Genomic DNA, 56,883 nt, shown 5'->3' on the forward strand with positions numbered 1-56,883 from the left:
ATGCTTCAACCGGCTGAAGCACTTCCGCCGCATCGCCACGCGCTTCGACAAGCTCGCTCGAAATTACCTCAGCGCCGTCGCCATCGCCGCCATCAGGCTATGGACCAGGTTTGAGTCCAGGACCTAGACCTTCGGCCGCGCCTTCAGCTCGTCGCGGATCTCGGCCAGCAGCGCCTCGGTCGGCGTCGGGCCGGGCGGCGCCTTCGCCGCTTCCTGCATGTCGAGCGTGGTGCGCAGCTTCGAGATCGCCTTGATCAGCCAGAACACCGCCATCGCCACGATCAGGAACTTGATGATCGCGTTGATGAAGCTGCCGATGGCCAGCACCGCCGCGCCGCCGTCGCGCGTGGCCTCCAGCGAGGGCCGGCGCTCGCCGCTCAGCACGATGAACAGGTTGGAGAAGTCGATTCCGCCGATGAGCAGGCCGACGATCGGGTTGATAAGGTCCTCGACCAGGCTGGTGACGATGGCGGTGAAGGCGGCGCCGATCACGATGCCGACCGCGAGGTCGATCACGTTGCCCCGCATGATGAAGGCCTTGAACTCGCGCAGCCAAGCCGGTTCCTTGATCGGGATGATGTCGCTCATCTTGCCCTCTGTGTCGGGGGCCGGCTGGCTGCCTGGCCCGGGTGAATCACCCGCCGGACCTTAGTCGTTCCGCGCCACGTCGCACCAGAGGGCGATCAGCCCTGCCACGACGGCAACGCCGCGCCGGTAATCCGCCGCATCCACCCATTCATCCCGGCCCCCGTTCTGCGTCAGGTCGCCGCAGAGCGGGCCGAGGCCGACGCAGGGGATGCCGGACTGCACCATCGGGTTGCGGATGTCGGAGGAGGTGTGCAGCGGGTTGATCTCCGGCGCCGCGCCGGTGCCGCGCCGCACCGCCTCGCTCGTCGCGAGCCAGAGCGGATGATCGAGCGTCACCTCGGCGCCGGTGACGCCGGAGAGGAATTCGAGGCGTGGCGGCGTCTCCCGCAGGAAGGGATCGGCGGCGGCGGCTTCCGCGATCGCCGCCTCGACCTCGGCCTGCACATCAGCAAGCTTCTCGCCGGGCGGGAAGGAGAGGGCGCAGGAGAGCTGCACGGCCGGCGCGACGCGGCTCGCGCGCCCGTCGCCGAGCGTGCGCATGTCGCCGACCAGCAGGTTGGTGGAGCGGCCGATCGCGGCATCCAGCGCCGGGTGATGCACCCGCGCGCCGCGCCGCGCATCCAGCGCCCGCAGCGCCGCGAGCACCACCATCGCCTTGTCCACCGGGTTCACCGCGACATGGGCGAAGGCGGTGTGGCCGGGCTCGTTGGTGTCGGGCAGCCGGCCGGGGACAGTCACGCGGAAGACGAGCTGCCCCGCCGCCAGCGCCTTCACCTCCCGCATGCCGATGCCGGATTCGGCGGGGTGGAGGTACACGGCTGCATCGGCGGTGACCCCGCCATGCAGCAGCGCATGCACGCCGCGCGCATGCCGCTTGGAGGGCGTGCTCGCCAGGATCACCTCGCCCTTCGGGCGCAGCCCGGCATCCTCCAGCACGCGCAGCGCCTCCACCATGGTGGCGACGCCGGCGAGGTCGTCCGCCACGCCCCAGCCATGGATGCGGCCCTGGTCGAGGTCGCCGGCCAGCGGATCGTGGCGCCAGCCATGCTCGGGCTGGAACGGCTCGCCATCCGGGTGCGCGAAGAAGATCACGCTGCGGCCGCCGCCGGTGCCGGGCAGCCGCGCCAGCACCGCCTCCCGCTCCTCGGCGGCCATGGCGGCATCGGCGGCGAATTCGTCGCGCAGGCGGATCTCCGCCGGCCGGTAGCGGCGGCGTTCCACGGTGCAGCCGAGCGCCGCGAAGGCCTCCGCCAGGCGTGCCTGCACCGCCGCCTCGCCGGCCGACTGCAGCCGGATCAGCTCCCGCAGGAAGGCGACCGCGCCCTCGCCGCCCGCCTCGGCCGCGCGCTGCACGCGCGCCATCGCATCATCCGTCACCCGATCCCCCGGTGGTTGCCCGTGCGGGGATGGTCCGGGGGCCGGGCGGGCGCGTCAATGTTCCGCTTGCCCAGGCGGGCAAGCTGGGGTCCAATTCCCGCGCAAACGCCGTTGGGGAGCGGTCGGGCGCGCATGATGCGGTTGGTCATCGGGGCGAAGTGGTCTTCGACCTGGACGATGCGCGGCTGGCTTGCCTGCCGCCTGTCCGGGCTGCCCTTCGTTGCCGAGACGCTTTATCTCTCGCGGCCGGACAGCAAGGCGAAGCTGGCGGCTGCCTCGCCCACCGGGCTGATCCCGGTGCTGGAGCATGACGGCTTCGTCGTGACGGATACGCTCGCCATCGCCGAATACCTCTGGGAGCTGGCGCCGGGCTGCGACATCTGGCCCGCAGAGCTCCGCGCCCGCACGGCCGCCCGCATGTCGTCCGCGGAGATGCACTCCCATTTCGCGGAGCTGCGCGCCGCGCTGCCGATGAACCTCGTGAAGCGCTGGCCGATCGCGAACGGCATCCCCTCCAACGTCAAGCTGCTCGCCCGGCCGGGGGTGGAGGGACAGGTCGCGCGCGTGCAGGAGAGCTGGCGGCAGACCCGCGCCGCCTGGGGGTCGGGCGGCCCATACCTGTTCGGCGCACGCTTCTGCTTCGCCGATGCGATGTGGGCGCCGATGGCCAGCCGCTTCCGTACCTATTCCGTGGCGCTGGCGCCGGAGGCGCAGGCCTATGCGGATGCGGTGCTCAGCCACCCGCTGGTCGCCGAATGGATCGCAGGCGCCGAGGCCGAGGCGCGGCAGATCGGCTGGGAGGCCTGCGCCGCCTGGCCGTAGGTGTTCGTCAGGCCGTGCCGGCGCGCACCGCTTCCGGCGCCGGGGCGGCCGGCCGTTCGGCATTCGCCGCCTCCGCCCTTGCGCCCATCTTCTCGAGGATGAAGGCGCCCCAATAGGGCGTCGGCGCCACGAGGATCCGGCCGGGCCCGGTGAAGACGCGCAGCATCCGGTCGCCCGACAGCCAGGAGGCGAGGATGCTGCGGGCCGGCCGGCGCACGCGGTACTGGACCTCCGAGGTGCGCGCGATCACCACGCCACGCGCCTCGGCCGCGTAACGCTCTCCCTTCGCCAGCGTCACCTCATGGGCCGGGCCGCGGGCGGTCAGCACCAGCTTGCCGTGACCGCGCACGCGCGTGTGGAACTCGATGAAGCCGTCGCCGGCCCAGAAGGCGTTCATGACGCGCTCGCGATAGACGCCGACCTTCACCTCGTCGTCGGAGGCCCAGTAGCCGCCGCGCTCGATGATCCATTCCTCGCCCCGCATCTCGACGATGTGGAAGCCGCCGACGGAGCTCTCCAGCACGACCTCGCCGGTGCCGGTCAGCGTGGGGCGCACCGCGCGCTCCTCCGACAGGCTGGCGGTGACGAAGGTGCCGAGCCTCGGAATGCGGGCATCCATCGTGATGTCGCCGCGATAGAAGGCGAGCGCCCCGGCCTCCACGCGGACGGTGTCCTTGACCAGGCTGACCGCGACGAAGCGGACGCCTTCCCGTTCGACGATGCGGAACTCTGCCATGCGGAACCCCGAGATTCGTGGCGCTTCCGACGATTGACCGGCCGTTCGCGCCCTGCGCAATAATGACGCGTCCGTGCCCACGGGTCGAGGCGCGGCGGAAGCGAGGCCTCCAGCGTGCCCGAGTGGCTGATCCAGATCCTCGACGCCATGCCCGTCGAGACGCAGGCCTTCGCCTTCTCCCTGTTCTTCGTGGCGGTGGCCTGGTTCGGCGTGATCTTCGTCCGGCCCTTCTTCCGCTTCTGGCTGCGCGGCCAGCCGCGGCTGAACGAGATCGTCAACTACGCCAGTGCGGGCTTTTCCCTGTTCTACGGCCTGCTGCTCGGCCTGCTCTCCGTCGCGGCCTACACCAATGCCCGTGACATCAGCGGCTTCGCGGGCCGGGAGGCGGCAGAACTCGTCTCCATCTACCGCTCCGCCCTGGCCTATCCGGAATCGACGCGGGAGGAGGTGCGCGACCTGCTGCGCGACTACACGCTGTTCGTGGTGGACCGCGAATGGCCCGCCTATCGCGACGGCCGCGTGCCGGTCGGCGGCGAGAACCGGCTGCTCGCCATCCGGGAGACGCTGCTCGGCTTCGAACCGGTGACGGTCACGCAGCAGATCGCCCATACGAGCATCCTGGAGACCTTCAACTCCATGGTCAGCCTGCGCCAGCAGCGGCTGGCCGGCGTGGATCCCTCGATCCCGACGGTGATGTGGTTCACGGTGGCGATCGGGGCCGGAATCACCATCGTCTTCCTGCTGCTGCTGGAGGTGCGCTTCGGCCTGCACCTCTTCATCTCCGGCCTGATCTGCACCTTCCTCGGCCTGATGGTGTTCATGATCTACGTCCAGGACCGGCCGCTGCGCAGCGAGGTCGCGGCGAGTTCCGTGCCCTTCGCGCTTGCCTATGAACGCGTGATGCGCTGGGACGAGCGGCCATGAGGCGCGCGGCTGCGCTGCTGCTCGCCGCCCTCGGGGCGATCGGCGCGGGCTGGCCGGCGGCGGGGATGGAACGCCAGCGCCAGCAGGTCGTCACGGTCGGCACCGGTGCGATGCGCGGCAGCTACTACCCGACCGCGCGGGCGATCTGCCGGGTCGTGAACCGCGAGCTGCGCGGCGAGAACATCCGCTGCTCGGCCGAGCCGACCTATGGCTCGGTGTACAACCTGCAGATGATGCAGTCCGGCGACCTCGACTTCGCGCTGGCGCAGGCCGATGTGCAGCACCAGGCGATGACCGGCGTCGGCGAATGGGCCCAGCAGCCCTTCGTGACGTTGCGCGCGGTCTTCCCGGTCTATGAGGAGAGCGTCGCGCTCGTCGTCACGTCGGACAGCGGGATCGCGAACCTGGACGGGCTGCGCGGCCGGCGGCTGAATGCGGGCGTGCCAGGATCCGGCACGCGGGCCACCTGGGACGCGATCGCCGCCGTCGCCGCCTGGCAGGGCAACCAGCGCGTGCGGCTGGTCGAGACCGGGGATGCCGCGGGCGCGCTGTGCGGCGGCCGCGTGGATGCGGCCGTGACGGTCGGGTTCCATCCCGTCTCCTCCGTGCGCGGCCAGCTCGCGGCCTGCGCGACGCGCATCGTGCCGGTCGAGGGTGCGCTGCGCGACAGCGTCGTCGCGCAGCACCCCTATTTCCGCGCGGCCGTCATCCCGGCCGCGGCCTATGGCCTCGCCGCCCCCGTGCCGACGATCGGGATGCGCACCGACTTCGTCACCAGCGCCGCGACGGATCCGCGCATCGTCGCGGCCTTCCTGCGCGCGGTGCTGGCGAACCGCGACGAGCTCGCTTCCGTGCTGCCAGCCCTGGTTGGCTGGAATCCGGAGGCATCCCGCGACACCATCGCGCCGCTGCACGAGGCGGTGCGGGCACGCCGATAGGCCTTCACGCGCATCGGTCGGAGCGCGACGCCGCTTAGGCGCGGGCGCGCCGCGGCGTTGCCCGGCGGCGCGCCGGCGGGGCGGTGGTGCCGCGCAGGACCACCGGCGCTTCCAGCTCCGCCGGCGGCGGCGGTTCCTTCCCCGCGGCGAGGGCGGCGAGATGGTCGGCGGCGCGGCGGCCCATCTCGGCGGCGGGCACATGCACCGTGGTCAGCGGCGGATCGCCATGCGCGAGGAAGTCGAGATCGTCGAAGCCCGTGACGGACAGATCGGCCGGCACGGCGAGCCCGGCGCGCCGCGCGGCCACCAGCGCGCCGAAGGCGAGATGGTCGTTGCCGCAGACCACCGCCGTCGGCGGGTCCGGCAGTGCAAGCAGCGCGGCCATCGCGGCACTGCCTTCGGCGACGCTGTAGGCGCGCTCCGCCAGCAGGGGCGGCGCGAGCGTGAGTCCGGCCTCGGCCAGGGCGGCGCGCACGCCGTCGATGCGCGCGGCCGCGCGGTCGTTGCCGCGCGCGAGGCCCGCGATCATGCCGATGCGCCGATGGCCGAGCGCGAGCAGGTGGCGGGTGATGCGCGCCGCCGCGGCCGCGTTGTCGAAGCCGATGCAGGGCAGGGCGCAGCCCTCGGCGCGGTGCATCCAGGTGACGACGGCGGGCAGGTCGGGCGGCAGCAGCGCCCAGGTCTCGGGCTCATGCGCCGCGCCGACGAGCAGGATGCCGTCCACGCCGCGCTGCAGCAGCGTGCGCAGCCCGCGCGTCTCGGCCGCGGCATCGTAGCCGGCGCTCGCGACGAGCAGGGAGATGCCGTGCGCGTCGAGCCGCTGCTGGAAGGCGTCGATGCAGGCGGCGAAGATCGGGTTGTCGAGGGTGGGCACCAGCGCGCCCATCGCGCCGCTGCGCCGGGAGGCCAGGGCGCGCGCCGCGCCGTTGCCGAGATAGCCGAGGCGCCTGGCCGCATCGGTGACGCGCGCGCGCAGCACCGGCGTGACGCTGTCGGGCTTGTTGAGGGCGCGGCTGACGGTGGCGACGGACACGCCTGCCGCCTCGGCCACGTCGCGGATGCCGGCTCGACCACGCACGGCGATCTTGTAAGCGATTTCTCCCATGATTCCAAGCTTTCGCCTTTTTGCGTTGACACTGCGGCGACCTGCATGCTTCGCTCCTGAAAACGCTTACAGAGCCCGCGCAGAGCGGGCGATGCAGGAAGAACGTCAGGCAGGAAACGTCAGGATGTCGGCACCCGACCTGTCGGTGCAGCGCCGCGCCGATGCCGGCGCGCCCGCACCGCCGCGCGCCGCCCGCCGCCTCCCGCGCTTCGGCATCGGGCGGCGGACGCTGGTGGGCGCGCTGAGCCTGCTCGGGCTGCTCGTGCTGTGGTGGGTGCTGACGACCGGAACCGGCCTCGTCGCGCCCTATCGCTTCCCGTCGCCTGCCGAGTTCCGCGGCGCGCTCGATCAGTTCGTCACGGATGGCTATGCCGGCGGCACGCTCTGGGTGCAGGCGTGGCATTCGACGCGGCTGGTGCTGATGGGCTTCGCGGTCGCGGTCGTCACCGGCGTGCCGCTCGGCCTGCTGATGGGCGTCTCGCCGCGTGCCGAGGCGCTGCTCAACCCGGCCTTCCTGCTGGTGCGGCCGATCCCGCCGCTGGCCTGGATCCCACTGGCCATCGTCTGGCTCGGCCTCGGCGACGCGGCGAAGGTGCTGGTGATCTGGTTCGCCGCCTTCGTCCCCTCCGTCATCAACACCTGGACCGGCGTGAGGGGCGTGGACCGCACGCTGATCGCCGCGGCGCGGGTGCATGGCGCCGGCAGCAGGCGCCTTCTGACGGAAGTGATCATCCCCGGCGCCTTGCCGATGATCTTCACCGGCCTGCGGCTTTCGCTGCAGGCATCCTGGACAACGCTGGTCGCGGCCGAGCTCGTCGGGGCCTTCTTCGGCCTCGGCCGCGTGCTGGACGCCGCCTATCGCGACATCAACCCGGCGATGATCACGGTGGCGATGGTCGCGGTCGGCATTCTCGGCGCGGCGACGACACGGCTGCTGGGCGAAGCGGAGCGGAGGCTGATCCCATGGCGCAGCTGAGCCCGCTGGAGCGCTGGGTGCTGACCCTGCTCGGCACCATCGGCTTCTTCGCGATCTGGCAGGGCGTCGCGGCGTCCGGCCTCGTCTCTCACAACGCGCTGCCGACGCCGGCGGAGGTGCTCGCCACCGCGTGGCAGTTGAGCTTCGAGCCCTTCGCCGGCCACACGCTGCTGCAGCACCTGGCGGCGAGCCTGGGGCGCTTCGCGATGGGCTTCGGCCTGGCGGCGCTGGTCGGCGTGCCGCTGGGTCTCGCCATGGGGCGCTGGCGGCTGCTGGACGACATCGTCAGCCCGATCTTCGAGATGCTGCGCTTCGTGGCACCACTGGCCTGGGTGCCCTTCGCCGCGCTGTGGTTCGGCACCGGCATCGGCGGCCCGGTGATGGTGATCTTCGCCGGCGCGCTGCCGCCCTGCCTGATCAACGCCTATCGCGGCGCGAAGCTGGTGGAGCCGCGCATCGTGGAGGCCGCGCAGGTGCTTGGCGCATCCGGCCCGCGCATCATGGCGGAGGTGCTGCTGCCCGGCAGCCTGCCCTCCATCGTGGCTGGGCTGCGTGTCTCGGCCGGGCTGGCGTGGCAGTCGCTGATCGGCGCCGAGCTGATCGTCGCCTCCGCGGGCATCGGCTACGTGATGGTGCAGGCGCAGTCCAACCTCGCGCCCTCCATCGTCATGGCGGGGATGCTGGCCGTCGGGGTGATCGGGCTCGCGCTCGACGTCGCGCTGCGGCGGACGGAGACGCTGGTGAAGGCGCGCTGGGGGCAGGCATGAAGGACATCCGCTTCGAGGGCATCGGCAAGGCCTTCCCCACGCGCGGCGGCGGGCAGTTCGTCGCGCTGGACGACGTGACGCTGACGGTCGCGGAGCGCGAATTCGTCGCGGTCGTCGGCCCGTCCGGCAGCGGCAAGACGACGCTGATGCGCATGGCCGCGGGCCTCGACCATCCCACCTCCGGCCAGGTGGCGGTCGGCGGCAAGCGGGTGACCGCGCCCGGGCCGGACCGCGCCGTGGTGTTCCAGCAATTCGCGCTGTTTCCCTGGAAGACGGTGCGCGAGAACATCGCCTTCGGCCTGCGCTGCCAGGGCGCGCCGCGCGCGAAGCAGGACGAAGTCGTCGCGCGCTACCTGCGCCTGATGAACATGGAAGGCACCGAGGACCGCTACCCGCACCAGCTTTCCGGCGGCATGCAGCAGCGCGTGGCGATCGCACGCTCCTACGCGATCGAGCCCGACGTGCTGCTGATGGACGAGCCCTTCGGCGCGCTCGATGCGCAGACCCGCACCGTGATGCAGGAGGAGCTGGTCCGGCTCACGCGGCGGGAGCCGCGCACCACGCTGTTCATCACCCATGCGGTGGAGGAGGCGGTCTATCTCTCCGACCGCGTCGTCGTCCTCGCGCGCGATCCGGGCCGCCTGCGGGAGATCGTGGACATCCGCCCGACGCGTATCGCGGAAGGCTGGGACGAGATGGCGATCGACGCCGTGATGGACCTGCCGAGCTTCACCCACCTCCGCACCCATGTCTGGCGGCTGCTGCGCGACCAGATCCGCCCCGACGACTGAACCACCAGAGCAACAGGAAGGAGAACGTCCATGCATCGCCGCACGCTGCTCGCCGCGAGCCTCGCGCTTCCGGCCATCCGCCCGGCCACGGCGCAGGGCCTGTTCACGATCAAGGTGTCCTATCAGCCTTCGCTCTACTGGGCGCTGCCCTACTTCATCGCCACCGAGAAGGGCTGGTGGCGCGAGGTCGGGCTGCAGCCCGAATTCTCCACCTTCGCCGCCGGCGCGCCGCAGGTCGCGGCGCTCGCAGCCCGCGCCTGGGATGCGGGCGGCACCGGCTCGGCGCCGGCCGTGCTCGGCGCGCAGCGCTTCGGCCTGCTGACCGTCGGCATCACCAATGACGAGAGCGCGGGCAACGCGCTGGTCGCGCGCCGCGCCGACGTGGAGCGCATCCGCGCCAACCCGTCCTCCCTGCGCGGGCAGCAGATCCTGCTCACCACCAATTCCACCGGCGAATACGCCGCCTTCGCCTGCCTGGAGAAGTGGGGGCTGTCGCGCCGCGACGTCACCTTCGTCAATCTTGGCCAGGCGCAGATCATCAGCGCCTTCTCCTCGGGCAACGGCACGCTGGCCGGCGTCTGGGCGCCGAACATCTACACGCTCGAGGAGCGTGCGGAGGGCGTGGTGATCTGCTCCGGCAAAGATGCCGGGGCGACGGTGCCGGGCGCGCTGATCCTGCGCGCGGACTTCGCGCGCGAGCAGCCGGCCCGCGCGGCGGCCTATCTCGCGGTCTACCTGCGCTCCATCGCCTGGCAGAAGCAGAACCGCGCGGAGACCGTGCAGCTCATGGCGCGCTTCTACCAGCAGGGCGGCGTGACGCTTCCGGAGAAATACCTGGAGAAGGAGATCGACACGCGCCCGACCTTCACCCTGCCCGAGCAGCTCCGCCTGCTGGACCGCGCCTCCGGCGCCTCCACGGTCGATGGCTGGTTCACGAAGCTCGGCGACTACCTGAAGGCCGTGGGCACGCTGCAGCAGGTGCCGGAGCCGCGCAGCTACGTGACGGACGAGTACATGAAGCGCGTGGCCAACGACGCGCGGCTCTCCGCCTTCGCCGAGGCGCGCTGAACCATGGCGGTCACCTGGCTGAAGCGCGCCGCCCGGACGCCCGCCAGCAACGAGGACGCGGCGCGCGAGGTGGCGGGACGCATGATCGCCGCCGTCGAGGCGGAGGGCGAGGCGGCCGTGCGCCGCTTCGCCCGCGAGCTCGACAAGTGGGATGGCGAGATCCTCGTCACGAAGGAGGAGATCGCCCGCATCATCGCGGCGATCCCCGCCCAGGCGAAGGAGGATATCGACGCCGCCATCGCCAATGTGCGCCGCTTCGCCGAGGCGCAGCGCGACAGCATCCGCGACTTCGAGATCGAGGTCTCGCCCGGCGTGATGGCGGGGCAGCGCGTGGTGCCGGTGAACGTCGTCGGCGCCTATGTGCCGACCGGCCGCTACGCGCATATCGCCAGCGCCTATATGGGCATCGCCACGGCGAAGGCGGCCGGCGTGCGGCATGTGGTGGCGTGCAGCGCGCCCTATCGCGGCGGGCCGATCCATCCGCTGGTGCTCTACGCCATGCAGGCGGCGGGCGCCGACACCATCCTGACGCTCGGCGGCGTGCAGGCGATCGCCGCCCTCGCGCTCGGGCTCTTCGGCGGCAGGCCCGCGGATGTCATCGTCGGGCCGGGCAACAAGTATGTCGCCGAGGCGAAGCGCATGCTGTTCGGCCGCGTCGGCATCGACGTCTTCGCCGGCCCATCGGAGGTGCAGGTCATCGCCGACGCCACCGCCGATGCCGAGATCGTCGCCGCCGACCTGGTCGGCCAGGCCGAGCACGGCCATGAATCGCCGGCCTGGCTGGTCGCGCTGGACCGCGCGCTGGCGGAGCGCGTGATGGCGCGCGTGCCGGAGCTGATCGCGGCGCTGCCGCCCACCGCCCGCGACGCCGCCGAAGCGGCCTGGCGCGACTATGGCGAGGTCGCGCTCTGCGACACGCGGGAGGAAGCGGCCGAGCTCTCGGACCGCTACGCCTGCGAGCACCTGGAAGTGCAATGCGCCGACCTGCCCTGGTGGCGGGAACGCCTGACCAATTACGGCAGCCTGTTCCTGGGCGAGGAAAGCACCGTCGCCTTCGGCGACAAGTGCAGCGGCCCCAACCACGTGCTGCCGACCAAGGCGGCCGCGCGCTATTCCGCCGGGCTCTCGGTGCACAAGTTCTTGAAGCCGCTCACCTGGCAGAGCGCGACGCGCGAAGGCGCGAAGCGGCTGTCGGAAGTGACCGCGCGCATCTCGCGGCTGGAGGGGATGGAGGCGCATGCGCGCACCGCGGATCTGCGCCTGGCGCGCTGGTTCCCTGGCCACAACCTGCCGCTCGGCGAGCCGGTGGAGACGTGATGCAGCCATCGCGCCTCGCGCTCGACCTCGGCGCCCCGCCCGAGGTTCCGGAGGAGGCGATCGCGGCCGCGGCCGCGCTGCTGCGCGGCGGCTGGCTGCACCGCTATGGCGAGACGCTGGGCGATTCCTCGGACGCCGCACTGTTGGAGGAGGAATTCGCCGCCGCGCTCGGCGCCCGGTACTGCGTCGGCGTGAATTCCTGCGGCAGCGCGATGTTCCTGGCGCTGCTCGGCAGCGGCGTGCGGCCCGGCGACCGCGTGCTGATGAACGGCTTCACCCTCTCGCCGGTGCCGGGCGCCATCGCCCATGCCGGCGCCGAGCCCGTGATTGTCGAGGTGACGCAGGACCTCGTCATCGACCTCGATGACCTCGCGCGCCAGGCGCGGGCGAGCGGCGCGCGGCACCTGCTGCTGTCACACATGCGCGGCCACATCGCCGACATGGATCGGCTGATGACGCTGTGCGACGAACTCGGCATGTCCGTCATCGAGGATTGCGCCCACACCATGGGTGCGCGCTGGGCAGGGCGCCCGACCGGCCGCTTCGGCCGCGCCGGCTGCTTCAGCCTGCAATCCTACAAGCACGTGAATGCGGGCGAGGGCGGCCTGCTGGTCACCGATGACGAGGACCTGGCGGCGCGCGCGATCCTCGCCTCCGGCAGCTACATGCTCTACGGCCAGCACCGCGCACGGCCCTCTAAAGAGGTCTTCGCGCGCTGGAAGGATTTGACACCGAACTTCTCGCTGCGCCTGTCGAGCCTCGCCGCCGCGGTGGCGCGGCCACAGCTGCGGCTGCTGGCCGAGCGTGCGCGGGTCTGGAGCGACCGGCACGCGCGGCTCGCGGCGCTGCTCGGCGCCATTCCCGGCATCCGCCTGCCGCATCGCCCGCAGCAGGAGGAGCATGTGCAGAGCTCCATCCAGTTCGCCGCACCGGGGCTCGATCCCGAGCGCTTCCGCCGCTTCCTCGCCGGCTGCCGTGCGCGCGGCGTGTTCCTGAAGTGGTTCGGCGCCGAGGCTGCGGAAGGCTACACCAGCGCCCCGCGCCACTGGCGCTATCTGCGCGATGCGCGGACGCCGCCGCACACCGAGGCCATTCTCGCCACGCTCTGCGACATGCGCATCCCGCTCTCGCTGCCCGCGGAGGCGTGCGGGTCCATCGCTGCGATCGTCGCGGAGGAGCTGGAGGCGGCGCAACGGCCATGACACCCATCCTTGCCCGCTTCTCGCTGGAAGGCCGCGTGGCGCTGGTCACCGGCGGTTCCTCCGGCATCGGCCTTGCCATCGCCGAGGCGCTGCACGGCGCCGGCGCCTCCGTCGTGCTCTGCGCGCGGCGCGCCGATGCGCTGCGGCAGGCGGCGGAGACCCTCAGCGCGCGCGCCGCCGCCTGCCTCGGCGACGTCGCGGACCGCGCCGGTCTTGCCGACCTTGCGGCACGCGCGGCCGAGCCCTTCGGCGCGCCGGAGATCGTGGTGCACGCCGCCGGCCTCAATGCGCGCCAGCCCTGGGACCAGGTGGACGACGCCGCCTGGAACGCGCAGATCGAGAGCATGCTGGCCGCGCCCTTCTTCCTCTCCCGCGCGCTGCTGCCGGGGATGCGCGCGAAGGGGCGGGGGCGGGTGCTGAACATCGCCTCCCTGCAGTCCACGCGCGCCATGCCGGACAGCATCCCCTATGGCGCGGCGAAAGGCGGCGTCGCGCAGCTGACGCGCGCGATGGCGGAGGCCTGGGGCCGCTACGGCATCACCTGCAACGCCATCGCCCCCGGCTTCTTTCCGACGGCGCTCACGGCACCGGTCTTCGCCGATGCGGAACGCGCGGCGCGCCTGGCCGCCCAGACCTGCCTCGGCCGCAACGGCCGGCTCGAGGATCTGCAGGGCGCCGCCGTCTTTCTCGCCTCCGATGCCGCCGCCTATGTCACCGGCCAGGTGCTCGCGGTGGATGGCGGCTTCCTCGCCAAATGAGGGACCATCCGTGAAAGCGCTCGTCCAGATCGCGCCGAACACCCTGATCCACCGCGACGAGCCGGACCCCGCGCCCGCGCCGGGCGAGGCGATCATCCGCGTCGAGGCGGTCGGCATCTGCGGCTCCGACATGCACGCCATCCACGGTCATGATGCGCGGCGGCCGACGCCGATCATCCTCGGGCACGAGGCGGCGGGGCGCGTGCTGACGGGACGCCTCGCGGGCAAGCGCGTCGCGGTCAACCCGCTCGTCGTACCGGCGGACTGCCCCTTTGCGCGCGAGGGTCGGCCGCATCTCTCTCCGCGGCGCGAGATCCTCTCCATGCCGCCGCGTCCCGGCGCCTTCGCCGAACTGGTGCGCGCGCCGGAGGAGAACCTGGTCGAGATCCCGGAGGCGATGCCGGCCGCGAAGGCCGCGCTCGCCGAGCCGATCGCCGTCTCCTACCACGCGGTGCATCACGGCGCGCGGCTGCTGGGCCGGCCATTGCCCGCTTCGCGCTGCGTCGTGCTCGGTGGCGGCGCGATCGGGCTCGCGGCCGCGCTGGTGCTGGTGCAGGCGGGCGCGGGCGAGGTGTGGCTGGTCGAGCCGAACGCTGCGCGGCGCGCGACCGCGGAGCGCGCCGGCATCGCGCTCAGCCGCGCACCGGAGCACGGCCCCGAGGATTCGTCCTGCGACCTGGTCGTGGATGCCGTGGGTGCGGCAGTCACGCGCGCGAGCGCCTGCCGCCTGGCGCGCCCCGGCGGGGTGATCGTCCATGCCGGCCTGCTGCCCGGCGCCGAGGGCCTCGATATCCGCCGTCTTACGCTGCAGGAGATCACCTTCACCGGCACCTATTGCTACACGCCGGAGGAGTTCCGCACCGTCGTCGGCCTGCTGGTCGCGGGCCGTCTCGGCGCGCTGGAGTGGCTCGAGGCGCGGCCGCTGGCCGAAGGCGCGCGCGCCGTCGCCGACATCGACGCGGGCGCCGTCGCCGCGGCGAAGGTCGTGCTGGTGCCTTAGCGGGCGCGGCGCGAGCCGGCTGCTTGCCTCGCAGCCGTCAGCGAGGGTCATCTGTCGGAATTCGGCGGCAGCAGGCACGGCTGCTACGGCGCTTGCGCGAAGCGCGTGAAAAAACTTGGCACCCGAAACAAAGCCCGCCATCCTGTCATGTGACAGGCCGACAAGATCGGCACCAAATATTGGGGGTGTGCCAAGATGAGTGGAAATTTGACTTTCGGTCAAATGAACGACCTTGGTCAGCAGGGAGCCAGGCTCGTAGAAACAAGTTGGTTCGAGCAGCGATTTCCCCGCGAAAGGCGGCTGGAGATCCAGAAAATATTGACAGGAGACGCCGATAACCTGAGCACTCAGCTTGTCAACCAGGTTTCCTCGAATGCAACCGTGGCGAGTTTCCTGGGATACACGGTCTCCACGACGACACAATCCATCATTTCCGCGACGAATGTCTTCAACAATGCGGAGAGCAGCCCGCAGGAGCAGGCTGCGAGCGTCCTTGGCGTGTTCGCCGGCTTCAGCGCGTTGATGGGCGCCTTGGGACCAGCGGGCGTGGCAGCCGGCACCTTGGTCAGCGGACTGCTCTCCGTCATCTCGATGATCCTGAACGCGACGGCCGAGCATCGCGAGGACGAGCTGGACAAGCTCGAACGCCGGCTGCGGGAGCTGAACGCGGAGGACGCCGCCAACGATGTCCAGGCCGCGCGGGACTCGTTCAGTCTCTCCCTGGCAGCGCTGGAAACCCTGGCGGATGGCACGCGGAGCTGGGCCGACGAGAAGGACAACACCACCGGCATCTCGCATTTCGCACTGGCGAAGACGAGCGCCTGGCTTCAGACGAAAGCCAATCAGGGCACCGAGAAATGGGAAGAGGTCTTCATCGGCTATGCCGAGGCGACCATCCAGGTGATCGCGCTCCTCAACACCATCATGCTCAAGCTCAAGCCCGAGGAGCGGGCGCCGATGCTGGCCTACATGCAGGTGTATGGCGGCCACGTCGAACGCAACTTCGGCGCGATGAGAGACACCGTCGCGGGCTGCGGGGAATACTACTTGATCGATATCATGAGGCATGGTTGGTACTACAAAAAAACGCCGGAATGCCCGAGAGAGCGAATGGTGGCTGGGAACCCCACCTGTCGCAGTACGCCCAGTCCGTCGCGGTCAGTCGGCGCAACGGTCGGATCTGGGCGGGTGGTCCCGCCGGGGAACAGCCCCTGGTAACCGGGTCGACGCGCGCAGGGCTTGAGGTGCACGTCCTCGAAAACCACGGCGCGACAGGTTGTGTCGATGTGTGTCTCTGGCCCTGGGCGACGCCGGACAATGATCTGCTGCTGGCCTGCGTGACGAGGCCGAACCCGTTCTGCACGGGCGACCTGCCGGTGCTCATCGTGAACGCGTGGAGCGAGCGCCGCAGTCGCTTCTACACGCGCAGCGAATTGCCGAACGGATCGGAAAATGGGTTTCGCAATAACTGGTGGAAACCGACGAACGTCCCCCCCGGCGTCGTCATGGTCCGCGGCTATGGTGGATCGACTGTATTCTCCACGGATTTCAGCTATATCTATCTTGTCCGCAAGGAACAGGAGGGCGCGGGAACGCAGTATCACCTGTCCTGCATCAGGATACCGGAATTGAGGCGAGACGGACCGCCCAGCAAGGAAATGCTTTATGGCGTGCCGCTTCCGCCGGGTTGCAGCGTCCCATCCCAGCGCTTCGGGAACACCCCATTCCGCATCTCCGTCACGCGCAACTTCGTGTATGTGTACACCCATCGCGCGGCTTGGCGCGGCACGCACAAGGACCTGATCGCGGCAGCCACGTCGAACGGCGCAGCGGCCCCCGACAAGCTCTGGCAGGTGGTGACCCTGCCCGCAGACAGGATGGGCAACCCTGGCGAGCCCCGGCCCTTGCCCGAGGCGTCCGGCTGGTGGTCGAACGGCCTCAACGATCTCAACGCCTGCTCGGACCACGACGTGACCGCGGTGCTCGGCCTGTCCGGCGAACTCTGGACCGGCAATTTCGATGCAGCCCGTCTGACGCAATGGCTGGATTTCGACCTGCTTCTCCAGACGGACGGCACGATTGCGGAGGGGGGCAGTCTCTCGTCGTGATCGCCAGGAAGGACAAGCGGATCCACCTCCGCGTCTTCGATGAGACCGGCGCACGGGTCGAAGACACCGACCACGAGAAGCTGCCGGACGGCGCGACGGAGTTGTTGGGCAAGCTCGGTTCCTCGCCGGCGGGCCAGAAAGTCGATGACCAGCTGAAGAGAGACATCATCCGGGCCGTCGCCCCCGTGGTCGGCGTCGGCTGGCGATGGCGGCAGCTGCCTGGTAATGGCTTCCGCCTGATGAAGCGGAAGAACACCAGCTTCGACTACTGCGATGCGCTGATCGAGGCGGGCAAGAACATGCGGACGAGCCCGAAGGCGGGGCGCGACTGAGGCCGCTCGCCCGCGCGTCCTCGACGACACGACTTGGTTCTGCCCTCGGGCAGAGGGAGCAGGCCCTGCCGCCGTCACCGACGGGGCCCTCTGCGCCTGTTGGGCCGCGCGTCACGTGCGACCGACGCGGGACCTCCGTCTCGGCCAGCGCTGCAGTCAGCCGCGGCGGCGACGCTGGCGCGTGGCGGTCGCACGCATGAGCGCAGCCGGAGCGTGACCGGGCGGTGGCGGCATCGGCATCGGGCGTTAGCGACGCCGTGTCGTCGTGCTCAAGGTCGCGGTTGCCGGCCGCCCCGCGGCTGCGGTAGGCTCCCTGCAGAAAACGATTCAATCGGGGGAACGGTGAGGAGGGTGTTGCCGGCGACAGGCCAGGGGCCGCTGATGCCCGCGGCTCTCCATGGCCTGTCTTCGATCGTGATGCCGCCGATGCGAGCCGGTGCGCACAGTGACATCGCGGCACGCGCAGAGGGCCGGAGCCGCATCCGCTCCCCGGCCGATCGCCGCCTCCCCCGGCGCAACGCCTGGCGGTGGGCGCTGATCGGGTCCGGCATCACGCCGGACGTCATGGGCGCCGGCGACGACGCGGCATCCCGGCACGCTACGACGAGACGGTGGGCCCGGTGCTCCGGGACATGATCGGCCGTTGACGGCTCTTCGTGTCGCGCCACCGCATGGCATCGTTCAAAGCGGGGTCGGCAGGGCTCCGACGCAAGCAGGAGGAGACGTGATGAGCACTGCCTTCGGAGCAACGCGCCTCGGCCGTCGTGCCACGCTGGCCAGTCTGCTCGCCGGTGGCCTTGTGTCGGGCGCTGCGGCACAGGAAGCGCGCCGCGGCGGCACGCTGCGGGCGGTGATCGACGCCAACCCGTCCAGCCTCGATCCGCATGTCGGCGGGCAGGGCGGCGACCATGCGGTGCTCTCCACGCTCTATGACCGCCTGGTGGACTACGACCCGGCGACGTTGGCGCCGCGTCCTTCGCTGGCAACGGCGTGGCGCTTCGAATCGCCGACGCAGCTTGTGCTGGAACTGCGCCAGGGCGTGACCTTCCATGACGGCGAGACCTTCGACGCAGCGGCGGTCAAGGCGAACTTCGCCCACATGATGACCAACCCGCGCTCCACCGTGCGGGCCGACATCGCCTCAGTCGCCGAAGTGGAGGTGGCCGCGCCGCACGTCGTCGTGCTGAAGCTGCGCCAGCCCGACACCACCCTGCCGATGATCTTCACGGACCGGGCGGGCATGATGTCCTCGCCGAAGGCGCTGGCCGAGCGCGGGGAGAACTACGGCCGCAACCCTGTCGGCACCGGCGCCATGCAGTTCGTTCGCTGGACCGACGCCGCGGAGATCGTGGTGCAGCGCAACCCGCGCTACTGGAAGCCGGGCGAGCCGCTGCTGGATGGCATCGTCATGCCGATCATCACGGACACCACCACGGGGCTGCGCTCCGTCCGCGCCGGGCAGAACCACATCAGCCTGAACGCGGATGCCCAGCAGATACCGGGCCTGCGGCGTGCCAGCGACGTGACCGTCAGCGTGCAGGACACCTTCCGCCTGCAGCAATGCTACATCAACTTCTCCAAGCCGCCGCTGAACGACATCCGGCTGCGGCAGGCGCTGAACTTCGCGATCGACCGCGTCGCCTATGCGCGCGTGGTGCTCGGCGGCGTGGGTGCGCCGGCGGACCTGCATGTGCCGAAAGGGCTCTGGGCCTATGACGCGGAGGCGGCGTCGAAATACCCCTACGATCCCGACCGCGCGAAACGGCTGATCGCGGAGGCCGGCTTCGGTCCCGGCCAGCTCACCATCAACGCCAGCTACGCCTCCAACCAGCTCAACGCGCAACGCATCGAGATCCTCAGCGCCTTCCTGGACCGTGTCGGGGTGAAGCTCACCAGCACCACCGGCACCCTCACCGCCACGCTGCAGACCTGGCGGGACGGCGTCGGTGACATCCGCCTGGCGAACTGGACGGGGCGGCCGGACCCGGCGCTGACCTACCAGCTTCTCCTGCATCCGAGCTCCGCCTTCAACATCGGTCGCGCGGTGCCCTCGCCCGAGCTGATCGAGGCGATCGCCGCGAGCCGCACCGTCGAATCGCTGGACGAGCGCCGCGTCGCCATGGCGCGGGTGCTGCGGCTGGAGCGCGAGTTCGCGCTGACCCTGCCGCTCGCCTTCGAGCCGGAGATCACGGCGCTGTCGCGCCGCGTGCGCAACTACGTGACCAACCTTGCTGGCAGGCCGCGCTTCGAGCAGGTCTGGCTCGCCGCCTGACCGGCGTGGCCGTGCCGCTTCTGCAGGTCGAGGGTCTGGAGCTTGCCCTGCGCGCCGGGCGCAGCTGGCTGACGGTGGTGGAGGACGTCTCCTTCGCCATCGCGCCCGGCGAGGCGGTGGGGCTGGTCGGGGAGAGCGGCGCCGGCAAGACCCTGACCGGGCTCGCGCTGCTCGGCTTGCTCCCGCGGGAGCTGTTCCGCGCCGCCGGCCGCGTGCGGCTGGAAGGCGAGGACATCCTGAGCCTGCCGGAGCGCGCGCTGCGTCGCCTGCGCGGCCGGCGCATCAGCATGATCTTCCAGGAGCCGATGACGGCCCTGGACCCGGTCTTCACCGTGGGCGAGCAGATCGCCGAGACGCTGCGCGCGCATACCGGCCTGTCGCCTGTCGCGGCGAAGGCGAGGGCCGTGGAGGCGCTTGCCGAAGTCGGTATCCCGCTGCCGGCGCGGCGTGCCGAGGATTATCCGCACCAGCTCTCCGGTGGCATGCGCCAGCGCGTGATGATCGCCATCGCGCTGGCCTGCGAGCCCCGCCTGCTGGTGGCCGACGAACCGACCACGGCGCTGGATGTCACCATCCAGGCCCAGATCATCGATCTGCTGCTGCGCCAGGTCTCCGCACGCGGCACCGCGCTGCTGCTCGTCTCGCACAATATCGGCGTGGTGCGCGAGTGCTGTTCCCGCGTCGTGGCGATGTATGCTGGGCAGGTGGTGGAGGATGCGCCGGTGGACGCCCTGCTGGAGCGGCCGCTGCATCCCTACGCATCGGGCCTGCTGCGGTCGCATCCGCGCTTCGCGCCGCACCGCGCGCGGCTGCCCTCCATTGGCGGGCGGGCGCCCGCGCCCGGCGCCATGCCGTCCGGCTGCCGCTTCGCGCCGCGCTGCGCCCACCGGACGACGGGCTGCGAGGCGCCGCAGCCGCTGTTGCCGCTGGAAGGTCGTGCCGTGCGCTGCCATCGCGCGGCGGCGCTCGACCTGCCGGGGGCGGTGCCATGAGCGCGCCGCTGCTGCGGGTGCAGGACCTGCGCGTGGCATTTCCCCTGCGCGACAGCGGGGACACCCTGAAGGCCGTGGATGGCGTCAGCTTCGATGTGGCGGAAGGCGAGACGCTCGGCATCATCGGGGAATCCGGCTCGGGCAAGTCCACGCTGGGTCGCGCCATCGTGGCGCTGCTGCGGCCGGACGCCGGCCGCGTGGAACTCGCGGGCGAGGATCTTTTCGCCCTGCCGGCGCCGCAGCTGCGCCGGCGGCGCCATGCCATGCAGATCATCTTCCAGGATCCGCACGCCGCCCTGAACCCGCGCCGCCGCATCCTGGACAGCGTGCGCGAGCCGCTGGACATCGCAGGCGAGGGATCGCCGGCCGAACGGACGGCGCGCGCCCTCGCGATGCTGGCGCGCGTCGGGCTCGATCAGGCCCAGGCCGCCCGCTTCCCCCATGAGCTCTCGGGCGGCCAGAAGCAGCGTGTGAACATCGCCCGCGCCCTCGTGCGCCGCCCGCGGCTACTGGTGGCGGACGAGGCGACCTCGGCACTGGATGTCTCGATCCAGGCCGACATCCTCAACCTCTACCTCGACCTGCAGGCGGAGTTCGGCCTGACCTACGTTATCATCACGCATGATCTTGCGGTGGCGATGCATGTGAGCGACCGCCTCGCCGTGATGTATCTCGGCCGCTTCGTGGAGGTCGCGCCGGCGGCGACGCTGGAGCAGGCGGCGCGGCATCCCTACACCCGGGCGCTGCTCGCGGCCGAGCCTGTCGCGCTGCCATCCCGCCTGGTCACCGGAGCGCGCATGCCGCTGCAGGGCGAGATCCCGAGCCCGGTGGACCCGCCCTCCGGCTGCCGCTTCCGCACGCGTTGCCCGGTCGCGGAGCCGCGTTGCGCCGCGGCGGAGCCGGCATGGCGCCAGGTCGCGCCGGGACATCGCGTCGCGTGCCATCTGGTGGAGGGGGCGGCATGCTGACGCGCCGTCGCAGCCGCGTGATCCGCCACCGGGTGGCACAGGCCGTGCCGACGCTGATCCTGGTCTCCCTCGTCTCGTTCCTCATCCTGCATATCGGCCCGGGCGACCCGGCGCTGCTGCTGGCGGGCGAGTTCCCGACCGAGGAGAGCATCGCCGAGATCCGCCAGCTCTACGGCTTTGATCGCCCGATCTGGGAACAGTACCTTTCCTGGGTCGGGCAATTGCTGCGGGGCGATCTCGGCCTGTCCCTGCAGTCGCGGGAGCCGGTGATGGACCTGATCCTGAACCGCCTGCCGAACACGCTGCTGATCGTCTGCTACGCGATGGTCATCGCCTTCGTGGTGGGGTCGGTGCTCGGCATCGCGGCGGCGGCGCGGCGCGGCAGCCTTGTGGACCGGGTCGCCACGGGCGTCGCGACGATCGCCGATGCGCTGCCCTATTTCTGGCTGGCGATGCTCATGGTCTCGGTGCTGGCGCTGGACTGGCAGCTGTTTCCGGCGACGGGAGCGGTGCGCTTCCTCGAGGATCCGCTCGGCGCCATCTGGACCGCGACGCTGCCGGCGATCGCGCTCTCGATCAGCGGCATCGCGCAGATCACGCGCCAGCTCCGTGCCGCCATGATCGAGGTGCTGGCCTCGCCCTTCGTGCGCACGCTGCGGGCCAAGGGGCTCTCCCCCGCCGCGATCCTGTGGCGGCATGGGCTGAAGAATGTCGGCGTCACGCTCCTCACCGTGGTCGGGCTCGTGTTCAGCGGCAAGATCGGCGGCACGCTGCTGACCGAGACGGTCTTCGCCATTCCCGGCACGGGAAGCGCGCTGATCCAGGCGGCGATCAACAAGGACTACTTCGTCGTGCAGGGCATCATCCTGATGCTGGCGGTGCTGGTGTTCCTGGTGAACCTGGTGGTGGACCTGCTCTACGCCGTGCTCGATCCCCGAGTGGAGTGAGCATGCGTCGGCTCCTCCTGATACTGCGCGATCCCGGGGCCGCGGCGGGGATGTTGTGGCTGGGGCTGCTGATCGCCGCGGCGCTCGCCGCCCCCTGGATCTCGCCGCACGATCCGCTGAAGGTGGACCTGCTCGGCGTCCTGCAGCCACCAAGCGCAACGCATTGGCTCGGCACCGACGACCTCGGCCGCGACGTGCTGAGCCGCCTGCTCCATGGCGCGGCGCCGTCGCTGTTCTCCTCCATCGGCGCGGTCGCGCTCGGCATGCTGATCGGGCTGCCGTTCGGGCTGATCGCCGGCTATCTCGGCGGCTGGGTGGATGCGGCGATCAGCCGCGGGATCGATGCCCTGCTTTCCTTCCCGACCATCCTGCTCGCGGTCGGCATCGCGGCGGTGCTCGGCACCAGCCTGACGAATGCGGTCATCGCCATTGGCATCGCCTTCTCGCCGGGCTTCGCGCGGCTGGCCCGCGCGCGCACCCTGGCGGTGAAGCAGGAGCTCTACGTGGACGCGGCGCGGGCCGCGGGGGCGGGGGCATGGTGGCTGCTGACACGGCATGTGCTGCCCAATGCCGTGACGCCGGTCATCGTGCAGGCGGGCCTGCTTCTGGGCACGGCACTTCTGGCGGAGGCCAGCCTGAGCTTTCTCGGCCTCGGCGTGCAGCCGCCACAGGCAAGCTGGGGCGGCATGCTGGCCCGCGCCCTGCTCTACCTGGAACGCGCGCCGGACCTCATGATCGCGCCCGGCGTCGCTCTGCTGCTGACCGCGCTCGCCTTCAACAGCCTCGGCGAGACGGCCCGGCGCTGGCTCGATCCGCGATAGCGTCAATCGTCCTCGGTATTCACCACCGGCCGTCGCGGCCAGAGGCCGAGCAGCAGGATCGCGGCGGCGAGGCAGAGCAGCGTGATCGAGATCGGGCTGGCGACGAAGACGCCGAACTCGCCATCGGAGATGTTCAGCGCCTGCCGCACCGAGCGTTCAAGGATCGGGCCGAGCACGAAGGCCAGGATCAGCATGCCCAGGTTGAAGCCGTGCTGGCGCAGGTAGTAGCCGACAAAGCCGAAGACCACGGCGATCAGCACGCCGGATGCGTCGCCGACCGAGGAATACACGCCGATCATGCAGAACAGCAGGATGATCGGCCCGAGATAGGCGCGCGGGACGTCCAGGATGCGGATCATCAGCCCGATCAGCGGCAGGTTCAGCACCAGCAGCATGACGTTGCCGACATACATGCTGGCGATCAGGCCCCAGAAGATCTCCGGCTGCTGGGTCATCATCGCCGGCCCCGGGGCGACGCCATGCAGGATGAAGGCGTTCAGCAGCACGGCCGTGGTGGCGTTGGCCGGAAGCCCCATGCAGAGCAGCGGCAGCAGCGACCCGGAGGAGGCGGCGTTGTTCGCGGTCTCCGGCCCTGCCAAACCCTCCACCGCGCCCCGGCCGAACTCCTCCGGCTGCTTCGCGAACTTCTTCTCCAGCGCATAGGAAAGGAAGGATGCGATCACCGCGCCGCCGCCCGGCAGCACGCCGACGAGGAAGCCGAGCACCGTGCCGCGTGCGACCGGCGCGACCGAACGGCGTGTCTCCTCCCGGTTAGGAAGAAAGCCGAGCAGCGAGCGCGGCGGCGCGATCATCTTCAGCGAGCTCTGCGAACGCCGCGCGAGCAGCAGGATCTCGGAGAGGCCGAACAGGCCGATGGCGAGCGCCGGCAGCTCGATGCCGTCCAGCAGCCCGGTCAAGCCGAAGGTCAGGCGCGGCTCCAGCGTCATCGGATCCTTCCCGACGCAGCCCAGCACGAGGCCGAAGGCCGCCATCAGCAGCGACTTCAGCAGCGAGCCGGAGGAGAAGTAGGTCACCGCCGCCAGGCCCGCGAGCATCAGCGCCGCGTATTCCGCCGGCCCGAAGGCGAAGACCAGCTCCGCCAGGGGCGGCGAGAGATAGGAGATGCCGATCGTGCCGACAGTGCCCGCGACGAAGGAACCGACCGCGGCGATGGTCAGCGCCGCACCCGCGCGGCCCTTGCGCGCCATCGCGTAGCCGTCGATGCAGGTGACGACGGACGACGCCTCGCCAGGGATGCGCAGCAGCACGGAGGTCGCGGTGCCGCCATAGGCGACGCCGTAGTAGATCCCCGACAGCATGATCAGCGCCGAGGTGACGTCCAGCTTGTAGGTCACCGGCAGCAGGATCGCGATGGTGGTCAGCGGGCCGAGGCCGGGGATGATGCCGACGATCGTGCCGAGCAGCGTGCCGACCAGGCAGAAGAACAGGTTCGCCGGCGTCATCACCACGGCGAAGCCGTGCAGCAACTGCTCCATGACGCCCTACCGCACGAGCGAGCGAAGCAGGGAATCCACCGCCGCGTAAGGCATCTCGATCTCCATGTAGTGGCCGAGACCGATCGTGCCGACGACAGCGCCGGCCAGGCCGAAGAGCAGGGCGGAATGGAAGGGCCGGCGCTCCGCGAGCCAGGCGATCAGCAGCGCGAGCAGGATCGCCGTGACCGCGAAGCCGAGGAAGGCGGAGCCGACCACCATGAGCACCAGGCCGGCGATGTAGAGGTGGAAGGTGCGGCGTTCCTCGGGGCCGACGGGCTCCTCCGCCGCTCCCGGCGCCGCTGCGTCGCGGCCCAGCGCGGGGACGAGCACCAGCGCAAGCGCGAGCGCCGCCGCCAGCCCCGCCGTGATCTGCGGGAAGATGCCGGCGCCCGGGCCGAATGGCCCGAAATCCTCGAGGCGCATCGCCTGCGAGAGCAGCAGCAGTGCCACCGCCGCCGCGGCGATGTAGGGCAGCCGCTCCGAGCGAAGGAAGCGCGACACTATCGCCGCTTCATCCCGGCCTCGGCGAGCATCGCCTCGATGGTGGGGGCCTGGGAGAACAGCGCGTGGCGGAACTCCGCGCCGGTCATCGGCTTCGGCATGTTGATGGTGCGCGTCAGCATCTCCACGGTCGCGGGGTCGCGCGCCGCCTTCAGGATCGCGGCCTCGAAGCGCGCGCGGATCGGCGCGGGCACGCCGGCGGGGCAGGCGAAGCCGAGCGGCACCACCGTCTCGCCATTGTAGCCGGCCTCCTTCACGGTCGGGATGTCGGGCATGTTCGGCCAGCGCGCCGGCGTCACCGCCAGCAGCTTCAGCCTCTGCGACTGCAGCATCGGCAGCAGCACCGTGGAGGAGGTCATGGCGATGTCCACGAAGCCGCCGACCGTCTGGGTGATGGCCTCGGCGTCGGTCTGCGTGTTCACCAGCCGGAACCGCGCGCCCGACTGGTTGCCGGCCTGCACCAGCGCGACGCCGTTCATGATGGTGGCGCAGGCATAGGTGATGCGGCGCGTCTTGCCGGTGGCGATCATGTCGCCGAAGGTCTGCCAGGGCGAGTTCGCCGCGACGGCGACGCCATAGTAGTTCTGCGAGATGCCGCCGAGGAAGGCGAGGTCGTCCCAGCTGAAGGGCACCTGCATGATGTGCGGCAGGACCAGCAGCGAGCCGATGTTCACCAGCGAGAGCGTGTAGCCGTCGGGCGGGCTGCTCGCCATTTCCGCCATCCCGGTCAGGCCGCTGCCGCCGACGATGTTCCGCACGACCACCGTGCCGCCCGTGTCCTGCGCGATGACGCGCGCGACCTGGCGCGCCACGAGGTCCGCGCCGCCGCCAGGAGCGACGGAGACGATCAGGCGGATCTCCTTGCTCGGCCAGTCGGCGTTCTGCGCGAGGGCGGGCGCGGCGAGGACCGTGCCGCCGGCGATGACAAGGCTGCGACGCGTGATGGCGGACATGCGGCTTTCCTCCCATGTCGTCATTCCCGGCGGGGGAAGGCTAGCCACCCATTGAAACGTTTACAAGATCCGCGCGGAACGCGTGCTCCGGCAGGCCTGCCACGCCTGGCTCCAGCGCCAGAAGGCATCCGGCGGCGGGTTGCGCCGCCAGCGCCGCGGCATCGAGGCCGTATGAGATCGTCGTGACGAAGAGGGTGCGCAGACCGGGGCCGCCAAAGGCCAGGCTGCTCGGCTTGGCGACGGGCAGGGCGATGGCGCGGTCCAGCTGCCCGTCGGGTGCGTAGCGCGCGATCCGCCAGCCCTCGATCTCAGCCACCCAGAGGAAGCCTTCCTCGTCCACCGTGCAGCCATCCGGCCTGAAGCCGTTGCCGGTGTAGTCGATCAGGCATTGCGGCGCGCCCAGCATGCCGGTGGCCGGGTCGAGGTCGTAGGCATCCACGCGGCCCGGCCGTGAATCGGCGTGGTACACGCGTCGTCCATCCGGGCTGAAGGCGATGCCGTTCGAGACGACGAGGCCGCGCCGCCGGCAAACCGGACGCAGATCGGGACCGATGCTGTAGAGCGCCGCCACGGGGGCATGGCCGCCCGCGTGGCGGGTGCCGATCCACAACCGCCCCGCGGCGTCGCATGCGCCGTCGTTGAAGCTGACGTCGCTGAAATCCACGCCGGACAGCGGCCATTGCTCGGCGCGCCCGCTCTCGAACTCGAAGCGGCCGAGCCCCTTCTTGTAGCCGACGACCAGCCCGCCTTGCCCATCCGGCACCAGGCAGGAGGGGCGGAAGGGCAGTTCGCGCTCCTCGGTCACGCCGTCCCGCAGGCGGAAGACGACGCGACGATGCCCATCGATCCAGTAGAGCGCCTGCCCGGCGGCGCACCAGAGCGGCGCCTCGCCCACCGTCGCGCGGACGGCGCTCGCGACACGAACCTCAACGGGCGCCATCGGACGTGCTCCGCCGGTTGCACGCCTGGACGCTAGTCACCGCCCGGCGTGGCGGCAAGCCGGTGCGTTGGAGAGCGGCGGGGATTCGGCTAGCTTGTTGCCATGTCATCCGATGCGTCCCGGGACGCGCCCCGCCGGCGGCCGCGGCCGACCATCACGGACGTCGCGCGCGAGGCGGGCGTCTCCACCGGCACGGTGTCCCATGTGCTGAACGGCTCGCGCGATGTCAGCGCCGAGCGGCGCGAGCGCGTGATGCGCGCGGTGCGGGACCTGGGCTACGTGCCCAACCTGCTGGCGCAGAGCCTCAGGCGGAACCGCGCCACCCTGATCGGGCTGTGCATGCCGCACGCCGCCTTCGGCTATTTCGTGGCGCTGTCGGAGGCCTTCGAGGGGCTCGCGGCGGAGGCCGGCTACGACATCCTGCACGTCTTCAGCCGCCAGGACAGCGATACGGAACTGCACCGCGTGGAGACGCTGCTGCGCTTCGACATTGGCGGCCTGCTGCTGCTGCCGAGCTGGGAGCCCGGGGCCACGCTGGATCGCCTGGCCCGTGCCGCGGTGCCGACCGTGATCCTCGACCGCCCGATCGAGGATGCGCGCTTCGACCAGGTGCGCGTCGACGTGCGCGCGGCGATGCGGCGGGCTGCGGCCGAGCTCCTCGCCCGCGGCCATCGCCGCCTCGCCTTCGTCTCGGCCAATCCCCGGCTGCTGATCTCGCGCCACCGGATCGAGGGGCTGCGACAGGGTCTGGCCGAGGTGCCGCGCGCCTCGCTCGAGATCATCGAGCGTTCGGAGAACGCGGCGACCTTCCTGGAGCAGCTCGCCACGGCGATGCGGGGGCCGAAGCGGCCGACTGCGCTGCTCGCGACCAACACGCAGGGCGTGGAGCAGGTGGTGCGCGCGCTGGCCGCGCTCGGCCTGCGTTGCCCGGAGGATGTCTCGTTGATCGCGGTGGACGAGCCGCCATGGTCGGAGATGGCGACGCCCCGGCTTTCCGCCATCCGCCCGCCGGCGAGCGAGGTGGCGTGCCGGGCCTGGGAGCTGCTGCTGGCGCGCATGCAGGGCGTGCGTCCGCGCGTGCGGCGGCTGGCGCTGGAGCCGGAGCTGCGCGTGGCCGAGTCCCTGGGCCAGGCGCCAGCGCGGCGTTGACAGCGCCCCTGCCGCGCGGCACGCTTTGAAACGTTTAAGGGTCCATGGAGCGACCCGACGAGCCTGCCGGAAGCGGGCCGTGTGGAAGGGACAGGACGCGCCATGCAAGGCGATGTCAGCGGCGAAGCAGCCTGGGTGACCGCGTCCGGCGACCCGCCCGTCCTGCTTCTCGCCGGTTCACTCCACACGGCAGAAGCGATGCGGCGCATCGCCGCGAACCGATCGCTGCCCATCGCCACACGCACGGGGCCCGACGCGGCCGCGCTGCTGTCCGCCGCGCTCGAAAGCTCCGCCCGCATTCTTGCCCTGGTGCAGGAGGTGTCATGCGACGGGGCGGCGCTCTGCGCGGCGCTCGGCGCGGCGCGGCGGGCTGGACGCATCGTGGTGCTGCTTCCGGCTGACGGCAGCGTGTCGCAGTCGGGGCGGATGCTGCTTGCGGCGGAGGGCGCGATCCTGGTCGCTGCGCATCGCGAACTGCTCGACACGGCCCTGTTCGCGGCGAGCCTCGCGCGCACCGGCCTGCCCGCCGGCCCGCGCGTCGCCATCATGACGGGCGGCGGCGGCGGCGGCGTGATCGCGGCCGATCTCTGCGGCGCCGCCGGGCTGGAGGTGCCGCCGCTGTCGGAGGCGACCCGTGCCACCCTGGCGCCGCTCGTGCCGGCCATCGCATCCACCGCCAATCCGGTGGACCTGACGCCGGAGGCCTTCAACGAGAAGACCTATGACCGCTTTCCGCGCATCCTCGATATCGTCGCCGATGATCCGGGCGTGGACGCCATCTTCCTGCCGACCACCTTCAACGCGCCGCGCGGCGAGGCTGTGGCGGCGCAGCTGCTGGCGGAGTTCCATGCGCGCGCGCCGAAGCCGGTGCTGATCGCGGCCGGCACGCCACCGGCGATGCTGCCGGTCTTCGCGCGCTTCGGTGTCGCCCCGATCGCCGACATCGCCGCGGCGGCGGCAACCCTGGGCAAGCTCGTGGCACGCGCGCGCCTTGCGCCGTCCTTGATGCGTTCCGGCGGCATCGCGGCGCCGTGGAAGGCGCGCGATCTGTCGGCGCGGCTGGCGGAAGCCGGCTTCGCCTGCACGCCGGAAAGCGTCGCGGCGGACGGCCGCGTGTTGCCGCTGGCTCTTTCCGGCTGGCGCGAGGACGGCTTCGGCGCGCTGGTCGCGCTGGGCGCAGGCGGCGTTGCGGGACGCGTGCTCGAGGAGCAGGTGATCGCGCCCGCGCCGCTCGATGACGACGCGGCGCTTGCGCTGCTGGAACGCAGCCGGGCGGTCGCGCAGGTGGCGCGCCTGGAGCCCTCGCTGGACCGGCCCGCCCTGGCACGGGCGGTTGCTGGCTTCTCGCGCCTTGTCGCCGGCGCGCCCTGGCCGCGCTTCAGGCTGCGGCTCGATCCGGTGCTCGCCGGCGCCGGTGCGCCGCGCGTGCCGGATGCGCGGCTTTCCCTCGCACCGGAGGAGTGCTGACGACGATGTTCGCCGCACCGCTCGTCATCCAGGCCGAGCTATTCACGCGGCTGCCCGATGCGCTGCGCATCGAAGGGCGCCACACCGATTGGAGCCGCGCGCGCGGCGCTGGGCCGCTGCATTCCTTCCTCGAAGGGCCCGCCTTCGACAGGGCGGGCAACTTCTACTGCACAGACCTCAACCACGGCCGCATCTTCCGCGTCTCGGCCGGAGGCGCGTGGGAGGTCTTCGCCGACTACGGGGGCGGGCCGAACGGGCTGAAGATCCACCGCGACGGCCGCATCTTCGTGGTCTGCCGGAAGGAGGGGGTGGTCGCCTTCGATCCGGCGAGCGGGCGGCGCAGCACCGTGGCGGAAGGCTTCGACGGCAAGCCCTTCGTCGGCCTCAACGATCTCTGCTTCGCCGACAATGGTGATCTCTACTTCACCGATCCGGGCCACAGTTCGCAGCGCCGCCCCGATGGGCGCGTCTATCGCATGACGCCGGACGGCGCGATCACCCTTGTCTGCGACGGGCTGCCCTATCCGAACGGGCTGGTGCTGTCGGCCGGGCAGGAAACGCTGTTCGTCGCGCTGACACGCCCGCTGTCCGTGATCCGCATTTCGCTGCAGCCCGATGCGCAAGGACAGCGACATCATCACTGGGGAACCTTCCTGCAGCTGTCCGGCGGCCTGGCCGGACCCGATGGGCTGGCGGTCGACGATGAGGGCGGCCTCGCCGTGGCGCATTCGGGCCTCGCGACGGTGTGGCTGTTCGACCGGCTCGGTCAGCCTGCGGCCCGCATCCTCTCGCCGGCCGGCATCCGCACGACGAACATCGCCTATGGCGGCCCCGACCTGCGCGACCTCTACATCACGGAGTCCGAGCAGGGCTGCATCCTGCGGGCGCGCGTGCCGGTCGCGGGACGCGCCATGTATTCGCACCGCGCGCCTGCATGAGCGCCGCGCGCAACCCTCTGCTCGCGCCGGAGAGCATCGTCGTCATCGGCGCGTCGGACACGCCGGGCAATCTCGGCGCGCGGGTGATCGACTACCAGCGCAAATACGGCTACCGCGGCCGCATCCATGTGGTGAATCCGCGGCGTGACAGCGTCGCCGGCCTGCCCTGCCACGCCGCTCCCGCCGCGCTGCCGGAGGTGCCGGACCTCGCCATCCTCGCCGTCTCGGCCGCCGCGGCGGAGGAAGCGGTGAAGAGCTGCATCGAGGCCGGCATCCGCCATGGCATCCTGTGGGCCGCGGGCTTCGCCGAGGTGGGCGGCGAGGGCGTGGCGCGCCAGGCTTCGCTCGCCGCCCTTTGCGATGCGCATGGCTTCTCCCTCTGCGGGCCGAACACGCTCGGCATCATCGACACGCATGTGCCGCTGGCAGCCACCTTCGCCACGCCGCTGCTGAAGGTGGACCGCCTGGTGCCGGGCAGCATCGCGATCGTCAGCCAGAGCGGCGGCACGGCCATCCACCTGCTCAGCCAGGCGCAGCAGGCCGGCTTCGGCCTGCGCTGCATGATCAGCTCGGGCAATGAGGCGGTGCTGCGCTTCCCGGACTATCTGCGCATGCTGGCGGAGGACGACGCGACGCGGGTCGTCGCCGCCTATCTGGAAGGCTTGCAGGACGGCGCCGACTTCCTCGACGCACTGGCGCGGCTGCGCGATGCGGGCAAGCCGCTGGTGATCCTGAAGGCGGGCGCCGCGGAGGCCAGCGCGCGCGCCGCGCAGGCGCATACCGGCGCGCTGACGGGTGCCTTCCGCGTCTGGCGCGCGGTGCTGGAGGAGCACGGCGCGATCCTGGTGCGCAGCGGCCGGGAGCTGCTGGATGTCTCGCTGCTGCTGGCGGCGGGAGTCCGGCCCGGCGGGCGGCGGGTGGCCGTGGTTTCGGCCGCGCCCGAGACAGCGGGGGTCGCCGCCTCGCTGCTGCAGGGCGAAGGCCTGGAGCTTGCGGGTGGCGCGCCCCGTGTCCTTGACGGTCCGCCCTCCGCCGCGATGCTGCGCGAGGCTGCCGGATCGGCTGACGCGTTGCTCTTCGAGGACGCGCTCGGCCTGGGTGAGCCAGCGGAGACGCAGGTCGCTCTCGCGACGCTCGCGCGGCTGCACGCCACGGGCGCGGTGCGGGCCGCGGCGGCGCTGGAGGTCGCGCCGGAGACGCGTGCGGCGCTCGCGCGCGATGGTCTCTGCGTCATCCCGACACCGGCGCGTGGCGCGGAAGCCCTTGCGCGCGTGCTGCGCGCGCCGCCGGCCGACGCGGTCGCGCGCCCGGCGCCGCTCGGCTTCGACTGGGCGGCGGCACTGCCGCAAGGGCGCGCGGGTCTTGTCGTCTCCGAGCATGACTGCCACCGCCTGCTCGCGGCCGGCGGGCTGCCCGTTGCGCAAGGCCGCATCGCCCATTCGCCCGAGGACGCCGCCGCCGCCTTCGCCGTCATCGGCGGGACGGTGGCGATGAAGGGGATCTCGGCGGCGGTGACACATCGCGCAGCGGCCGGTCTGCTGCGGCTCGGCATCGGCAGCGCGGCGGAGGCCGCTGCGGCATGGCATGCGCTGGCCGAACGCGCCGCGACGCTCGGCGTGCCCTTCGAAGGCGCCTATGTGCAGCGCATGGAGCAGGGCGGCGTCGAGGTGATCGTCGCCGCTTTCCGCGATCCGATGTTCGGCGTGATGGTCACCTGCGGCGCCGGCGGCACCGCGACCGAGTTGCTGGACGACGTCGCGATCGCCCGCGCGCCGCTGGATGCGGATGCCGCGCGGGCGCTGATCGCGCGGCTTCGCCTGGTCCGCGCGCTGGGCGATGATGCGCCGGATGCGGCGCCGCTTGCCCGCTTCATCGCGCATTTCTCCCGCCTGGCCGCCGCCATCCCCTGGGCCGCCTTCGAGCTGGAGGTGAACCCGGTGAAGTGGCGCGCCGCCGATGCCATCGCCGTGGATGGCCTGCTGCTGCTCACCGCCCCTTGAGATCGTCAGGAGATCGCTCGATGCCACCGCAATACGAAACGCGATACGACCACGCCACGATGGCGCCGAAGGACCTGAAATACGTCCTCTACGAGAAGAAGGGCCGCGTTGCCTACGTGACCATCAACAGGCCCGAGGTGCGCAACGCGTTGCATACCTACGCCTATCAGGAGCTGCGCGCATGCTGGCGCGACATCGGCCTCGATCCCGAGATCTACTGCGCGATCGTCACCGGCACCGGGGAGGCCTTCTCGGCGGGGCGGGACGTGAAGTTCCTCGCCGCGCACCAGGCGGAAGGCAAGCGCACGCCGCATGAGGACCCGACGAACCCGAACTACCACTGGGGCGGCGGCGGCCTGCCGAGCGCGGTCAATCTCGACAAGCCCGTGATCTCCGCCATCAACGGCCTTGCGGTGGGCGTGGGGCTCAGCCTGGCGCTTGCCGGGCAGCTGCGCGTGATGGCGGAGGAAGCCTGGATCAGCGACACGCACACGCTGGTGGGCCGGCTGGGCTCGCCGCAGAACCTCTATTTCGGCATCCCACGCGCCGTGGCCGCCTACATGACACTGGCGAATGGCCGGCTGACCGCGCAGGAATGCCTGCAATACGGCATCGTGAACCGCGTCGTGCCGCGCGCCCGGCTGATGGAAGCCGCGGAGGAGATCGCCGCCATGGTCTGCCGCGGGGCGCCGCTGCCGACGCAGGCGGCGGTGCGCATCTATCGCCTCGCCTCCGCCTTCCCCGACGCGCTGGTGGACTATCAGCGGGCGCTGGACCGGCAGACCGCGGAGAGCGAGGACGGCGCCGAGGGCCCGCGCGCCTTCCGCGAGAAGCGCAAGCCGAACTGGAAGGGCAGGTAGCAGCCCGCCATGCGCGCGGTCCGGCTCGTCCACAGCTCCGACCTGCATGTGGAGGATGCCGGGCCGCACGCGCCGCCGCGGCAGGCCGCCGCGGGCATTGCGGGGCTCGCGGCGGTGCTGGACACGGCGCGCGCGGTGCGGGCGGATCTGGTGCTGCTCGCCGGCGACACCTTCGACCATGCGCGGGTCGGCGATGCGATGCTGTCCCGGGCGACGGCCCTGATCGCCGCCGCGTCGCTGCCCGTCGTGCTGCTGCCTGGCAACCACGACGCGGCGCTACCCGATTGCCTGTTCCGCCGCGCCGGCCTGCTCGGGCTGCCGCAGGTGACGGTGCTCGGCGTGAATGCCGGGACGGCGCTGTTCGATGACCTGGGTCTGGAGATCTGGGGCCGGGCTCATGAGGGGGCGGATGCGCTGGACCCGCTCGGCCCGCCGCCGCCACGTCGTACGCGCTGGCAGGTGGCCGTGGCGCATGGACACTATGTGCCCGCGGAGGAATGGCGCTGGCAGTCGCACCGTGCCTGGCGCATCGCCGACGAGGCGCTGCGCGCGGCGCGGGCGGACTATGTCGCACTCGGCCACTGGGACCGCGCCGTGCGCGTCGGGCCACCGGAGGTCGAGGCGCATTACAGCGGCTCGCCGGACATGGCCGGCACCGTGCAACTCGTCACGCTCGCGCCGGAGGGCGTCGCCGTGCGGCGCGAACGCCTGCGCATCGCAGAGGGAGGATGTCCATGACCACGCGTCGTGTCCTGCTTGCCGCGCCCCTGCTTGCCGTTCCGCGCCTCGCCGCGGCGCAGAGCTGGCCGGCGGGCCGCGCCATCACGATCATCGTGCCCTACGCCCCCGGTGGTGGCGTGGACACGGCCGCGCGGATGATCGCGGCCGGGCTGGAGCGCGAGCTCTCGACCGGCGTGCAGGTGCTGAACCGACCGGGCGCCGGATCGCAGATCGGCATCACGGAGTTCCTGCGCAGCCGGCCGGATGGTCTGACGCTCACCTTCGCCGTGCTGCCGACGCTGATCACCCACTACCTCGATCCGTCCCGCCGCGCGCCCTATACGCGGGCGGACTTCCGCACCGTGGCGCTGCACCACATCTCGCCCGTCTCCTTCGCGGTGCGCAGCGCGAGCCCGTGGCGCAGCATCGCCGACCTGGTCGAGGCGGCGCGCGCGCGGCCGGAGGCGATCAGCGTCAGCGACAGCGGGCTGATGGCCACCCCGCATCTCGGCGTGCTGATGCTGCAGATGGCGGCCGGCGTGCGCTTCAACTCCATCCACTTCAACGGCGGCGCGCCATCGGTCACGGCGCTGCTCGGGGGCCATGTGGACGTGCTCGCCGGCGGCGGCAGCGACGTGCTGGGGCCGATGACGGAAGGGCAGTTCCGCGTTCTCGGCACCACGGGGGAGCAGCGCGATCCGCTGTTGCCGGGCGTGCCGACGCTGCGCGAGCAGGGGCTGGACGTGGTCGTCGCCTCGGCGGGCGGCATCCTCGCCCCGGCCGGCACGCCGGATGAGGCGGTGGCGCGCGTGGCGGAGGCTGTCCGCGCGGTGATGGCCGCGCCGGCCTACGACCAGGCGATGCGCCGCTTCGGCCTGGTGCCGGACTGGAAAGGCCCGGCCGAGTATGCCGCCTATTGGGAGCGGGACGAGGCGCGCATGCGCCCCATCATGGCGGCCCTGGCGCGCGGCTGAGCCGCGGCATCAGTTCGGGCGGATGGTCCGCAGGACGGGCGCCATCCGCCGTTCGGTGTCGATCCAGAACTGGGTATAGGCCTCCGGATCCATGAAGGCCGGCACCAGCGAGAAGTCGAGCAGCTGGCGGCGGTGCTCGGGGCTTTCCACCACGCGCTGCATCGCGCCGCTGAGCGCCTGCACGACGGGGATGGGCGTGCCCGCCGGCGCGACGATGCCGGTGGCGGAGGCTGCGATCACGTCATAGCCCTGCTCGCGCAGCGTCGGCACGTCCGGCATGGAGCTGTCGCGCTCCATCGCGGCGACGCCGAGCACCCGCCAGGCGCCGCTGCGGTAGTGCGGCAGGGAATCCGCGGTGCCGCCGGTGAACGCATCCACATGGCCGCCAAGGAGCGCGTTCACCGAGGGCGCGCCGCCGGTGTAGTGCACCGAGATGAACTTCACGCCCGCGACCTGTTCCAGCATCAGCACCTGGGTGTGCGGCACGGCCATCTGGCCGCTGGTGCTGAAGGATAGCGTATCCGGCCTGGCGCGCGCGGCCTCCACCAGGTCGCGCAGCGTGCGGTGCGGGCTGTCGGCGCGCACAGCGATGGTCTGCGGCGAGAAGTGGTGGTTGCCGATCGGCTGGAAGCTCTCGCGCGTATAGGGCGGTGTGCGCGGTGTCTCGGTGTAGTGGGTGACGACCGTCGGCAGCACGGCATAGGACAGCGTGTAGCCATCCGGGCGCGAGCGGACCAGTTCGGTCAGTCCGATCTGCGAGGCGGCGCCGGCCTTGTTGACCACCTGCACCGGCGTGCCGAGCTCGCGCTCCAGCGCGACCGCCATCAGGCGCCCGGCCGTGTCGGTGACGCCGCCGGGGGCGTAGGGAACGATCAGGATGATCGGGCGGCCGCGCTGCGGGAAGGCCGGCTGCGTCTGCGCGAAGGCCGTCGGGGTCGCCCCGGATGCAAGGGACAGCGCCATGGCTGCGAGAGCAGCCCTGCGGCTCATGGACATGACCTTCCCCCTTCACGGCGAGCATTTCGGTGACCCGCCGGCTGAATGCTTTCAACGCTAGGTGTTGCGGGAGCCCGGCGCAAGCAGTTTTCGCGAGGAACGGCTTGCCGCACCGGCGCGGGCCTGCCTATCCTGAATGCATTCAACCAGCCTGGAACCAGCGGGTGCGATCAACGACCGGAAGCGGGATGGAGCGCGACCTCGCTCCGCTGCTCTTCGCGCGCTCGATCGCGGTCATCGGCGCGTCCGACCAGCCCGGCAACCTGGGCGCGACGGCGATCGGCCTGCTGCGCAAGTTCGGCTTCGGCGGCCCGATCCTGCCGGTGAATCCACGGCGCGACAGCGTGGCCGGGATGCGCTGCTTCGACTCCGTCGCTGCCTTGCCGCGGGCGCCGGACCTCGCCCTGATCACCACGGCTGCGCCAACCATCCCGGCGCTGCTGCGCGACTGCGCGGCGGCCGGGATCCACCACGGCATCGCCTGGGCCGGCGGCTTCGCCGAGGCGGGGGAGGCCGGCACGGCCCTGCAGGAGGAGGTCGGCGCCATCTGCCGCGAGACCGGCTTCCTGCTGGCCGGCCCGAACTGCCTCGGCATTGTCAATTGCGCGACGGGGATGGCCGCGACCTTCTCCTCCGCACTGGTCGGCACGGACAGGCTGCTGCCAGGCGTCATCTCCATGGTGAGCCAGAGCGGCGGACTTTCGACCATGTGCCACACCCTGGCGCAGCAGTCCGGCTTCGGCTTCCGCCTGGTGATCAGCAGCGGCAACGAGGCGGTGCTCACCCTGGCCGACTACATCCGCGCGCTCGCGCGCGACGAAGGCACGCGGGTGATCGCGATCTACCTGGAAGGCGTGCGCGACGGTGCGGCGTTCCTGGCCGCGCTCGGCGAAGCGCGAGCGGCGGGCAAGCCCGTCGTCGTGCTCAAGGGCGGGATGAGCGAGGCGAGCGCGGCGGCGGTCGCGGCGCATACCGGCGCGCTGGCGGGGGAGGGGCGCGTCTGGCATGCCGTGCTGCACGAGCAGGGCGCGATCCAGGTGCATGGCCTCGAGGAGCTTCTGGATGCCGTGCTGTTCCTGGCCAGCGAGGGCGAGCGGGCCCGGCTGGCCGGTCCGCGCATCGGCATCGTCACCACCGGCGGCGGCAGCGGCGTGGTGACGGCGGACCAATGCGCGCGCGCCGGTCTCGCTACGCCGCCGCCGAGTGCGGCCACGCGGCAGGCGCTGCGCCACATGGCGCCGACGCTCGCCGCGCTCGGGAATCCCTTCGACCTGACGCCGCAGGTGTACACGCAGCCGGAGAGCCTGGCGCGCTTCGGCGCGACGCTCGACGCGATCGCCGCGGATGCATCGCTCGACGTTCTTTATGTGCAGTTCGGCCCGATGGCGCAGCGTGGCGCGGAGGTGGCCGCGGAGCTGGCGCGGTTCCGCGCAAGATCGCCGAAGCCGGTCTGCCTCGCCTGGCCGCTGGCGCCGCCGGGCGCGGTGGAGCACCTGCGTGCCGCGGGCGCCCATGTCTTCCTCGACTACGGCCGCGTGGTCGCGCTGCTGTCCGCCCTTGCGCAATCGGGCGACGGGCCGGCGCCGGTCGCGCCGCGGGGCTTCGACTGGACGGGCCTGCTGCCGCCGGCCCTGGACGGCCAGATCGTCCCGGAGCACGCCTGCCACGCCATCCTCGCGGCAGCGGGGCTGCCCGTGCCGGAAGGGCGGCTGGCCACCGCACCGGGTAGCGCCGCCGCCGTCGCGCGCGACATCGGCTTCCCGGTGGCGCTGAAGGGCATCTCGGCGCAGGTGACGCATCGCGCCGCGGCCGGCCTGCTCGCACTCGACCTGCGTGACGAGACCGAGGTCGCGGCAGCCGAGGGAAGCCTGCGCGCGCGCGCGGCGGAAGCGGCCGTCACGCTCGATGGCCTCTACGTGCAGCGCATGCGGCGCGGCGGGGCGGAAGTGCTCGTCTCCGCCTTCCGCGATCCGGTCTTCGGACCGGTCGTCTCGGTCGGCGCGGGCGGCACGCTGACCGAGGCGCTGGACGATGTCGCGCTCGCCCGCGCGCCGGTCGACGCGGAGGGCGCGGCGGCACTGCTCGGGCGGCTGCGCCTGCTCAGCCGCGCGGCGAAGCTCGCACCGGGCGCGGAGCTTGCGCCGCTTGCCGACTTCGTCGCGCGCTTCTCGCAGCTGGCCGCGGCGGCGCCGTGGCAGCGCTTCGTCTTTGAGGTGAACCCGGTCGCCTGGTCGCACGAAGGCGTCGTCGCCCTGGACGGGCTGCTGGTGATCGAGAGGGCCTGATGTCCACGCCGCATCTCCGCCTGGAATTTCCCGCGCCCTTCGTCGCGGTCCTCACCCTGGACAGGCCGCCGGTGAACGCGCTGGACCGGCCGACGCGCGAGGCCTTCGTCGCCCTGCTGGAGGAGCTGCACGAGCGCGACGACGTGCGCTGCATCGTGCTGACCGCCGCGGGCCGGATCTTCTGCGCCGGCGCCGACATCCGGGAGAAGCAGGCGCTCGGCGCGAAGCCGGGTGATCTGATGCGCGCCGACCGCGTGACCCGCGATGCCTTCTTCACGCTGCTCGACATCGCCAAGCCGGTCGTCTGCGCGGTGCAGGGCGGCGCCCTCGGCGCCGGCTTCGTGCTCGCCGCCTGCTGCGACACCATCCTCGCCAGCGAGGATGCCTATTTCGCCATGCCGGAGATCGATGTCGGCCAGGGCGGCGGCGCAAGCTTCCTGCAGCGCATCCTGCCGCCCGCCAAGCTGCGCCGGATGATGCTCACGGGCGAGCGCGTGCCGGCCGCCGAGCTGCATCGCCTCGGTGCGGTCGAGAGCGTGCTGCCGGCCGCCGAACTGCTGCCGGCCGCGATCGCCCTGGCCGCCACCATCGCCGCGAAGAGCCCGACGGCGGTGCGGCGCATCCGCGCCTCCTTCGGCACGGTGGAGGCGCTCGGCCTGCGCGAGGGGTTCCGCCTCGAGCAGGGCTACACGACCGAGCTCAGCCGCTCCGCCGACGCCGAGGAAGCCCGGCGTGCCTTCTTCGAGAAGCGCAAGCCGGATTTCGGCGGGCGCTGAGGCCAACACAGCAGGAGGAAACGCGTGTCCAAGCTCAGCTCGCCCTACGATCCCGCGCAGGCGCCGAAGGACCTGAAATACGTCCGCTACGAGAAGAAGGGCAACGTCGCCTACGTGATCATCAACCGCCCGGAGGTGCGCAACGCGCTGCACAGCTGGGCCTATATCGAGCTGCGCCAGTGCTGGCGCGACATCGGGCTCGACCCGGACATCTATGTCGGGATCGTCAGCGGCGAGGGCCAGGCCTTTTGCGCCGGGCGTGACGTGAAGTTCCTGGCCGAGCACTGGGCCAGCGGCACGCGCACGCCGCATGAGGATCCGAACAGTCCGCACTACCATTGGGGCGGCGGCGGCCAGCCGAAGGACGTGAACCTGGAGAAGCCGTTGATCGCCGCGCTGAACGGCTTCGCCGTCGGCGTCGGGCTGAACATCGTGCTGCAATGCCAACTGCGCGTGATGGCCGAGGATGCCTGGATCGGCGACCAGCACACCAATGTCGGCCGCTACGGCGCGCCGCACGAGCTCTACACCGCGCTGCCGCGCGCGACCGCGGCCTATCTCTCGCTCTGCAACGGCCGGCTGACTGCGCAGGAATGCCTGACGCAGGGCATCGTCAACAAGGTGGTGCCGCAGGACCAGGTGATGGCGGCGGCGGAGGAGATGGCGGAGATGGTCTGCCGGAGCTCGCCGCTTGCCGTGCAGGCGATCATCCGGACCTACAACATGGTCGCCGCCTTCCCGCCCTCCCTCGTGACCTATGCCCGCGACCTGGACCAGCGCATCGCGGAAACCGAGGATGGCGAGGAAGGCGCGCGTGCCTTCCGGGAGAAGCGTCGCCCGGCGTGGAAGCTGCGGTAGGTCGCCGCCGCCAGACCACCTGCCCCGGCGCGGCGGCTCGGCTATGGTCGGCCGCGCAGCGAAGGGTTCGGGTGTGGGGCGGAAGAGGGAGCAGGCGCCCGAAGGGCCGATGGCGACGCGGCGTGCGCCGACCATCACGGATGTGGCGCGGCTGGCCGGGGTGGCGGTCGGTACGGTCTCGAACGTGCTGAACGGGACCGTGCCGGTCGGTGGCGACCGGCGCGATCGGGTGCTCGCGGCTGTCGCGCAGCTCGGCTACCGCCCCAACATGCTCGCGCAGGGACTGCGTCGCCGCCGCTCGCCGGTCGTGGGCATCTGCGTTCCGCGCACCTCGGTCGCCTATTTCGCCGCACTGGTGGAGGCCTTCGAGGAGATCGCGTCCGATGGCGGCTACCATGTCATGCACGTGCTGACCCATGACGCCGCGGAACTGGAGCGCCAGCGTGTCGCCTCGCTGCTACGCTACCATGTCGGCGGCGTCGTGCTGGTGCCAGGCGCCGAGCCGGCACCCACGCTCGATATGCTTGCGCAGTCCGACACGCCCGTGGTGGTCGTGGACCGTACCGCCAGAGGATATGGCTTCGATGAGGTGACCTTCGACAACCGCGCCGCCATGCGGGACGCAACGGAACGGCTGATCGGGCTGGGGCATCGGCGCCTGCTGTTCGTCGTGCGGCGCCGCAAGCTGGTCGTGACGCAGCAGCGCATCCAGGGCATGCGGCAGGCGGTGCGCGGATCCGGCGCCGAGGTGTCGGCGGAGATTTTGGAATGCGCGGAGGAGCAGGAGCTGCGCACGCGGCTGGCCGTGGCCCTGACGGCGGTGCCGAGGCCCACGGCCGTGATCGTGAGCAACAGCACCTTCGCGGCAGCCGCGATGCGGGCGATCCGGGCCATGAAGCTGCGCTGCCCCGACGACGTTTCGCTGCTGGCCTTCGACGAGCCGGAATGGGCCGAGCTCGTCAGTCCGACGCTGTCCGTGGTGCGTCAGCCGACGCGTGACATCGCCCGCATGGCCTGGGAACTTCTCCTGCGCCGGATGCGCGGCGGGGCGGACCAGCGGCAGCAGGTCGAACTGAAGGCGCAGGTCGTGCTGCGTGACTCCGTCGCGCGTCCGCCGCTTGCATCGAAGCGCGCACGCCAGCGCGGCGGGTAAGCCTGTTCGAAGGAGAAACCCGCGGAAAGCAGGTCTGTCGAGTCCGGGTGGGTTCAGGCCTTAGAAGCCTTCGCGCGGGCGGCGGGACCCTGCGAATGAGCACCCTCCGGCTGGCTGTCGCCATCGGACGCCAGCAGCATGGTCAGATCAGCCTGCAGATCCTCGGCATTGTGCAGGATGATGGCCCCGCGCGCCATGGAGATCCGCCCATCGCGCGCCAGTCTCGACAATTCGCGCGAAACCGTCTCCCGACGAAGGCCCAGCCGCGCAGCGATCACATGCTGGGGCGGAGGCGGCGTCACACGGCGGTCGTCCCGGCTTCGCGGCGTGGACATGCGGAGCAACTCGGCAAGCAGCCGCTCGCGGGCGGGGAGCACCGCAGCCTCGATGGTCCGTTGGTCCTTGAGGCGGATCCGCGCGGTGAGCAGGCGCAGCAGCCGCAGTCCGGCGACCGGCGAGGAGAGGACGAGCGCGACGAAGCTCGGGCCGGGCACGGAGCAGAGTCGCGCGCGCAGCAGCGCCGTCACGCTGGCCGAGCGACGCAGCCCGTCGATCGCGGCGAGTTCGCCAAAGCACTCGCCGGCCGAAAGGTCGTTCAGGATGACCTCGTGCCCCTCGCCGCTGCGCACGACCACCCTGACCTTCCCCTCCGTGACGAAGAAGACCTCGCCCCCCTCGTCGCCCGCGTCGAGCACGGTCTCCCCGGGCGCCAGGATGCGCCAGCGTGCGGCAGCGGCCAGCTTCTCCAGCAGATCGTCGGCGACGCCCTCAAGGAAGGCGACGCGGCGCAACGTCTCGAGCCCGGCGGCACGGGAAGCCGGGATCGCCCGGGATGTCTGAAGCTCGGACACGGCGCGCCTTCCTCGTCGCGTCACGCCCTGGCGGGAGCCAGCCTGGTCGGATCCTTGATGCGCAAGGTGACGCCGCCGATCCGCGCGCCGGCGGAAAGCTGGAGGACATGCACCGCGCCCAGCGGATCACGGCCCTGAACCTCGATCGCGGCAGGCGCCACGGCGCGATCCGCGAGGCGCAGGCCCTCGACAAGCAGGGGACGCGCCTCGGCCGAGCGAAGGATCGCGACGTCACCCTCGAACCCTATCCGGGTGGCCCCGTGCACGGCGCCGGTTGCGCGCGGGCCGCGGTCGGGCAGCAGCGCGGCGGGAAGGCGCAGCAGCACGCTGCCGCTGGTCAGTTCGGGCAGCACCATCAGCGAGTCGGTCGCGGCGCTGCCGCGCAGGTGGAAACGCATGCCGCGTGGCGTGCCACCGCTCACGACCAGCACGTTGCGCAGGCCGAGGTTGTTGTCGGCCGGTATGCGCACGAAGCCGCCCTGGTCGATCACGGAGGGATCGAGCTCGTGCTCCAGCCGCGCGAGCAGGCAGAAATGCCCGTCGCCGGCGAGCCCGGTCCCCGGCGCTGGCGGGGCCCAGGCGAAGTCCACATCCGCCGCCGCCCCTGCCACCAGTTGCGGCACGACAATGCGGTTCGATTCCAGCGAGAAGGGCGGCTGGGCCTGGCTGCCGGAGAAGATGCCGCTCGCGCGCCAGGCGTCCGGGAAGGGCAGGTTGGTGGCGGGATCGGCCCAGTAGAGGAGGACGCTCACATTCCGTGCCGTCTGGGTGCCGCGATTGCGCGCGGTGACGCGGACGATGGTGCTGAAGCGCTGACCGGGCAGATGCACCGGGTTGGCCACAGGATTGCCATTCGTGCCGAGCAGCGCGATGTCCGGGCTTTCCCAGAAGACAGGCCGGACGAAGGGCTCGGTGCCGTCGTCCATGGCGTCGTCGCGCAGCCACACATCGACATCGGGAGCCGGCGCGGAGCAGGCCGCGCCCATGCGCAGCGCGCCGAAGCCGAAGCCGTTGTCCGGCACCAGGATGCCTGTCGTGTCGGCGGTCTGCATCAGGATCTGCTTGATGTCTGCCGAGGTCGCAGTCGCCCCCCGGCACTGGAACAGCAGCGCCGCCGCGCCCGCCACGATGGGCGCCGCGAAGCTGGTGCCGCTTCCAGGGCCGGTGCCGGGCGCCCCCGGTGGGACGGCGTACATGTTGCGTGGGATCGGCACGAGAAGGTTCTGCCCGGTGGCGGCCAGATCCGGCTTGATGCGCCCGTCCCGGCTTGGCCCGCGCCCGCTGAAGTCGGAAATCTGGGCAGGCCCGGCGTTCTTCGCGTGGCTGCCAACGGTGATCGGCAGGGTTGCCGTCGCAGGCACGCCCAGCGTCAGCCGATCGGGCTTCACCGAGGACAGCCATCTCAGCTTCGCTTGCGAGCCCCAGTTGTTGCGGTCCACCCAGACGTTGAACGTGCCGTTGACGATGCTGCGCGCCTGCAGCGTGAGCTGCCAGTTGCCGAGCGGAATCGATTGGCCCGGCGGCACGATCAGCAGGATGCTGATCCAGTTGTCGCCGTTGCGCGGGTCGTTCAGCACCGAGGCGATGCGGACCGAGATGCCACCGACCGCGACCGGCCCGGCGGTGGTTCCCGGCTCGACCGGCCCGATCACCACCGGGTTCGCACCCGGCGCGGCGAGCGTGACGGCGATGCGGTCATGGCCGTCGTACCAGATCTCGATCGCGTCGCTGTTGACCGGCGGTTCCTGTCCGCTGACCCCTGCGCGCACGTTCAAGGTCAGTGTCGTCGTGCCGCCGGGCACCAGCTGGTCCTCGGCATGCCCCGCAAGCTTTCTCGCGTTGCCGGCCGAGAGGGTGATCGCGCGTCCAGGCCGGGCGAGCAGAGCGTCCAGGAAGCGCTCGCCGCAGGTGGTGCCATCATGCGGGCCCTGCTGGTCGCCGAGGCTGATATTCACCACGCAGGGCCGCCCGGCCTGGTCGGCGCGGGCGAAGATGTAGGCGCAGGCATCGAGGATGGCGGCGTTGTCCGCGTTCAGCGTCACCCCGCTGTCGTAGCCGAGCGGGCTGACAAAGATGATCTCGCTGCCTGGCGCCGCTCCGGGCGCACCGCTGCCCAGGCCGTTCCCTGCGGCGCAGCCGGTCACCTTCGTGCCGTGCCAGGCCGCCTCGAACGCGGCCTGCCCGTTCGCCGGATCCGGTGGCGCGTGCCGCACCGTGGCATAGGCCGGGACGGTCGGCGGATTGACCGTGGCGAGCTCGTGGTCGATCCGCGCACGGTCGTACTCGACGCCGTAGGTCACACCGCCTTGCGGCATGAATCCCGGCAGGGCTGGCGCCACCGGCGGCCCGGCCTCGCCCGGGACGGGGAAGAGCCTCTGGTCCCACAGGAAGAGGACACGCGTCGCGCCGTTGGCATCGCGGAAATCCGGGTGGTGGATGTCGAGGATGTTGTCCACCACGCCGATGATCACGCCGCTGCCGTCCACCGGCGGCATTGCCGCATGCAGCGCGTCCATCTGCGCCAGCGGGATGGCCTGGCCCAGATCGCAGGACCAGGCGCGGGCGAGCTCGATGTAGCGCACGCCGTCGCAGCGTTCGAGAGCGCGTAGTCGGGATCGCGGCACGAAGGCCGTGCGGATCCCGCCCGCCGCGCCGCGGGGTACGCTGCCGAGGGACAGAAGCTCCTCGGCGCAGGCCTCGCCGAGGATGAAGACCGAGAAGACCGGCTCGTCGAACCTGGCGTGGAAGCTGCGCCCACCGGGCCGCTTGCGGCCGGCCGAAGGCATCAGCACGCCGGCCGTGAGCGGCGAGAAGGTCGCGTCCGGCGACTCCGAACGCGCCACCATCGCGCGCTGCTCCGCGGCCTTCAGACGGTGCAGGTCACGCAGCGGCAGCCCTGCGAGATAGGCGAGGCGCGGGTCGAGCTTGTCCCGGCCCGCACCCGCATCGCGCTGCGGGCGCGACCGACGCGATGGACGTGTCATGGCCGCTGCGCCCTTCGTCAGGTGGCGGATTTGCCGTGACGAGGCTCGTATTCGGCATCGCTCCGGCGCAGCAGCCAATCCTCGAGCACCTTCCCTCCCGCGACGCGGTACATCGTGGTGAGGTGGACGCGGAAGCGTTGCTGCGTGGGCTTCGGCGCGCCGAAGGCGCCCTTGAGGTCCGTCCGGCCATCCGCGCGGCAGTCGAGCCCCGACATCTCGATCCGCGCCGTGACGATGTTGCCAGCGACGGCGAGGTCCTTGATGTCGAGGCGCAGTTCCTGCGCCACCTCGTAGACGCGGTTGACGCATCCGCGATAATCGTCCGGCCCCGAGGAACGGACGCGGCGCCCGGCGCCGTCATGCCTGTGCCGCACGGTCTCCGCCGTCCGCAGTTCCTCCAGCGCGGCGGCGATTGCGGGCGGAACATAGCGGCGGTCCCCAGCCTGCATGCGGGCCACGAACTGCTTGTTCTCATCCGCGGTCCAGCAGTGGTTCCAGACACGCGCGACGAAGCTTCTGACAGTCTCCGCGCGTTCCTCGTCCGGCGGCGAAGGCGGATCCGGCTCCGGGGTTTCGCAGGGCTCGTCGAGCACGCCACACCCACCCATCGCACACCTCCTTGGAACGCGACGCCTGCTTCGCATCCGGCGAGGAAGAGCGCCGGGCCAGGGCGCCGACTTGATACTACGGACAGCATGTTCGGTTTTTGGTCGCGCTGCCACAAATTTGTTCTGCTGGATGTTTTTGAACAGAAGTAGAATTGCGCGCATGGCGACAGACGACGCCCTGCCTGTGACGCTGCTGTTCACGGATGTCGAGGGCTCGACGCGCCTGCTGCGCAGCCTCGGCGACGAGAGCTACCGCCTGCTCCTGGCGGAGCTGAGCGCGACGCTCCGTGCGCATTTCGCCGAGCATGGCGGCGTGGTGGTGGACAGCCAGGGCGACGGCTTCTTCATTGCCTTCGAGCGGAGCCCGATGGATGCCGTGGCGGCGGCGCTGACCTGCCAGCGCAGCCTTGCCGGCAAGGCCTGGACCGGCGGCTGCGCGCCGCGGCTGCGCATGGGGATCCATACGGGCCTCGTCCGCCGCGGCGTGGCCGCGCTCGGGGGCGGCTATGTCGGCCTGGAGGTGCATCGCACCGCCCGGTTGTGCGCCGCGGGCCATGGTGGCCAGGTGCTGCTCAGCGCGACGATGCACGCCATTCTGCAGGGGCACCTGCCCGACGGGGTGGGGCTGCGCGCGCTCGGGCATCATCGCCTGCCGGACCTGCCCGCGCCGGAGCCGATCTTCCAGCTTCTGGCCCCTGGCCTGGCCGAGGATTTCCCGGCCTTGCGCGTGGACGGCCCACAGATGTCCCGGCTTCCGATGCCGCGCACCGCCCTGCTGGGGCGGGAGCGCGAACTGCGCGAGGTCGCTGCGCTGCTCGCCGCGCCGGAGCCGCCGCTCCTGACGCTCACGGGCACGGGCGGCGCCGGCAAGACGCGGCTTGGCATCGCCGCCGCGGCGCTGGCGTCGGGCGGCTTCCGCGACGGAGTCTGCTTCGTACCGCTTGCGCCGGTCACCGATCCCGCGCTGCTGACCTCCACGCTCGTGCGGCATCTCGGATTGCAGGAAGCCGGGCCCACGCCGCTCGAGGACCTGCTGCTCGGCCATCTCCGGGATCGCGAACTCCTGCTCGTGCTCGACAATTTCGAGCACCTGCTGGAGGCCGCGCCGCTCGTCGGCGCCTTGCTGGCCGGCTGCCCAAGCGTGAAGGTCCTCGCCACCAGCCGGGCGACGCTGCACCTGCACGGCGAGCATGACTATCCTGTGCCGGCGCTCGCCGTGCCGGGCGAGGGGACCCCGATCTCCGCCGAGACGGCAGGCGGCTACGCAGCCGTCGCGCTGTTCGTGGAGCGCGCGGCCGCCGTCTCCCGCTTCGCGCTCGACGCAAGCAACGCGCCGTCCGTCGCGGCACTCTGCGCGCGGCTCGACGGCTTGCCGCTGGCGATCGAACTCGCGGCGGCACGCACCAGCACGATGACGCCGGCCGAGATGCTGCAACGCCTCGGCACCGCCGAGCAGCATCGCACCCTTGATCTCCTGATGGACGGCCCCCGCGATGCGCCGCCACGGCACCGCACGCTGCGGAGCGCGATCGGCTGGAGCTTCGGACTGCTGGACCCGACGCTCCAGGCCACGTTCAGACGCCTCTCCGTCTGCGTCGGCGGCTTCACGCTGAAGGCGGCCGCGGCCGTCGCGGGCCTGGCCACTGCCGATGGAAGCGCCATGGCGGAGCCATCGCCGGCGATGCTGCACTCGCTCGCGGGGCTCGCGGGGAACAGCCTGCTGCAACGCATCGAACGCCCGGGAGGCGAAGCGCGCTTTGCGATGCTGGAGACCATACGGGAGTTCGGGCTCGACCAGCTCGATGCTGCCGGAGAGGATCGGCCGGCACGCATGGCGCATGCCTTGCATTTCGCCGCACTCGCCGAAGCCGGGGCGCAGCAGGTCGGCGGACCGAAGCAGGCGGAGTGGCTGTGCCGGCTCGACGAGGAGCAGCCGAACTTCCGCGCGGCTCTGGGATGGGCCTTGTCCGACGATTGCCCCGATCCGCTGCTCGCCGCCAGGCTTGCCACCGCGCTTTGGGTGTTCTGGTTCCGCCGGGCGCATCTGCGCGAGGGAAGCCGATGGATCGAGGTCGTCCGCCATGCTGGACGTGCTTCGATGTCGCCGCGCGTCCATGCCACGCTGCTAACGGCGGAGGGCTCCTTCGCACGCATGATCGGCGATTTCGCGCGCGCCGAATCGCGCCTCGACGAGGCTGTCCCGCTCTGGCAGGCGATGGAGGATGAGGAGGGCCTTGCCTGGGCCCTGAGCCATCTGGGCCTCGTCCGGCAGTGGCTCGGCCACGTGGATGAAGGCGTTGCGATCCTGGAGCGCAGCCTCGCGCTGCGCAGGGCCGGCGGCGATCAGCGCGGCGTCGCGCGCTCGCTGTTCCACCTCGCGATCGCCGAGGATTTCAGAGGCGATTTCGAGCGCGCGGCGCGGCTCTACGAGGAGACGCTGCAGGTGCAGGGGGCGATCGGCGACACCTGGGGCAGCGGTCGGGTGCTCGGCTATCTCGCCAAGGCGCTGCTGCGCACGGGTGATCACCGGCGCGCCGAGCAGGCTGCGCAACAGGCTCTCGATCGCAGCACAAGCGTCGCCGACCGGTGGGGCGTCGGCCTTGCGGAGTCGGCACTCGGCGGGGCAGCCTGGGCACGTGGCGAGCATGCGCGGGCCGCCGCACTGCTGAAGCGGAGCCTGTCCACCTTCCGCGATGTCGGCGCCCGCGACCGCGTGGCGGAAGAACTGCAGGACCTGGCGCTGCTGGCGGCGCGACACGGTGCGCCGGAGCAGTCGGTGCGCCTCTCGGCCGCCGTCGCCGCCTTGCAGCGCACCGGCCGCCATGCGCTGTGGCCAGCGCTGCGCGCCCAACGCGATGCGGCGCTCGCATCGCTGCGCGGAACGCTGGGGGAGGCTGCGTTCGAGGCGGCATGGGCGCGCGGCGAGCGCACGGAGCTCGACCTTGCCGTGAGCGATGCACTGACCGTCCCCGAGCGGCCGGTGCGGGCCGCGCGGCGACCCGCAGCGCGTGCGAGGGTGTCGGCCGGACTGCACGGCTGACCGCGCCGCGCAGCGCGTCCTCCTATACCGAACGCTGCATCGGTCGGTCCCCCGCCTCTAGAACAGCGGGACCTTCGCAGCACGCGCGGCGACCGCGCGGCGCCCGATGAACTGTGAGCCTGGTCACAGCGGCGAGCACGGCGACGGACCTAGCTTCTTGGCACGGCCGGGGCATCGGGCCCCGAGCCGAGCAGAAGGACCAGAAGGTCATGCGCACGCTGATGAACACGATCGCTTCCGCCGCCCTGATGGGGCCGTTCTTCCTGCAGCCGGCCGCAGCCGGCGACGCGAATGGGTACCCGCGCGTCGTGGGCAGTGGCGAGAACATGTCGGTCGAGTACGGACCGGCGCCGCCCCTGAACATCGTCGGCGGCGGCCATGTGACGGCGACCGGCTCGGGCGACAGCGTCGAGCTGCGCTACGCCGACAGCGCGAATGTGCAGCAGCCGCCTGCCGGGATGGTGCCCACCGTGCGCGGCAACGGTGAGAACCAGGAGGTGGTCTGGGTGCCCGCCGGCGATGTCGGCCTGAACTGGGCCGTGGCGAAGAACCCGGCGACGGCCCGCTGATGCCTTGCCTCCCGAGGTGCCTGGCTGCCCCAGCGCTCGGGCACGCTAGGCACCTCGCCCGATCGATCCGCGTTTCGCCGCCCCCTCGCCCCTTGCGTCGGCCTCGGCCATGCTGCCGCGACCTTACCGCACGGAGGCGCGCATGGCCCCGCTCGCCGAACCCTTCTCGCTGCGTGTCGCGGACGCGGAACTGGCCGATCTGCGCGACCGGATCGCCCGCGCGCGCCTGCCGGACCAGGCGCCGGAGCCGCCCTGGACCTACGGCACCGATGTGGACTACCTGCGCGACCTCCTCGGCCATTGGCGGGATGGTTTCGATTGGCGCGCGCAGGAAGCGGCGCTGAATGCCTTCCCGCAATTCCGCGCTCCGCTGCACGACATCGACCTGCACTTCCTGCATGTGACGGGCGAGGGCCCGTCGCCCATGCCGCTGCTGCTGTCGCATGGCTGGCCGGGCTCCGTCTTCGAGTTCCTCGATCTCATCCCGCGCCTGACGCAGCCCTCACGGTTTGGCGGCGAGGCGGCAGACGCCTTCACCGTCGTCGCGCCTTCGCTGCCGGGCTACGGTCTTTCCTTCCGGCCGGGCCAGCCGCGCTTCGGCATCGAGGCGATCGCCGACTGCCTTGCGGATCTCATGACGGAGGTGCTGGGCTATCGCCGCTTCGCCGCGCAGGGCGGCGACTGGGGCGGCTTCGTCGCCTCGCGCCTCGGTGCCGCGCATGCGGAGAAGATGATCGGGATCCATCTCAACCTGCTCGCGGTGCGGCGCGATCCGACGATGGTCGCGAGCCCGACGGAGGAGGAGCGCCGCTACCTCGGTGAGCTGACGGAGTTCCTCAGGGAGGAAACCGGCTACCAGTGGATCCAGGGCACGCGGCCGCAGACCCTCGCCTTCGGGCTGAATGACAGCCCCGCGGGCCTCGCCGCCTGGATCGTCGAGAAATTCCGCGCCTGGACCGACAATGACGGCACGCCGGACAGCGCGTTGGACCGCGACCGGATGCTGGCGAACATCTCGCTCTACTGGTTCACCGGCTGCATCGGCGCCTCCTTCCATCCCTACCATGCGCGCATGCACGGACCCTGGCCGATCCCGGCCACGGTGTACGTGCCGATGGGCTACTGCCAGTTCCCGAAGGAGATCCTGCGCCCGCCACGCTCGCTCGCCGCCCGCACCTACACCGACATGGCGGACATCCGGTGGTGGTGGACAATCGCGGCGGCGCCGGCGGCACTGTAGGGGCGATGCATGTGGTGCGCAGCGCGGCCGATGGCCACACCCTGATGTGGGGGCACATCGGCACGCTTGCGGTGAATCCCTGGATCTATCCGAACAACCCCTATGACGTGGTGCGCGACTTCGCCCCGGTGGCGCTGGTCGCCACGCTGCCATCCGTCCTGGTGGTGCACCCATCCGTGCAAGCGCGCACGGCAGAGGAGTTTGTCGCGCTTGCCAAGGCCAACCCGGGCAGCCTGGAATACGGCAATGCCGGCAATGGCAGCGCCTCGCACATCACCATGGCGGCCTTCGCGGATGCGGCGGGCCTCGATCTTGTCGCCGTGCCCTATCGCGGCAACGGACCGATGCTGGCCGACCTTCTCTCCGGTCGTGTGAAGTGCAGCTTCGCCGGCGCGCCGGTGGTGCTGCCGGCAGCGCGCGACAACCGGCTGGTTGCCATCGGCGTGAGTTCCAAGGATCCCTCGCCGCTCGTTCCCGGCGTTCCGCCTGTTGGAGCGCGCGCGGTGCCGGGTTTCGAACTGGTGCAGTGGCACGGGCTCGTCGCGCCGGCCGGCACCCCGCCGGAGGTGATCGCGCGGCTGAACGCCACGATCAACGGCTTGCTCGCGGATGAGGAGATGCGCCAGCGCCTGGCAGTGGAGGGCGCGGAGCCGGCACCGCGCTCGCCGGAGGCCTTCCGCCAGCTCATCGCATCCGAACTCGAGCGCATGCGTGTGACCGTGCAGCGTGCCGGCATCCGGGCGACGTGACGCTCACGCTGACGCTGGCCTGTGGGGCCTATGACCGCGTCCGTCCGCTGCTGGACGGGCGGGTCACGGTGGCGCGCCTTCCGTCATGGCTGCATCTACCTCCGCCGCGATGCCGGCATCGAGGCGCCGAGGGACCTGGAAGGGCGGCGAGTCGGCATCCCGGAATACCAGATGACACTCGGCCTCTGGCTGCGCGGGATCCTGGCCGATGACCACGGCGTGGCGGTGAACGGCATCGCCTGGCGGACCGCCGGTACCAACGCGGCCGGCAGGAAGGAGCGGCTGCCGCTTGAACTGCCGCCGAGCATGGATGTGCGCCCGCTGCCGGAGGGGGCGACGCTGAACACCGCGCTGCTCGCTGGCGAGATCGACGCCATCTTCTCGCCTACGCCCCCCGCCGCCTTCGCCGCCGGCGATCCGCGCGTGACGCGGCTGTTCCCTGATCCGCGTGCGGCGGCGGAGGATTATGTCCGGCGCACCGGCCTGTTCCCGATCATGCATGTCATCGGCGTGCGGCGTGACGTTCTGGCTGGTGCTCCAGCCATCGGCCGAGCGCTGTTCGACGCCTTCCTCGCCGCGCAGCGCATGGCGGAGCGGGAGTGGGAGACGACGCTTGCCGCGAGTTCGCCGGCCACGATGTTGCCCTTCCTGGCGGAGGAATGGGCGGCAATGCATGCGTTGCTTGGCGCCGATCCATGGCGGCAGGGCGTTATGGCGAACCGCGGAGAACTGGAGGCGGTCTGCCGCTGGTCCGCCGCGCAGCACCTGGCGCGGCGCCGCCTTGCGGTCGAGGAGCTATTCGACTCGGCGACGCTGGACACCTGAAGGAGACGGCCGCCGCAGTCGCGGGGCTGGGTGCGATCTCTTTCTCAGGAGCTTCGGGGCTTTCCATCCAGGCGAGGCGAGCACCGAGGCAAACGCGCGGCGTTTTCGTCCTATTCTGACAGACTGGCGCCGGAGAGAGCTGTTGCCGGGCTTCGTTCTGCCGACGTATCCGCCAGACCGTCGGAAAACCTGCGCCTCACGGCGCCGGCGCGCAGTCGGGAGAGAGTTTGTCTCGCAGAGAAGTGGCGTAGGTAAGGGAACCCACGCCAACCATTCTCTGCCGCTCGGCCCAGCGGGGGACGCCGCGAAGCCCGACCCGATGCGCTCCTACGCCACGATTTCGAAGTCCGTCGCTGCGAGCGTCGGCTTGTTGGACAGCGTGGCGATGGTGACCGCCACGATCCCGCCGGTGCCGTCCGCGTCCCAGGCCAGGACGCCCGTGGCCTTGGTGTAGACGAACTGCCCAAGCGCCCCGTTCGGCGCGTCGTTCGCGAAGTTCGCTGGATTCAGCGCGCCCACGCCGAGTGCGCCGAAGGCAGCGTTGGCGAAGGCCAACTTCTCGCTTCCTGCCACGAAATCCGTCACCGTGTCGCCGCCTTCGGCGGGCGTCAGCCACAGGAACCGGTCGGCACCGCCGCCCCCGGTCAGCGTGTCCGCACCCACGCCGCCCTCGATGGTATCCGCGCCGCCGCCGCCCGAGATGCGGTCGGCCTCGCCCAGCCCGCGCAGGAGGTTCGCGCCGCTGTTGCCGTTCAGCACATTCGCCAGCGCATTACCCGTAGCCGTGATGTCGGTGCTGCCGAGCAGCGACAGATTCTCGACTGCATTGGGCAGCGCGTAGCTGATGTTGCTGAGCACCGTGTCGATGCCCGCATTCGCGAGCTCGATCACCACATCGGCATCCACCAGCACATAGGTGTCGTCGCCGTTGCCTCCGTCCAGGCGGTCCACGCCGTCGCCGCCGACCAGGCTGTCTGCACCCTCGCCGCCCTGCAGCGTGTCGTTGCCGGCGCCGCCGTTCAGCGTGTCGTTGCCGTCGTAGCCCAGCAGGCGGTTGTTCCCGACATTGCCGAGGATGAAGTTGTTCTCGGCATTGCCGTCGCCGCGCACATTCGCCGTGCCGTTGAAACGCAGCACCTCGATGTGGTCGGGCAGGGCGAAGGTTGCGTTGGCGACGACGGTGTCGTTGCCGCCGCCGGCCTGCTCGATCAGCACGTCGGTGGCGTCGATCAGGTAGAGATCGTTGCCGCTGCCGCCGATCAAGGTGTCGGCGCGACCGCCGCCGTTGAGCACATTGGCCGCCCCGTTGCCGGTGAGGACGTTGGCGAGGTTGTTGCCGGTGCCGTCGATCGCGGCATCGCCGGTCAGCACCAGATCCTCGAGATGCGCGCCGAGCGTCCAAGTGATCGAGGAGAAGACCCTATCGATGCCCGAATCCCGCGCCTCCGCCAGCCTGTCGGCCGCATCGTCCACGATGTAGCTGTCGTTTCCGGCGCCGCCCAGCATGCTGTCAGCGCCGGTGCCGCCGAGGAGCGAATCCGCGCCTGCGCCGCCCGAGAGCGTGTCGTTCTCGCCGCCGCCATCGAGCGTGTTGTTGCCGCTTCCGCCGAGCAACCGGTCGGCGCCGGCAAGGCCCGCCACCAGGTCGTTGCCGCCAAGCGCGTCGATCGTGTCGCCGGCCGCCGTGCCCTCCAGCGTGTCGTCGCCCTCCGTCGGACCGCCCGTGGCGATGACCGTGTCGGCGAATTGCAGCAACTCGATGCCGCTCAGCGTGTCCGCGCCGTCCGGCGCGCCCGGGCGCAGGTCCTGCACCTGCCACAGGCCGCTCGCGAGAGGCGTGACCTGGTACTGCGCGCGGGCGCCGGAGAAGACGGCGGTGTCAACGCCCTCGCCCCCATCGACGCTGTCATTCCCGGCACCGCCATTGAGCAGGTCGTCGCCGGCAGCGCCCATCAGGCTGTCATTGCCCGCGCCGCCGAGCAGGGTGTCGAGACCCGCGCGCCCATCGAGCAGGTCCGCCCCGCCTGCCCCTTCCAGCCTATTGTTCTCCGTCGAGCCCAGGATCGTGTCGGCGGGGCTGCCGCCGATGGCGTTCTCGAAGCCGATGACGAGATCGGTGAACCCGGCGGGGTCGATGGCGGTGCCGGCCTGCAGATCGATCTGCACGCCCTGCGCCACGGCCGTCTGGGCGCCCCGCCCGATGGTGATGAGCACGCCGTAGTCGTAGATCAGCGTGTCGATGCCGGCGCCGCCATCGACCGTGTCGGCGCCCGCGGCGGGGCCGAACCAGTCATCGCCGCTGCTGCCGACGAGGCTGTCAGCGCCATAGAATCCCCTGATGCCTTCGATACTGATCAGACGGTCCACGGAGCCCCAGCTGTCGGTCGCGATGCCCGTCGCCAGACTGACCGTGACGCCGGTGCGGCCCGTGGCCAAGTCCTCGGCGAGTTCCACCGTGTCGAAGCCGCCGCGGCCATCGATGGTGTCGGCGCCCTCGCCGGTCTCGAACCAGTTGTCCAACGCCGTGCCGAAGACGCTGTGACCGAACGCGCCGAAGACCAAGGCGGCGTTGATGTTGACCAGCACATCCGTGCCTTGCCCTGGCGCCGAGACGGTCCCGAGTTCGAGGTCAACCGTCGCCGCGGCGGTCGGGAAGAGCCAGACGCCGACAAAGGCGCCCGCTGCCTGCAGTTCCGCGGCCGTGACTGGCGCCATGATGAGGTCGTCGCCCGTGCCGCCGGACAGGAGGGAAACGCTCCGCTCGCCGTCCACACGCCCGGTCAGCGTGTCGGCGAAGTTCGATCCGGAGGCCGAGTTCATGCTGATGAGGCTGTCAGTGCCACCCTCGCCGTCCGACGCCGTGCCGGTCGTCAGGTTCACCACCACGCCGGCTGACGCGTTGAAATACTCTGCGACATCGCCCCCCGGCCCGCCGTTCAGCGTGTCGTTGCCGCCGCGGCCGTTGAAGCGGTTGCTCTTGGAGTCGCCGAGGAAGCTGTCCGAGAAGAAGGTGCCCGTCGCCCGCTCGATGGAGGCGAGTTGCAGGGTCGAGCCATAGGCGCCGGTCGCCGTGCCCGTCTCGAGGTTGACGGTCACGGCGCCAGTCGGCCCGGAGCCCGCCCACCACCAGCCATCAAACGCGACGCGGTCGAAGCCGATCCCGCCGTCGATGGAATCGGCGCCGGCCATCGGCAGAAAGATGTTGCTGAGGTCGTTGCCGATGAGCGTGTCGTTGCGGATGCTGCCGACGATGTTCTCGAAGCCGGCCAGCGAATCGGTGCCGCCGGCCCCGTCCGAGGCAATGCCGGCGGCAAGGTTCACAGTCACGCCGCTGGAGCCGACGCCGGTGAACACGCCATAGTTCACCCAGTCGCTCGTACCCCCGCGGCCATCCAGGCTGTCGTTGCCGGGCCCGCCGACCAGATGCTCATTCCGGTCGGAGCCGAGCAGCGTGTCGCCGGAGCTGGTGCCGTGCACGTGGATGATGTTGGACAGCCGGTCCACGGCGCCCAAATGCTGCGCCGTGCCGGCCGCGAGGTCCACCAGGACCGGGCCGGCGTCGGTCCGGTAGCTGGCGACCACCGAGTTGCTCAAGCTTGAAGGCCCGGTGATGGTGTCTGCCCCGCCCCGGCCTTCCACGATAGTCAGGAAGCCGGGCATCCGGTCGTTGATGGTCAGGACGTCGTCGAAAGCGCTGCCGTGGATCTCCTCGACGCTGGCGACCGTGTCCTGGCCTTCAGCGCCGGCGACGGTGCTGGAATAGGAGGTCCCGTTGTAGCCGAGCGTGACGGAGACGCTGCCGGGCGCGTACAACCAGCTTGCGACATCGAAGCCGCCGCCGCCCAACAGCGAGTCGTTGCCGTTGCCGCCCATCAAAAAGTCGGCGCCATCGCCGCCGTTGAGGGTGTCGTTACCGACATCGCCCGCGAGCAGGTCGTTGCCCGCGCTGCCGATCAGGCCATCCGCCCCGTCGCCGCCGCGCAGCGTGTCGTCGCCGGCCTGACCATCCAGGATGTCGTTGCCGGCGCCGCCGACGATGCTGTCGTTGGTATCGGTCGCATTGCCGGTGAGGCTGCGAAGCGTAACCGTGCCGTCGGCGAAGGCGAGCAGTTCGATGCTGCCGAGCGTGTCGGCCCCGTCAGGCGATTCTGGGCGGTTGTCCCGGAGCGTGAGGGCGCCTGAAGAGGTGACGCCAAAAACGTATTCGCTGAGATTGCCACCGAAGACGGCTGTGTCTGTACCGGAGTCGCCACTGAGAAAGTCGTTGCCGCTGCCGCCGGTTAGCCGGTCGTCGCCGAAGAACCCGTTGATCGTATCGTTGCCGTCGAGACCACTTATCGTGTCGCCCGACGAAGTTCCGACAATGCTATCGGCTGCGCTGGTGGCGGCGAGCCACAGCGACTGGTCAGTGAAGTGCAGCGCCTCGACGCCCGCGACGGTGTCCGAGCCATCTGGCCCAAGAACTGAGAAGGCGCCGCCGCCAATAGCGGCAACAGTGTAGTTCGAGCGATTGCCTGAGAAGGATGCGACGTCAATGCCCGACTCGCCGTCAAGGGAGTCGTTGCCCGACCCGCCGCCCAGGGTGTCCGAGCCTTCGCCACCGAGCAAAGTGTCCGCGCCAAGCCAACCGAACAGGCTTTCGTTGCCAGCCCCTCCTTGCACGGTGTCTGCCTGGGGCCCGGTCGACAATGCCTCAATACCGATCAGTGTATCGACGGAACCAAAGCTCGACGTGACAGTTCCTGTGACGAGATTTGCGAAGAGGGAGAACCCGCTTCCATCATAGATAACAGTGTCTGCCCCGCCTCCGCCAATGATGCTGTCCGCGCTTGGCCCCGAGCTTATTTCAAATCGATCTTTACCGTCGCCGCCGTCTGCGGTGAGGTTGAGATAATTTCCCCCTCTTAAGGTGTCGTCGCCTTCACCGCCGACCAGCGTCGACGCGCCGGTGTTTGGAAAGAAGCCGAGCGCGGACATCCTGTCGTTGCCCGCCCCGCCATCAGCGAAAACGCCCGAGGAGGCAGTAAAATTATCGTCGCCCTCATCGCCTAGAAGTGTATCATTTGACGATCCAAATATAGTGTCATTGCCGAGTCCGCCGCGCAAGCTGTCCGCGCCAGGGCTCCCGTCGATATCGTCATT

The 56,883-nt window shown here is 71.0% G+C and carries 48 protein-coding genes (1 of these 48 only partly in view); 35 read left to right on the top strand and 13 right to left on the bottom strand.

What is annotated here, in order from left to right; translation table 11 throughout:
• Positions 1-123 precede the first annotated feature (123 nt).
• Both mscL and DFH01_RS23430 read right to left on the bottom strand, forming a co-directional pair.
• Positions 124-588, bottom strand: coding sequence for a large conductance mechanosensitive channel protein MscL (gene mscL / locus DFH01_RS23425; RefSeq protein ID WP_109872950.1), 465 nt, complete (start codon positions 586-588; stop codon positions 124-126).
• A 60-nt stretch (positions 589-648) separates the two neighbouring features.
• Positions 649-1,965, bottom strand: a complete 1,317-nt coding sequence (locus DFH01_RS23430) for a M20 family metallopeptidase (protein ID WP_158287872.1) — start codon at positions 1,963-1,965, stop codon at positions 649-651.
• 132 nt (positions 1,966-2,097) lie between these two features.
• On the opposite strand from DFH01_RS23430, the gene DFH01_RS23435 reads away from it, so the two are divergent.
• The gene (locus DFH01_RS23435) at positions 2,098-2,787 is read left to right on the top strand and encodes a glutathione S-transferase N-terminal domain-containing protein (protein ID WP_109872952.1); all 690 of its coding nucleotides are present in this window, start codon (positions 2,098-2,100) and stop codon (positions 2,785-2,787) included.
• Between the two features lie 7 nt (positions 2,788-2,794).
• Here the strand turns inward: DFH01_RS23435 and DFH01_RS23440 are convergent, their stop codons facing one another.
• Complete coding sequence (locus DFH01_RS23440; protein ID WP_109872953.1) at positions 2,795-3,523, bottom strand: AIM24 family protein; 729 nt, start codon at positions 3,521-3,523, stop codon at positions 2,795-2,797.
• 114 nt (positions 3,524-3,637) lie between these two features.
• Here DFH01_RS23440 and DFH01_RS23445 point away from each other — a divergent pair, with 114 nt between their 5' ends.
• Both DFH01_RS23445 and DFH01_RS23450 read left to right on the top strand, forming a co-directional pair.
• On the top strand, positions 3,638-4,447 hold the full coding sequence (locus DFH01_RS23445; protein WP_109872954.1) for a bestrophin-like domain: 810 nt from the start codon (positions 3,638-3,640) through the stop codon (positions 4,445-4,447).
• Positions 4,444-5,385 carry a TAXI family TRAP transporter solute-binding subunit gene (locus tag DFH01_RS23450; protein ID WP_109872955.1) on the top strand — a complete coding sequence of 314 codons (942 nt, stop codon included), beginning with the start codon at positions 4,444-4,446 and terminating at the stop codon, positions 5,383-5,385. Before DFH01_RS23445 ends, DFH01_RS23450 begins: the two co-directional genes overlap by 4 nt.
• A gap of 34 nt (positions 5,386-5,419) precedes the next feature.
• Here the strand turns inward: DFH01_RS23450 and DFH01_RS23455 are convergent, their stop codons facing one another.
• Entirely contained in the window at positions 5,420-6,490 is a 1,071-nt protein-coding gene (locus DFH01_RS23455) for a LacI family DNA-binding transcriptional regulator (protein WP_109872956.1), read from the bottom strand.
• 124 nt (positions 6,491-6,614) lie between these two features.
• On the opposite strand from DFH01_RS23455, the gene DFH01_RS23460 reads away from it, so the two are divergent.
• The 16 genes from DFH01_RS23460 (at position 6,615) to DFH01_RS23540 (ending at position 22,809) form a co-directional block, all read left to right on the top strand.
• Entirely contained in the window at positions 6,615-7,466 is an 852-nt protein-coding gene (locus tag DFH01_RS23460; protein WP_109872957.1) for an ABC transporter permease, read from the top strand.
• Positions 7,454-8,233, top strand: a complete 780-nt coding sequence (locus DFH01_RS23465) for an ABC transporter permease (protein WP_109872958.1) — start codon at positions 7,454-7,456, stop codon at positions 8,231-8,233. The genes DFH01_RS23460 and DFH01_RS23465 overlap by 13 nt, the downstream gene beginning before the upstream one ends.
• Positions 8,230-9,024 carry an ABC transporter ATP-binding protein gene (locus tag DFH01_RS23470; RefSeq protein WP_109872959.1) on the top strand — a complete coding sequence of 265 codons (795 nt, stop codon included), beginning with the start codon at positions 8,230-8,232 and terminating at the stop codon, positions 9,022-9,024. The genes DFH01_RS23465 and DFH01_RS23470 overlap by 4 nt, the downstream gene beginning before the upstream one ends.
• A 30-nt stretch (positions 9,025-9,054) precedes the next feature.
• The gene (locus tag DFH01_RS23475) at positions 9,055-10,092 is read left to right on the top strand and encodes an ABC transporter substrate-binding protein (RefSeq protein ID WP_109872960.1); all 1,038 of its coding nucleotides are present in this window, start codon (positions 9,055-9,057) and stop codon (positions 10,090-10,092) included.
• A 3-nt stretch (positions 10,093-10,095) separates the two neighbouring features.
• Positions 10,096-11,409 carry a histidinol dehydrogenase gene (gene hisD / locus DFH01_RS23480; protein ID WP_109872961.1) on the top strand — a complete coding sequence of 438 codons (1,314 nt, stop codon included), beginning with the start codon at positions 10,096-10,098 and terminating at the stop codon, positions 11,407-11,409.
• Complete coding sequence (locus DFH01_RS23485; RefSeq protein WP_109872962.1) at positions 11,409-12,611, top strand: DegT/DnrJ/EryC1/StrS family aminotransferase; 1,203 nt, start codon at positions 11,409-11,411, stop codon at positions 12,609-12,611. Before hisD ends, DFH01_RS23485 begins: the two co-directional genes overlap by 1 nt.
• Entirely contained in the window at positions 12,608-13,369 is a 762-nt protein-coding gene (locus DFH01_RS23490) for an SDR family NAD(P)-dependent oxidoreductase (RefSeq protein WP_109872963.1), read from the top strand. The genes DFH01_RS23485 and DFH01_RS23490 overlap by 4 nt, the downstream gene beginning before the upstream one ends.
• Before the next feature lie 10 nt (positions 13,370-13,379).
• Entirely contained in the window at positions 13,380-14,369 is a 990-nt protein-coding gene (locus tag DFH01_RS23495) for an alcohol dehydrogenase catalytic domain-containing protein (protein ID WP_109872964.1), read from the top strand.
• 222 nt (positions 14,370-14,591) lie between these two features.
• Positions 14,592-15,587 (top strand): hypothetical protein, encoded by a 996-nt coding sequence (locus tag DFH01_RS23500; protein WP_109872965.1) that lies wholly within the window; start codon positions 14,592-14,594, stop codon positions 15,585-15,587.
• 26 nt (positions 15,588-15,613) lie between these two features.
• Positions 15,614-16,477, top strand: coding sequence for a hypothetical protein (locus DFH01_RS27935; RefSeq protein ID WP_146217131.1), 864 nt, complete (start codon positions 15,614-15,616; stop codon positions 16,475-16,477).
• On the top strand, positions 16,474-16,809 hold the full coding sequence (locus tag DFH01_RS23510; RefSeq protein ID WP_109872967.1) for a hypothetical protein: 336 nt from the start codon (positions 16,474-16,476) through the stop codon (positions 16,807-16,809). Before DFH01_RS27935 ends, DFH01_RS23510 begins: the two co-directional genes overlap by 4 nt.
• 727 nt (positions 16,810-17,536) lie before the next feature.
• The gene (locus DFH01_RS23520) at positions 17,537-19,081 is read left to right on the top strand and encodes an ABC transporter substrate-binding protein (RefSeq protein ID WP_109872969.1); all 1,545 of its coding nucleotides are present in this window, start codon (positions 17,537-17,539) and stop codon (positions 19,079-19,081) included.
• Positions 19,082-19,086: 5 nt separating this feature from the next.
• Positions 19,087-20,073, top strand: a complete 987-nt coding sequence (locus DFH01_RS23525; protein WP_199231378.1) for an ABC transporter ATP-binding protein — start codon at positions 19,087-19,089, stop codon at positions 20,071-20,073.
• The gene (locus DFH01_RS23530) at positions 20,070-21,041 is read left to right on the top strand and encodes an ABC transporter ATP-binding protein (protein ID WP_109872971.1); all 972 of its coding nucleotides are present in this window, start codon (positions 20,070-20,072) and stop codon (positions 21,039-21,041) included. Before DFH01_RS23525 ends, DFH01_RS23530 begins: the two co-directional genes overlap by 4 nt.
• Positions 21,035-21,988 (top strand): ABC transporter permease, encoded by a 954-nt coding sequence (locus DFH01_RS23535; RefSeq protein WP_158287873.1) that lies wholly within the window; start codon positions 21,035-21,037, stop codon positions 21,986-21,988. Before DFH01_RS23530 ends, DFH01_RS23535 begins: the two co-directional genes overlap by 7 nt.
• 2 nt (positions 21,989-21,990) lie before the next feature.
• Entirely contained in the window at positions 21,991-22,809 is an 819-nt protein-coding gene (locus tag DFH01_RS23540) for an ABC transporter permease (RefSeq protein WP_109872973.1), read from the top strand.
• A 2-nt stretch (positions 22,810-22,811) separates the two neighbouring features.
• Here the strand turns inward: DFH01_RS23540 and DFH01_RS23545 are convergent, their stop codons facing one another.
• The 4 genes from DFH01_RS23545 to DFH01_RS23560 are packed head-to-tail and all read right to left on the bottom strand — an operon-like array spanning position 22,812 to position 26,699.
• The gene (locus DFH01_RS23545) at positions 22,812-24,305 is read right to left on the bottom strand and encodes a tripartite tricarboxylate transporter permease (RefSeq protein WP_109872974.1); all 1,494 of its coding nucleotides are present in this window, start codon (positions 24,303-24,305) and stop codon (positions 22,812-22,814) included.
• A 6-nt stretch (positions 24,306-24,311) separates the two neighbouring features.
• Positions 24,312-24,806, bottom strand: a complete 495-nt coding sequence (locus tag DFH01_RS23550; RefSeq protein ID WP_109872975.1) for a tripartite tricarboxylate transporter TctB family protein — start codon at positions 24,804-24,806, stop codon at positions 24,312-24,314.
• Positions 24,806-25,759, bottom strand: coding sequence for a Bug family tripartite tricarboxylate transporter substrate binding protein (locus DFH01_RS23555; RefSeq protein WP_158287874.1), 954 nt, complete (start codon positions 25,757-25,759; stop codon positions 24,806-24,808). The genes DFH01_RS23550 and DFH01_RS23555 overlap by 1 nt, the downstream gene beginning before the upstream one ends.
• Before the next feature lie 40 nt (positions 25,760-25,799).
• Positions 25,800-26,699, bottom strand: coding sequence for an SMP-30/gluconolactonase/LRE family protein (locus DFH01_RS23560; protein ID WP_109872977.1), 900 nt, complete (start codon positions 26,697-26,699; stop codon positions 25,800-25,802).
• Between the two features lie 102 nt (positions 26,700-26,801).
• On the opposite strand from DFH01_RS23560, the gene DFH01_RS23565 reads away from it, so the two are divergent.
• The 7 genes from DFH01_RS23565 to DFH01_RS23595 all read left to right on the top strand — a co-directional run bounded on the left by DFH01_RS23565 (position 26,802) and on the right by DFH01_RS23595 (position 34,807).
• The gene (locus tag DFH01_RS23565) at positions 26,802-27,848 is read left to right on the top strand and encodes a LacI family DNA-binding transcriptional regulator (protein WP_109872978.1); all 1,047 of its coding nucleotides are present in this window, start codon (positions 26,802-26,804) and stop codon (positions 27,846-27,848) included.
• 198 nt (positions 27,849-28,046) lie between these two features.
• Positions 28,047-29,315, top strand: a complete 1,269-nt coding sequence (locus tag DFH01_RS23570; protein WP_146217132.1) for an acetate--CoA ligase family protein — start codon at positions 28,047-28,049, stop codon at positions 29,313-29,315.
• A 5-nt stretch (positions 29,316-29,320) separates the two neighbouring features.
• On the top strand, positions 29,321-30,253 hold the full coding sequence (locus tag DFH01_RS23575; protein WP_109873205.1) for an SMP-30/gluconolactonase/LRE family protein: 933 nt from the start codon (positions 29,321-29,323) through the stop codon (positions 30,251-30,253).
• Positions 30,250-32,253 (top strand): acetate--CoA ligase family protein, encoded by a 2,004-nt coding sequence (locus DFH01_RS23580; protein WP_109872980.1) that lies wholly within the window; start codon positions 30,250-30,252, stop codon positions 32,251-32,253. Before DFH01_RS23575 ends, DFH01_RS23580 begins: the two co-directional genes overlap by 4 nt.
• A gap of 20 nt (positions 32,254-32,273) precedes the next feature.
• Positions 32,274-33,113 (top strand): enoyl-CoA hydratase/isomerase family protein, encoded by an 840-nt coding sequence (locus DFH01_RS23585; RefSeq protein WP_109872981.1) that lies wholly within the window; start codon positions 32,274-32,276, stop codon positions 33,111-33,113.
• A 9-nt stretch (positions 33,114-33,122) separates the two neighbouring features.
• Positions 33,123-33,851: a metallophosphoesterase family protein gene (locus tag DFH01_RS23590; protein ID WP_109872982.1), complete on the top strand. Its 729-nt coding sequence runs from the start codon at positions 33,123-33,125 to the stop codon at positions 33,849-33,851.
• Positions 33,848-34,807 carry a tripartite tricarboxylate transporter substrate binding protein gene (locus DFH01_RS23595; protein ID WP_158287875.1) on the top strand — a complete coding sequence of 320 codons (960 nt, stop codon included), beginning with the start codon at positions 33,848-33,850 and terminating at the stop codon, positions 34,805-34,807. The genes DFH01_RS23590 and DFH01_RS23595 overlap by 4 nt, the downstream gene beginning before the upstream one ends.
• 9 nt (positions 34,808-34,816) lie before the next feature.
• Here DFH01_RS23595 and DFH01_RS23600 read toward each other — a convergent pair whose 3' ends face one another.
• On the bottom strand, positions 34,817-35,797 hold the full coding sequence (locus DFH01_RS23600; RefSeq protein ID WP_158287876.1) for a tripartite tricarboxylate transporter substrate binding protein: 981 nt from the start codon (positions 35,795-35,797) through the stop codon (positions 34,817-34,819).
• Positions 35,798-35,991: 194 nt separating this feature from the next.
• Between DFH01_RS23600 and DFH01_RS23605 the strand changes: the two genes are divergently transcribed.
• The 4 genes from DFH01_RS23605 to DFH01_RS23620 all read left to right on the top strand — a co-directional run bounded on the left by DFH01_RS23605 (position 35,992) and on the right by DFH01_RS23620 (position 40,875).
• Positions 35,992-38,088 (top strand): acetate--CoA ligase family protein, encoded by a 2,097-nt coding sequence (locus DFH01_RS23605; RefSeq protein WP_109872985.1) that lies wholly within the window; start codon positions 35,992-35,994, stop codon positions 38,086-38,088.
• The gene (locus tag DFH01_RS23610; protein ID WP_109872986.1) at positions 38,088-38,864 is read left to right on the top strand and encodes an enoyl-CoA hydratase/isomerase family protein; all 777 of its coding nucleotides are present in this window, start codon (positions 38,088-38,090) and stop codon (positions 38,862-38,864) included. Before DFH01_RS23605 ends, DFH01_RS23610 begins: the two co-directional genes overlap by 1 nt.
• 24 nt (positions 38,865-38,888) lie before the next feature.
• Complete coding sequence (locus DFH01_RS23615; RefSeq protein WP_109872987.1) at positions 38,889-39,722, top strand: enoyl-CoA hydratase/isomerase family protein; 834 nt, start codon at positions 38,889-38,891, stop codon at positions 39,720-39,722.
• 109 nt (positions 39,723-39,831) lie between these two features.
• Entirely contained in the window at positions 39,832-40,875 is a 1,044-nt protein-coding gene (locus tag DFH01_RS23620; RefSeq protein WP_158287877.1) for a LacI family DNA-binding transcriptional regulator, read from the top strand.
• 53 nt (positions 40,876-40,928) lie between these two features.
• Here the strand turns inward: DFH01_RS23620 and DFH01_RS23625 are convergent, their stop codons facing one another.
• The 3 genes from DFH01_RS23625 to DFH01_RS23635 are packed head-to-tail and all read right to left on the bottom strand — an operon-like array spanning position 40,929 to position 45,318.
• Positions 40,929-41,726, bottom strand: coding sequence for a Crp/Fnr family transcriptional regulator (locus DFH01_RS23625; protein WP_233256253.1), 798 nt, complete (start codon positions 41,724-41,726; stop codon positions 40,929-40,931).
• 20 nt (positions 41,727-41,746) lie between these two features.
• Positions 41,747-44,710 (bottom strand): S8 family serine peptidase, encoded by a 2,964-nt coding sequence (locus DFH01_RS23630; protein ID WP_109872989.1) that lies wholly within the window; start codon positions 44,708-44,710, stop codon positions 41,747-41,749.
• Positions 44,711-44,727: 17 nt separating this feature from the next.
• On the bottom strand, positions 44,728-45,318 hold the full coding sequence (locus tag DFH01_RS23635; protein WP_158287878.1) for an ester cyclase: 591 nt from the start codon (positions 45,316-45,318) through the stop codon (positions 44,728-44,730).
• 160 nt (positions 45,319-45,478) lie between these two features.
• Here DFH01_RS23635 and DFH01_RS23640 point away from each other — a divergent pair, with 160 nt between their 5' ends.
• The 5 genes from DFH01_RS23640 (at position 45,479) to DFH01_RS23660 (ending at position 51,741) form a co-directional block, all read left to right on the top strand.
• Complete coding sequence (locus DFH01_RS23640; protein WP_158287879.1) at positions 45,479-48,358, top strand: tetratricopeptide repeat protein; 2,880 nt, start codon at positions 45,479-45,481, stop codon at positions 48,356-48,358.
• A gap of 209 nt (positions 48,359-48,567) precedes the next feature.
• A complete protein-coding gene (locus DFH01_RS23645; RefSeq protein ID WP_109872991.1) occupies positions 48,568-48,927 on the top strand; it encodes a hypothetical protein in 360 nt (119 codons plus the stop codon).
• A 142-nt stretch (positions 48,928-49,069) separates the two neighbouring features.
• A complete protein-coding gene (locus tag DFH01_RS23650; protein WP_158287880.1) occupies positions 49,070-50,167 on the top strand; it encodes an epoxide hydrolase family protein in 1,098 nt (365 codons plus the stop codon).
• Entirely contained in the window at positions 50,134-50,916 is a 783-nt protein-coding gene (locus tag DFH01_RS23655; protein ID WP_158287881.1) for a Bug family tripartite tricarboxylate transporter substrate binding protein, read from the top strand. The genes DFH01_RS23650 and DFH01_RS23655 overlap by 34 nt, the downstream gene beginning before the upstream one ends.
• Before the next feature lie 30 nt (positions 50,917-50,946).
• Entirely contained in the window at positions 50,947-51,741 is a 795-nt protein-coding gene (locus DFH01_RS23660; RefSeq protein ID WP_109872994.1) for a substrate-binding domain-containing protein, read from the top strand.
• Between the two features lie 327 nt (positions 51,742-52,068).
• Here DFH01_RS23660 and DFH01_RS23665 read toward each other — a convergent pair whose 3' ends face one another.
• A protein-coding gene (locus DFH01_RS23665) for a beta strand repeat-containing protein (protein WP_109872995.1) crosses the window boundary here: on the bottom strand, positions 52,069-56,883 show its 3' portion. It continues 276 nt past the right edge of the window; the window shows 4,815 of its 5,091 coding nt (coding positions 277-5,091); its start codon lies beyond the right edge, outside the window; its stop codon occupies positions 52,069-52,071.

This window comes from Falsiroseomonas bella, assembly GCF_003173615.1.
Classification (GTDB): Bacteria; Pseudomonadota; Alphaproteobacteria; order Acetobacterales; family Acetobacteraceae; genus Falsiroseomonas; species Falsiroseomonas bella.

Coding starts and splice junctions, on each gene's coding strand:
- mscL (WP_109872950.1), bottom strand. CDS start 588: ATGAGCGACATCATCCCGATCAAGGAACCGGCTTGGCTGCGCGAGTTC.
- DFH01_RS23435 (WP_109872952.1), top strand. CDS start 2,098: ATGATGCGGTTGGTCATCGGGGCGAAGTGGTCTTCGACCTGGACGATG.
- DFH01_RS23440 (WP_109872953.1), bottom strand. CDS start 3,523: ATGGCAGAGTTCCGCATCGTCGAACGGGAAGGCGTCCGCTTCGTCGCG.
- DFH01_RS23450 (WP_109872955.1), top strand. CDS start 4,444: ATGAGGCGCGCGGCTGCGCTGCTGCTCGCCGCCCTCGGGGCGATCGGC.
- DFH01_RS23455 (WP_109872956.1), bottom strand. CDS start 6,490: ATGGGAGAAATCGCTTACAAGATCGCCGTGCGTGGTCGAGCCGGCATC.
- DFH01_RS23460 (WP_109872957.1), top strand. CDS start 6,615: ATGTCGGCACCCGACCTGTCGGTGCAGCGCCGCGCCGATGCCGGCGCG.
- DFH01_RS23465 (WP_109872958.1), top strand. CDS start 7,454: ATGGCGCAGCTGAGCCCGCTGGAGCGCTGGGTGCTGACCCTGCTCGGC.
- DFH01_RS23470 (WP_109872959.1), top strand. CDS start 8,230: ATGAAGGACATCCGCTTCGAGGGCATCGGCAAGGCCTTCCCCACGCGC.
- DFH01_RS23475 (WP_109872960.1), top strand. CDS start 9,055: ATGCATCGCCGCACGCTGCTCGCCGCGAGCCTCGCGCTTCCGGCCATC.
- hisD (WP_109872961.1), top strand. CDS start 10,096: ATGGCGGTCACCTGGCTGAAGCGCGCCGCCCGGACGCCCGCCAGCAAC.
- DFH01_RS23485 (WP_109872962.1), top strand. CDS start 11,409: ATGCAGCCATCGCGCCTCGCGCTCGACCTCGGCGCCCCGCCCGAGGTT.
- DFH01_RS23490 (WP_109872963.1), top strand. CDS start 12,608: ATGACACCCATCCTTGCCCGCTTCTCGCTGGAAGGCCGCGTGGCGCTG.
- DFH01_RS23500 (WP_109872965.1), top strand. CDS start 14,592: ATGAACGACCTTGGTCAGCAGGGAGCCAGGCTCGTAGAAACAAGTTGG.
- DFH01_RS23520 (WP_109872969.1), top strand. CDS start 17,537: ATGAGCACTGCCTTCGGAGCAACGCGCCTCGGCCGTCGTGCCACGCTG.
- DFH01_RS23530 (WP_109872971.1), top strand. CDS start 20,070: ATGAGCGCGCCGCTGCTGCGGGTGCAGGACCTGCGCGTGGCATTTCCC.
- DFH01_RS23535 (WP_158287873.1), top strand. CDS start 21,035: ATGCTGACGCGCCGTCGCAGCCGCGTGATCCGCCACCGGGTGGCACAG.
- DFH01_RS23540 (WP_109872973.1), top strand. CDS start 21,991: ATGCGTCGGCTCCTCCTGATACTGCGCGATCCCGGGGCCGCGGCGGGG.
- DFH01_RS23545 (WP_109872974.1), bottom strand. CDS start 24,305: ATGGAGCAGTTGCTGCACGGCTTCGCCGTGGTGATGACGCCGGCGAAC.
- DFH01_RS23555 (WP_158287874.1), bottom strand. CDS start 25,759: ATGTCCGCCATCACGCGTCGCAGCCTTGTCATCGCCGGCGGCACGGTC.
- DFH01_RS23560 (WP_109872977.1), bottom strand. CDS start 26,699: ATGGCGCCCGTTGAGGTTCGTGTCGCGAGCGCCGTCCGCGCGACGGTG.
- DFH01_RS23565 (WP_109872978.1), top strand. CDS start 26,802: ATGTCATCCGATGCGTCCCGGGACGCGCCCCGCCGGCGGCCGCGGCCG.
- DFH01_RS23570 (WP_146217132.1), top strand. CDS start 28,047: ATGCGGCGCATCGCCGCGAACCGATCGCTGCCCATCGCCACACGCACG.
- DFH01_RS23575 (WP_109873205.1), top strand. CDS start 29,321: ATGTTCGCCGCACCGCTCGTCATCCAGGCCGAGCTATTCACGCGGCTG.
- DFH01_RS23580 (WP_109872980.1), top strand. CDS start 30,250: ATGAGCGCCGCGCGCAACCCTCTGCTCGCGCCGGAGAGCATCGTCGTC.
- DFH01_RS23585 (WP_109872981.1), top strand. CDS start 32,274: ATGCCACCGCAATACGAAACGCGATACGACCACGCCACGATGGCGCCG.
- DFH01_RS23590 (WP_109872982.1), top strand. CDS start 33,123: ATGCGCGCGGTCCGGCTCGTCCACAGCTCCGACCTGCATGTGGAGGAT.
- DFH01_RS23595 (WP_158287875.1), top strand. CDS start 33,848: ATGACCACGCGTCGTGTCCTGCTTGCCGCGCCCCTGCTTGCCGTTCCG.
- DFH01_RS23600 (WP_158287876.1), bottom strand. CDS start 35,797: ATGAGCCGCAGGGCTGCTCTCGCAGCCATGGCGCTGTCCCTTGCATCC.
- DFH01_RS23605 (WP_109872985.1), top strand. CDS start 35,992: ATGGAGCGCGACCTCGCTCCGCTGCTCTTCGCGCGCTCGATCGCGGTC.
- DFH01_RS23610 (WP_109872986.1), top strand. CDS start 38,088: ATGTCCACGCCGCATCTCCGCCTGGAATTTCCCGCGCCCTTCGTCGCG.
- DFH01_RS23620 (WP_158287877.1), top strand. CDS start 39,832: ATGGCGACGCGGCGTGCGCCGACCATCACGGATGTGGCGCGGCTGGCC.
- DFH01_RS23630 (WP_109872989.1), bottom strand. CDS start 44,710: ATGACACGTCCATCGCGTCGGTCGCGCCCGCAGCGCGATGCGGGTGCG.
- DFH01_RS23635 (WP_158287878.1), bottom strand. CDS start 45,318: ATGGGTGGGTGTGGCGTGCTCGACGAGCCCTGCGAAACCCCGGAGCCG.
- DFH01_RS23640 (WP_158287879.1), top strand. CDS start 45,479: ATGGCGACAGACGACGCCCTGCCTGTGACGCTGCTGTTCACGGATGTC.
- DFH01_RS23645 (WP_109872991.1), top strand. CDS start 48,568: ATGCGCACGCTGATGAACACGATCGCTTCCGCCGCCCTGATGGGGCCG.
- DFH01_RS23650 (WP_158287880.1), top strand. CDS start 49,070: ATGGCCCCGCTCGCCGAACCCTTCTCGCTGCGTGTCGCGGACGCGGAA.
- DFH01_RS23660 (WP_109872994.1), top strand. CDS start 50,947: ATGACCGCGTCCGTCCGCTGCTGGACGGGCGGGTCACGGTGGCGCGCC.